This window comes from Staphylococcus sp. GW823-FHT05F06 (assembly GCF_058795495.1).
Window position 1 is genome coordinate 288,356 of the sequence record NZ_JBXAHW010000001.1, and the last position, 43,512, is coordinate 331,867.

Consider the following 43,512-nt stretch of genomic DNA (forward strand, 5'->3'; position numbering starts at 1 on the left):
TAAATGCTACTGTGTTAAACAACCATTCCTCTACAACTGGACGAGTAACAACATTATTAGAAATTCTTTCAGGCTCTCTTTCTATAATATCTAATAAATTTTGTTTCGTGTAACGTTTCTCAGTTTTATTCAGTTTAAAATAAGTGCCATCAAAATTTAAAAGCTGTCTCATTCCGTCTTCATGGATAAATAAATGTGTGTTTGTCTCTGTTTGTATCATTGATGGAAGTTGTTGTTGAGTTGTTCGTATCTGAGTTTCACGAAAAGATTGATCGACTTGATTCCTCTTTTCTAATATCTCTTTAAACAACGGTTTCTCCATCTGTCTTAATTCAGGGTATTGAGCATCAATAAGTAAAATCCCATAATCCTTAAACACTTCATGTATCAATCCCTTAAAAATATCAGTCCATGAATCAAATTGATTAATAATATTGACGCACATTTGATAAACATCTTGAGTATGTACAGTTTCCTTCATTTCTTTAAAAAAGTGATTTAATGATGCTTTTAATTCGTTCTTATCAGGAGTATATCTTGAAACATTACTATCTGGTGGTGTCATCGTATGATACTTTACTTTTTTCAAGGTAGTTTCTTTATTATTGAATGCATACGTATGATTCACCTCTTCAAAATCATGGTCCTCACCTGCAATCCAAAACACAGGTACAATAGGAGTATCATATTCCTCAGAAAGTTGACGACTTAAAGTTATAATTGAGAAAATCTTATGAAACGTATACAGTGGACCCCCAAAAAGACCAGCTTGTTGTCCACCAATCACTACTTTTGCACCATCAGCTAAAGCATCTATGTTATTCAGCTGCTGATGTGTTAACTTTAATTCATTCATGTAAGATTTAATCACTCGTGATAAATGAAATTCCCTTCCATTATTAGGTGTTTTTAATCTTCTATAAAAGCTTTCCTTTTTCGCTGCATCATATTCATAAAAAGATGTAATTTGAGATTCACTATTTTTTATTTTATTAATGAACTGATCCTGTTCAGTTAACTTTAACGTATTACACTTCATGTATTTACTCCTTCATTATCACTATTCCTCATATAGTATAAAGATTATATTTCTCATTGACAATTTAACGGCTTATAAATTAATTTATCTAAATTTTTTACAAATCAACTAAGTATGATTATTAAATGAAAAAGCATTTTAAAGAGGGTATAATAAAATAAAGAAACAAAGGGGGATAACGTTATGGGTGAAGTTAAACATTTACAAATCAATTACAAAACAGATGAGCTTTTCGCTGATTTCAGAGAATTTGGTAACAAGAACCTATATATGATTGAGGAGTTAAAGGGACAAATGATTGATGCAAGTTCCGATTCTCCTTTTTATGGAATTTTTGTTGGTAATAAATTAGTTGCGAGAATGGCATTACTTGATAAAGGAGAAGTAGAAGAAACCTATTTCCCTAATAGCAATGACTATATTCTTCTTTGGAAATTAGAAGTATTAGATACGTACCAAAGACGTGGATATGCTAAGCAACTATTAAACTTTGCTAAAGAAAATAAAAAACCAATTAAAGCTATTGCTAGAAATAACTCAAAAGAATTCTTTTTAAAACAGGGTTTTAAAGATGTAGAAACCAAAAATCCTGAGGGGCACGACATCTTAATATGGAATCCATAATGTCGTAACGATAATATATATCAACTAAACTGAGCCAACACTTGTAATGATAAATTCTACAAGTGTTGGCTCAACTTATACTTCTTCAATTGTCTTTATCTCTTCTATTCACTCAACAATGCGAATCATTTCTGATAAATCATTAATGATATAATCCGGTTGAATAGACGTATGGTTTTCTTTTTGTCTAATATTAAACCAACATGTTGATATATTAGCATTTTTACCACCTAAAATGTCAGACGTTAAAGAATCTCCTACAATTAGAGTTTGATTCCTGTTATTCTCTCCGATATGTTCAAACACAAAATCGAAGAACTCTGTCATCGGCTTTTGAAATCCAGCTTGTTCAGATATAAAGACATCTTGAAATATTTCATTAAATTGTGTCTGAGCAATTCGTCGTAGCTGTGTTTCTGTTACACCATTGGTTACTATATAGAGAGAATGATTTAATTTTAATTGTTGTATAACTTCTAATGTATGATCAAATAATTTAACTGGTGCCTTTGCTAATTCAGCTCTAAAGCACTCATCAGCTTCTTTTCCATTTACATGAATTTGATAGTCATTAAAATAATTAATAAATCGTTGTGACAGCACTTCATCTTTAGTCAATTTATTTTGTTGAAATGCTTCCCAATGCGCTTGGTTCACTTTCTTAAAATGTTCGAAATCCTGTTGAGTTGGCTGATGATTGTATTTCTGCGCTAAATTATAAAACGCTTTTTTCTCAGCGTCATAAAAATCCACTAATGTATCGTCGAAATCAAATAATATATTTTTGAATTTCATATTCAAATCTCCTATTTATTAACAATCTTTTTTTACTAAAATAGTAACAAATAAAATGGCACAAAAAAAGACCAGAGCATTCGCTCTGGCCAATAATTAATCGTGTATTAGAAACCGAAGATTTTACCTAATACGCTAACGCCACTTTCTACGATATCAACGATACTAGTTCCTAATTTAGTCCAATCTTGGTCTTGTGCTGCTTTTACTGTATTTGCAATAGCTTCTGCTAATTTTGACATGTTTATCTCTCCCTAATTAATTATTTAAATTTATATTTTAAAAAACTAAGATTAATTAAAATCCGAAGATTTTACCTAATACGCTAACGCCACTTTCTACGATGTCAACGATACTAGTTCCTAATTTAGTCCAATCTTGATCTTGTGCTGCTTTTACTGTATTTGCAATAGCTTCTGCTAATTTTGACATGTTTATCTCTCCCTAATTAATTATTTAAATTTTAAAGTTTTAATTTTTAAATTATTGACCTAATAATTTAGAAATAATACTAACACCATTTTCAACAATACCAGCGATGCCTGAAGCTAATTGAGACCAATCTTGGTTGATTCCTGCATCTACTACACTTCTAATTGCGTCAAATAATTGTTCCATTATTCAAAACTCCTTTAAATAAATTTTATTATTATGCTAGATCGTTGATGATGAACTAATTTCCCAAAAATCGATTCACCATATCAACGCTACTTTCTATGATGTTAACAATACTTGCCCCTAATTGAGTGCCATCGTTAGTGATGGCTGCTTCTAAGATGTCTTTAAAAGCGTTAAATAATTTCATTATTAACACTCCTAAATGAGTTAATAACTCCAAAACGATCGGATACGTTTTGATTCGTTATCTCTATCGTTTTGTTACCTATACTATAAAGTTAATTTGACTCAATTTGTTGCATTTTTCATACTAAGTAATTACGAGTTCCTAACTGTTGCTTTATTTAAGTTTTTTAACAGTTAGGCATGCACAACTGTATTGTGCTCGATTTTATTGATATAAACATATGAGATTTTATATCAAATTAACATTTATGTATAAAAACCTCTATTATAGTGAAAAATATAAATAATTTTTATTAGGTACCTATTGCTAAAAGACATATATTTAGATATAATAATTCTTGTGTTGAAAATGTCCTGGTAGCTCAGCTGGATAGAGCAATGGCCTTCTAAGCCATCGGTCGGGGGTTCGAATCCCTCCCAGGACGCTATAACAAAAAGGAGTCTCATTGAATGAGGCTCCTTTTTTATTTTCTAAAGTACAATAATATAATTCAACAGAGATTAAATCTCACTATTAAGTATCGAAGTGCAAACTGCATAAGGCGTAAACATCACGATAGTTTAACCTAGCCATCAATTACCACATCATTAATAAACCTGAAACATTTTAATGTCCCAGGTTTATTCTTTATATAAAAGTTTTGCTCTTATTATTCCTAACTGTCTAAAATTCAATCTTAACTGTTTCAATGATCTGATTTTCTCTATTTCTAAAATTCAAAATGATGGTATTTTCATCTTCCTTGTATACGAGTTCGGCAAAAGTTTCTTCAATTTGACTACGTGATTGAGAAATACTACCAGGATTAATTACATGGATACCACCTATTTGCTCATATTCTGCAACATGTGTATGTCCATAAAAGGCAAACAAACATCCTAATTCTTTTGCCTTTTCAGCCAGTTTCATTCGTGTTTGGTTTACTTGATAAAGATGTCCATGAGTATAAAAGGCACGGATTCCGTTTTCTTCAGTGATTGCTTCTTCTAAAAACTCTGGATAAAAATCACAATTACCTTTCACACGCTGATACAAACTAAGTTCTGTGTCATTATAACTAAATTCAGAATCCCCTAAATGTAAAAATTTATCTGCATCTTTATGTAGTTCATAAATATGATATAAGATACCTGTTTCTTTGTGATTATCACTAAGAATAATCCACTTAGACATGTTGTTCACCCTCTAAATATTCTTTTAACAGTCGAATAGCATTTCCACGATGACTGATTTTACCCTTTTCATCATTTGTAATTTCCGCCATCGTTTTATTTAATTCTGGGACAAAAAATATTGGATCATAACCAAAACCATTCTTTCCATGTCGTTCAGTTGTTATCACTCCAGAAACTGTTCCTTTAAATGTTTTTGTTTTTTCATTAGGCGCACTCATACTAATCACACAAACAAATTGAGCACGACGGTCTTGAACATCTTCTAAGTTCGTTAACAACTTTTCAATATTATCTTCATCATTCTTACCTAATCCTGCATAGCGAGCTGAATATACGCCTGGTTCTCCATTTAATGCGAACACTTCAAGTCCACTATCATCTGCAATGACACGCTTATTTAATGCATGTGCTGCCGCTTCGGATTTTAACCTAGCGTTTTCTTCAAATGTGGCACCTGTTTCTTCTACATCAAAATCCTCAATTAACTCAGAAATTCCAATAACATGTTGATTTTTAAAAATAGCTTTAAAATCGTTTATCTTACCTTGATTATTAGTTGCAATAACAATATCTTCCATATCATTCTCTCCTTCTATGAATCATCTACAGTTATTCTTTGAACTTCAACTTTCATATTTAACCATTCATCAATAATATTTTTAATATGTGTGGTGTCACCAGTCGCAAAAAATCTATGTTGGGGATGTTCTGTGTAACTGGCATGCTCATTGCTAAACGTGAGTAATGCACTTACTTCTCTTGCTGTTTCTAAGCCAGATGAGATAACTGTTTTAGTACCACTAAAATATTCATAAATAGGCTGATATAACAACGGATAGTGCGTGCATCCTAAAATAACCGTGTCCGCATCACTGTTTCTCCATTGCTTCAACGTTTGATGAATCACAATATTAGTAATTGTAGGGTCTTTATAGCGCATTTGTTCAACTAGAGGAACAAAGCCCGGACATGCAACACTATAGACATTCACATTTGGATTTATCTTTTTTATATGTGTGCGATACGCTTCTGATTTAATTGTTCCTTCAGTTCCTAAAACTAATACATTTTGATTTTTTGTAGTCATTATAGCAGTTCTTGCTCCAGGTTCGATAACACCAATGACAGGAATAGGTAATATGTTTTGTAAATAATTTAATGCAACTGCCGTAGCAGTATTGCAAGCAATAACTAGCATTTTTATATCAAATTCCATCAATTTTTGAGCTAGTTCCGTTGTGAATTTTTTAACTTCTTCTCCTGGTCTTGGACCATATGGACACCGTGCTATATCACCTAAATAATAAATAGTTTCATTTGGTAACTGTCTCATAATTTCTTTAGCTACAGTAAGACCACCAACACCTGAATCAATGACTCCAATAGGTTTATTCATACTTCTTCACCCTTATTTTTACAATTACCTTACATTGTATCACAGTATCATATAACTGTAGATATTTACGTTTATAGTTCTTGTAAAGTGATATTCCTATCTTTATTCTACAATCATCAAAAAATGACCAAGGCAAGGTTGCCTTGGTCACTATAAGCTATATTAATCTACTTGGTGGTCAGAACCAAAGAATGATTTAAACATATGGAAAGAAGTTTCTCTATTCATTGCGGCAATTGACGTTGTCAATGGTATACCTTTAGGACATGCATTCACACAATTTTGAGAATTACCACATTCTTGCAGTCCTCCTGCACTCATCAATGCATCTAAACGCTCATCTTTAGTCATGGAACCTGTAGGATGTAAGTCGAACAAACGTACTTGAGAAATAGCTTGTGCACCAACAAATTTATTATTTTTTGTGACATTTGGACATACTTCTAAGCATACACCACAAGTCATACATTTAGACAATTCATATGCAGTTTGGCGTTTTTTCTCTGGCATACGTGGTCCAGGTCCTAAGTCATATGTTCCATCAATAGGAATCCATGCTTTCATTCGTTTTAAGTTATCGAACATTCTTGAGCGATCAACTTGTAAATCTCGAATGACAGGGAAAGTACTCATTGGTTCAAGACGAATTGGTTGTTCTAATTGATCAACAATAGCTGAACATGATTGTCTTGCACGGCCGTTAATAACCATTGAACAAGCGCCACATACTTCTTCGAGGCAATTCATATCCCATGTGACTGGTGTCGTTTTTTCGCCTTTAGAGTTGACTGGATTTCGTCTGATTTCCATTAAACATGCAATTACGTTTAAATTTTCCTTATAAGGAATTTCAAATGATTCTTCATAAGGTTTTGATTCGCTATTATCTTGACGTTTAATTATCAATTTTACTGTTTTTTGTTTTGGTTGTTGATTTTGACCTTGTACTTGAGTTTGTGGATTACTTTGAGTTTTTGGAGTTTCTTTTAATGATTGATTAGCCATTACTTATTACCTCCTTTAGACTTACTTGTGTAGTCACGCTTACGAGGTGGAATTAAACTTACATCTACTGGCTCATAAGTAAATTCTGGCTTTTCACTTCTACCTTTATAACGAGCCATGGTTGTTTTTAACCATTCTTCATCATTACGTTCTGGGAATTCAGGTTTGTAATGTGCACCTCTAGATTCGTTACGATTATATGCACCAATCGTAATCACACGAGCAAGAACCAACATATTCCATAATTGTCGTGTGAAGAATACTGCTTGGTTGCTCCATGTTTGCGTATCTTCCATATCGATATCTTCATAACGTTTCATAAGCTCTTGAATTTTTTTATCTGTTTCAAGCAACTTTTCATTTTCACGAACTACAGTTACGTTAGCTGTCATAATTTCACCTAATTCACGGTGAAGTTTATAAGCATTTTCAGTTCCACGCATATTTAATAAATGATCAAATCTTTCTTTCTCTTCTTTAACACGAGCTTCGAAAATACTGTCATCTAGATCTGTATACGATTTTTCAACATTTTCAACATATTTGATAGCGTTAGGACCTGCTACTGTACCTCCATAAATAGCTGAAAGTAAAGAATTGGCACCTAAACGGTTACCACCATGTTGTGAGAAATCACATTCTCCAGCTGCAAATAACCCTTTGATATTAGTCATTTGATCATAGTCTACGTATAAACCACCCATTGAATAATGCACTGCTGGGAAGATTTTCATTGGAACTTTACGTGGATCATCACCTGTGAATTTTTCATAAATTTCAATAATACCACCTAATTTAACATCCAATTCGTGTGGATCTTTATGAGATAAATCAAGGTATACCATGTTTTCTCCATTGATACCTAACTTTTGGTTAATACAAACATCGAAAATTTCACGTGTCGCTATATCACGTGGAACCAAGTTACCATAGTCTGGATATTTTTCTTCTAAGAAGTACCAAGGTTTACCATCTTTATACGTCCAAATACGTCCACCTTCACCACGAGCTGATTCACTCATAAGACGTAATTTGTCATCTCCAGGAATCGCAGTCGGATGTATTTGGATGAATTCACCATTTGCATAAATCGCACCTTGCTGATAAACGATTGACGCCGCTGAACCTGTATTAATCATTGAATTCGTCGTTTTACCAAAGATAATACCAGGGCCACCTGTTGCCATGATGACAGCATCTGAACCGAATGATTGAATTTCTGATGTTGTCATATTTTGAGCGACAATACCTCTTGCAGCATCTTCTTCGTCTTTAACAATACCTAGAAATTCCCATCCTTCGTATTTAGTTACTAAACCATCTACCTCAAATGAACGAACTTGCTCATCTAATGCATAAAGCAATTGTTGACCTGTCGTTGCGCCAGCAAAAGCTGTTCTATGATGTAGTGTACCGCCAAAACGTCTAAAGTCTAATAAGCCTTCTTTCGTTCTGTTAAACATAACCCCCATACGATCTAACAGATGGATGATTTTAGGTGCAGCATCAGCCATTGCTTTGACTGGTGGTTGATTAGCCAGGAAGTCTCCACCATAAACAGTATCATCAAAGTGAATCCACGGTGAATCTCCCTCACCTTTAGTATTAACAGCACCATTTATGCCACCTTGTGCACAAACAGAGTGCGAACGCTTTACCGGTACAATGGAAAATAAATCTACATGTGCACCTTGTTCTGCCGCTTTAATTGTTGACATCAGACCAGCTAGTCCTCCACCGACAACAATAATTTTTTTCTCTGCCATAGAAATGTCACTCCCCTGAATATTTAAATCTAAAGCCCTACTTTTAATTTCAGATATAAACTAAATACGAAACAGTTAATTTTTAACGTTTCATAATTTCTAAGTAGTAAATTTATCTATACTCGCTTGTTTCAAAATGAAAATTCGTATACTTATATAAACGCAATAACGGCTGCAACACCAATATAAGAAATCACTAAAAATACTATGAGTGAAATCCAAGTAAAAACACGTTGTGATTTTTTAGATTGTAAAAAGCCCCATGTTACACAAAATGACCATAAACCATTAGCAAAATGGAAAACAACAGCAATGACACAAATAATGTAAAAGATTGCCCATAACGGATGTTGTAATGTTTCATGCATTAGATTATAGTCCACAGATTTACCATAAAAAGCTTTTTGCAAACGTGTTTGCCATAAGTGCATTGCAATAAAAACAAATGCTAAAATACCACTTACACGTTGGAAGAAAAACATCCAGTTTCTAAATAATGAGTAATGCCCGATGTTCTCCTTAGCAGTGAATGCGATGTGTAAACCGAACAAACCATGGTATAACAATGGTATATAAATAAGTATAAATTCCATCACAATAAGGAATGGTAAAGATTCCATAAATCCTGAAGCTCTATTAAAAGCTTCAGCACCTTGCGTTGCTTGATGGTTTACCATTAAGTGTACAATTAAAAATGCACCTATCGGAATAACCCCTAATAACGAATGTAATCTTCTAAGGTAAAATTCATTCTTTGATTGAGCCAAAAAGAGTCCCCCCTGCGAAACATATAATTTAAATTGCTAATTCTTAGAAACTTGTATGCAAAATGCCCTAAAGTTTTACATAAAAGACCAGCGTTGATTTACTTTTTTATTTAGTACTTGTCTATATAATTAATATCGACCTATACACAAGTAGGACTTAAAAAAGTAAAAAGCCAGTCATTGAGCAGAAAGTTTAAAAGTTTTGGAAATCTATTAGTTGTGACAATCAACATGAAGTGATAACTCTTCTTATTTAGAAAACGCTTCCATACAACTTTAAAAAAATTAGCTTTTGTTACGTACATTGTAACATTAATTTCACAATTTTTGGGCATGAGAATGATTCTCATGCCCACTTTTTAATAATTATTTGTTTTGTAACGCGTTTTGAAGGTTTTTAGCAACCTTTTCAGGCAAGCCTGCTTGTCGTAATTCATCAAAGGATGCTTCTTTCATTTTCTTAATCGATCCAAATGTACGTAATAATGAAGTTTTTCTCTTAGTTCCAATACCATCAATGTCATCTAGAACAGATTTCAGACCTGTTTTTTGACGTGTTTGTCGGTGGAATGTAATTGCAAATCGATGAACCTCATCTTGTATGCGGTGTAATAGATAAAATGCTTGACTGTTCTTTTTTAAAGGTACTATTTCAGCACTTGCTCCATAAAGTAGTTCAGATGTTTGGTGTTTATCATTTTTTTGTAAACCAGCAACTGGTATATCTAGCCCAAGCTCATTTTCGAGTACATCCATCACACCATTCATATGACCTTTCCCACCATCAACTATTATTAAATCTGGTAGAGGTAGCCCCTCGTTGAGTACACGTGTATAGCGTCTACGAACGACCTCTCTCATAGATTTATAATCATCAGGTCCTTCCACTGTTTTAATCTTATATTTTCGATAATCTTTTTTATGAGGTTTGCCATCTACAAATGTAACCATTGCTGAAACTGGATCAACACCTTGAATATTTGAATTATCAAAAGCTTCAATTCTTATTGGTGTTTGGATACCCATACGCTCTCCTAATTCTTCAATTGCTTTGATTGTTCTTGACTCATCTCTAGCAATTAATTCAAATTTATTATCGAGTTGTACTTCAGCATTGTGATTCGCTAAATTAATCATGTCTTTTTTAGCTCCTCGTACTGGTTGAACAATCTTAGTATCTACCACTGACTGAATGATGTCTTTATCAAGATTTTTAGGTACATGAACTTCCTTAGGTAATAGATGCTGATTTAAACTATAAAATTGACCTATAAAAATATAAAATTCTTCTTCCTCTGTTTGTTGTAACGGTATCATTGTAGCATCACGTTTTATCATATTACCTTGTCTAACGAAGAAGACTTGAACACACATCCAGCCTTTAGAAACACTATAACCAAAAACATCTCTAATTGTATTATCTGAAGACATAATCTTTTGTTTTTTAGTTAAATTGTGAATGTGTTGAATCATATCTCTATATTCTTTTGCTTGTTCAAAATCTAACTGTTCACTCGCTTTATTCATGCGGTCTTCTAAATGATGCAAAATTGTTTTATCTTCCCCATTTAGAAAGTCCGTAATTTCTTTTGTCATTTGAGCATACTTCTCTAAATCAACATCATAGACACACGGTCCCATGCATTGTCCAATATGGTAATAAAGACACAGCTTATCTGGCATATTATCGCATTTTCTAAATGGATAGATACGATCAAGTAATTTCTTTGTTTCTTGTGCAGAATATGCATTAGGGTATGGACCAAAGTATTTGCCTGAATTCTTTTTTACAGTACGAGTAACAAGTAATCGTGGATGCTTTTCTTTGGTAATTTTAATAAAAGGGTAACTTTTATCATCTTTTAATAAAATATTATATCGGGGTTGATACTGTTTTATAAGATTAAGCTCTAGCAGTAGCGATTCTGTCTCACTTGATGTCACGATAAATTCAAAGTTACGTATTTCTCCAACCAAACGGGTTGTTTTAGCATCATGTGCGCCTGTAAAATAAGAACGTAGACGATTTCTTAAACGCTTTGCCTTCCCCACATATATAACCTGATTATTTCTATCTTTCATTAAGTAACAACCCGGCTCTAAAGGGACTACGTTTAATTTTTCTTTAATTTTCTTTTGATATTCCTCCAAAGGGCTCCTCCTTTCCATTATCAAATTGATTAATGAAAACAAAATAAAGCTGGAGCAATTACTCAATGTAATGCCCCAGTCTTTATTTATGTTAATCTTATAGATGTTTATCTAATACTTCTGCTAAGTTTTCTTTAGGTTGGAAACCTACAACTTTATCAACTGGTTCGCCATCTTTAAATACAATTAAAGTTGGGATACTCATTACTTCATATTTCGCTGCAGTTGATGGGTTTTCGTCAACATCTAATTTTAAGATGTCAGCTTTACCATCATAGTCTCCTGCTAGTTCTTCTAAAACTGGTGCAATCATTTTACAAGGTCCACACCAAGTCGCCCAGAAATCAACTAATTTAACACCAGATTCAATTTTGCTATCAAAATCAGAATCAGTTACTTTTACGATTGCCATAATGCCAATCCTCCTTAATTTTCAATGATGAACAAATTATAACAGAGATTAATCACCTTTGCATTATAGATGCTCTTAACACACTTAGCGAGTTTAGAGCGTCTTAATACACTAGTTATTAGGCTAATGTGCGCCCTTGTCCTCTCTTAAACTTTATACTTGATATTAAGCACTTTTTATTAAATATTTTTAATACTGAGTTCTATAAAATTGTCCATTTAATTATTCAGATATAGTCACATTACTCATATCTTAGGGTTACTTGAGTTCTGCCACAGTGACACCAAATCCACCTTCACTAGGCATACCTCCTCTAAATTGTCTAACGCTTTTATGTTTTTTCAAATGTTGTTGAACACCTTTTTGAAGTGCTCCCGTACCTTTACCATGAATAATATAAACTTGTTCGTAATTGCTTAAAACCGCCTGATCAAGATATTGATCTAATTCATTTAAAGCTTCTTCGTAACGATATCCTCTTAAATCAAGTTCTGTTTTAATAGTTTGTCTATTTTGTCTTGTTACCATTTTTGTAGGTTTTTCTTTTTTCTTTTTCGTTTTTTCTAAATCTTCAATAGGTAATTTCATTTTAATAATTCCCATTTGTACAACTGCTTCTTCGTTACCTACAAGTTCAAGCACTTCACCTTTTTGACCGTAAGATAGAACTTTCACTTCATCTCCAGCATGAATCGTATCATACTTTTTCTTTTGAACATGTTGCTTAATTGATTTTGCCTCATATTGATCATCAAGTTGTTTCTTTTTATCAATTAATTCATGTTCCTTTACTTCAGCGCCCTTATGATCTCTTAGATTTCTAAGTTCTTTAAGAATTTCGTCCGCTTCTTTAGTCGCAGATTTCACACGCTTATTGGCTTTTTCTTTAGCTTCCTCCATCAAAGATTTCTCATAATTTTGATACTGTTGATATTGTTTAGACAAGGCATCGTGAGTTTCCTGTGCTTCTCTCACAAGTCTATCTAATTCTATTCGTTGTTGGTCAACACGTTTTGAATTGTGTTCTAATGATTCAATCATGGCATTGATTTCTTGCTCGTCTGTCCCTATCATTGTCTTAGCTTTATTAATGATGTTGAGACTTAGACCAAGTTTTTTTGAAATATCGAAGGCATTAGATCGCCCTGGAACACCCATTAATAATTTATAAGTCGGACTCAGAGTATCAACGTCAAATTCAACACTTGCATTCATGACACCTTCACGATTATAACTATAAGCTTTTAATTCAGGGTAATGTGTTGTCGCCATAACTAAAGATCCTAAACGACGTACATAATCTAAGATACTCATTGCGAGTGCCGCACCTTCACTTGGATCTGTACCTGCGCCTAGTTCATCAAATAAAATTAGACTATTTTGATCTGCATCCTGTAATATTTCCACTATATTTTTCATGTGAGATGAAAACGTTGATAATGATTGTTCTATAGATTGTTCATCTCCAATATCACAATACACATTTTCAAAGATACTTAATTGGCTTCCATCCAGTGTAGGAATTAACAATCCTGACTGTGCCATGACAATTATCAAACCTAGCGTTTTTAAAGTGACAGTCTTACCACCCGTGTTTGGTCCAGTAATAATGACAGTTTCTACATCGTCAATAAATTCAATTGTATTTGCTACAACAGTATCTTTGTCTAATAAAGGGTGAAATGCATTGGGTAAATATATCGTTCGATCCTCTTTAAATGTAGGTTTTGTTCCTTTTATAGTGCGCGCATAACGAGCTTTAGCAATTAAAAAATCGATTTGACCCATGACCGATTCAGCAACGAGTAATGCATCAGATTCCGCCGAAACTAATCCCGTCAATTCAGTCAATATACGTTCACGTTCAACTGCTTCATCATTACGCAAACGACTAATTTGATTATTCATCTCTACAACAGAATTCGGTTCAATATATAGTGTTTGTCCTGATGCCGATTGGTCATGAACAATACCATTGAAATCTTGTCTATATTCAGCTTTCACCGGAATAACATTGCGATCATTTCTTACTGTTACAATTGCATCAGATAGTTTTTTTTGATTCCCTTGATTTTTCACTATTCTATCTAAATTTTGACGAATCCGTTGATTTGTTCTTGAAATTTTACTTCTAATACTTTGTAAAGTATAACTCGCATGGTCAAATAAATCGTGTGCATCACATTTTTCATTAATTTCTTTAAATAAATCTGTAAGTATCGGTAGATGATTCATTTTATCATGCAGTATAGGATACTTAACCTCTTCATCTTCCTCTAGCATTTGATTGTAAAATGTTTTAAATTGATTTTGCACTTGAACTAGGCGTTTAATTCTGTTTAATTCTCCCACATTTAAAACGCCTCCTATGCTAGCCCTATGAACAAGTGGAGACACTTTTGCTAGACCACTTAAGCTTGGTAATCGATGCTTGTTATAGATTTGTGAAATTTCATCTGTTTCATTCATTTGAAATTCTACTGTATCGAAATTACTAGCGGGAGCCATCTCTTGTACTTTTTCACGACCTAAATCACTTATAGTTTCATCAGCCACAAATGATTTAATCTTTTCAAATTCCAAGACATCTAATGTTTTTTGTCTCATGCAATCCCTCTATTTCTTATATTTATTCGTTTCAACAAATGAGCGAAAGGCTTCCTTCGTCATTGTATTAATGACCCTCTCTTTATTGACAAATCCTTTTTGTGCAGTAGCAACACCATATTTCATGAAATCAAGATGATTTGTATGATGAGCATCCGTATTAATTGTCAACTTAACCTTTGGATATTTACGAACGATTTCTGCATTTAAATCTAAACGATACGGATTTGCGTTAATCTCTAAAATTGTATTTGTTTCTTCGGCTAAATTCATTAACTTTTCAATATTAGCTTTATAACCTTTTCTACGTCCAATAATACGACCGGTTGGATGAGCAATGTGACGCACATATGGATTTCTACATGCTGTTTCTAAACGTTTCATGATTTCGTCTTCAGATTGATTAAAGTTTTGATGAATAGCTGCGATAACATAATCAAGCTGTGCCAAAACTTCATCATCGTAATCTAATGTTCCATCAGGTAAAATGTCCATTTCCGTTCCTGAATATATGTCTATTTCTTTATATTCTTCATTTAATTGCTTTATTTCTTCATTTTGTCTTAGCAGACGGTCGACTTGTAATCCATGAGCTACTTTTAAACTTTGTGAGTGATCTGTAATGACCATAAATTCATAACCTTTTTCAATATTTGCCTCAATCATTTCTTTAATCGAAAAGGCACCATCACTATATGTTGTGTGCATATGCAAATCTCCATTGATATCATCTAATTGAATGATTTGACTCAGATCTTTATCAAACTCACTACCATCTTCACGCATGGCAGGCGCAATCCAATCTACACCAAAATGATGATAGATCGCTTCTTCACTTTGTAATTGTAATAGCTTACCATCTTGTTGTTCGATACCATACTCACTAACCTTTTCGTCGCGTGCTTTTGCTAATTGTCTTATTCTAATATTATGATCCTTCGAACCGGTGAAGTGTTGTAAGGTATGGTAAAAGGCAGCAGGTTCTATCAATCTAAAATCAACGCCAATCGTCTCATCATCATAAGCTAATTCCAGAGAAATTTTAGTATCCCCAACAGCAACATCTTTGACTTTATTTGGAATACGAAGTAATTGTTGTTGAACTTTTTTAGGCTCCGATGTACTAATAATGAAATCTAAATCTTTACTCATTTCCTTATATCTTCGAAAACTACCAGCAGTTGAATATTGTTCAACTCCTTCTAACTGTTCAATAAATTTTACAATTTCTTGGTTGAGTCCTCTCATTAGCTCTATAGGATAACGATCTTTTTTAGCACCTATCGACTTCACTGCTTCTAAAATGTTTTGCTCTGTCTTTTTTGCAAAACCTTTTAAAGCACTAACCTTACCTTCTTCACAGGCTTTTTGAAGTGTTTCTTTATCTGTAATTTGAAGTTCATGATATAGTTTTGCTATTTTTTTACTGCCTAATCCTTGTATTTTCAAAAGTGTCACTAACCCTTCAGGCACTTCATCTTGAAGTGCTTGAAGGGTCGATGATTGACCTTGTGTTTTAAATTCATTAATAACTTCTCCTACGCCTTTTCCAATGCCTTTAAGTTCTGTTACATCATCAATCTCTTCTAATGTACGCTCATCAACCTCTAAACTTTGTGCGGCTTTTCTATACGCTGAAATTTTAAATGTATTTTCTCCTTTTAGCTCCATATATATAGCTATTTTTTCTAATAATTGAATTACATCTTTTTTTGTCATCAATATCACTCCATAAAAAGAAGACCAGGACATAACATTAACGTTCGAACTTGTCCTGACCTCATGTCATTACTTTATAAATTTAAAATAAATTGTGATAAATAAGGAATTTGTTCAATCACAACTCGACTTAATAGCGATTGAGATAATTGGTACTGTATAAATGAATGTGGATATAGCGATAATAAATAAAGTCCAATTTGTAAATATATAAAAACCGCTATGATACTCAAAACGACACTCGATATCCGACTTACTAAATGTATCTTTTTATACGTTATTATATTATCAAATGTAACAACAACTAGATACAAAATAAGCTTACACATACCAAATATTATAATAAATGCTATCACTTTTTCAAATCTGTATTGCAAATGATCATAAGGTATAGTATAGACCATATCAAACGCCACCGTTTTCGGAAATGGCACAAATACAACTAAACGTTGCGCAATCGATTGATAATGTTGTGACGCAATATATAAAGATACAATTGAAGAAGCAAAGTGCAATATCGATAACCAAATACCTCTACGAAACCCTATCACTATAAAGTAACAAATAATAAGAAGAACAACTATATCAATGAGCATTTATTCATCTCTTTGTTTTAATTGATTTATTTCTTGTTGTAATCGTCTGTTCTCTTCTTCTAATATAACTTTCTCATGCATAATATTCACAGATGTTAAAATCGCTTTTCGAGTTGTATCTAAACCTGCTGATTTTTGACCTAATTCTTGCATTTTTTCATCAACAAGATGTGCTACATAACGAATATGTTCAGGGCTATCTTCGCCAATGATTGTGAAATGTTGATCATTAATCGTAACATTTATTCTATTTTTAAATTCACCCATACTAATTTCTCCTGACCTTGGATTAAAATGATTTTAACTTAAGCAATTTTTTCAAATTCCAATTTATTAAATTGTAGTATTTTACATATTTTTACTTATCATCAAATATTATACATGAGTGTAAATACCGATGTAAACGTCTGTTATTAAAAGATAATACAGATGACATATTCAACAAAATCATTTAAGACTATATTCAATATTAAAATTTGATAAAATATAAAAGAGTACAAAAAAAGAGAGGATTCAATTAATGGGAAATGTCGTATACAAACTCACGTCAAAAGAAATTCAATCATTGATGGCTCAAACTACTTTTGAGACGACGAAGTTACCTCAAGGTATGAAAGCTCGTACGAGATATCAAAATACTGTTATCAACATCTATAGTTCTGGCAAAGTAATGTTTCAAGGTAAGAATGCTGATCAACTTGCGAGTCAATTGCTACCAGATAAACAATCAACAACTGGCAAACATACATCATCAAATACAACTAGTATTCAATATAATCGTTTTCATTGTATTGGAAGCGATGAAGCAGGCAGTGGCGACTATTTTGGTCCATTGACTGTATGTGCAGCTTATGTGAGCCAATCACATATCAAAATCTTAAAAGAACTTGGTGTAGATGATTCAAAAAAACTAAACGATACTAAAATCGTCGATCTTGCAGAACAGCTCATTACCTTTATCCCGCATTCTTTATTAACATTAGATAATGTTAAGTATAACGAACGACAAAGTATAGGATGGTCTCAAGTTAAAATGAAAGCTGTCTTACATAATGAAGCTATCAAAAATGTGCTTCAAAAAATTGAGCAAGATCAACTGGATTATATTGTTATTGATCAATTTGCAAAGCGAGAAGTTTATCAACATTATGCATTATCAGCATTACCTTTTCCTGACAAAACAAAATTTGAAACAAAAGGTGAATCTAAATCACTAGCAATCGCGGCAGCAAGCATTATTTCTCGTTATGCATTTGTTAAACACATGGACCACATCTCTAAAAAACTCCATATGGAAATACCAAAAGGAGCAAGTAACAAAGTAGATTTAATTGCCGCTAAAGTCATTCAAAAATATGATATTCAACAACTTGATACTATTTCAAAAAAACATTTTAAAAACAGAGATAAGGCAATTCATCTAATGAATCAAAAATACAATAAATAAAAGGACTTACGCACTAGTATTTATTACTAATGCGTAAGTCCTTTATGTTAATTATCTAATAATTGCACCATGCTTTTTAAGTGCTTCTAAAATTTTATCATGCACAGCATTTACACGTTCATCGGTAAGTGTGTTTTCTGTATCTAGATAACTAAGTCTAATTGCAATAGATTTTTTCCCTTTTTCTAAATGTTCACCTTCGTATACGTCAAATACGAGTGTATCATTTAAAATATCTTCACCATTCTCATGAATAATGGATAACAATTCAGATGAAGTAACTTCATGATTAACTTCTAATGCAATATCACGTGTTACACCTGGAAATCTAGGTATAGGCTCATAATTAATATATCCCACAGAAACTTCCATCATTGCATCATAATTAAGTTCAAATACATACGTACGCTTTAAATCATTGTTTGCAGCTAACGTAGGGTGTAGCTCACCTATGAAACCAATATCTTTACCATTAAGTGACACAATTGCTGTTCTTCCTGGATGTAACCCATCTATTTGACCAGCTCTAAAATCGAATTGAAGATTAAGCTTTTCAGCAATACGTTCAACAACACCCTTAGTTAAATAGAAATCAACTGACTCTTTCTTACTTTGCCAAGTGTTATTTACAAAGTCTCCAGTTAATATACCACTCAAATATTCTACTTCATCTGGTAACTCACCTTCACCGTTACCAAAGAAGACACGTCCGATTTCATATAACTTAACATTTGTATTTTTACGAGCAACATTGTATGATACTGCATCAATTAAATGCGGTAATAAACTTTGACGTAATGTGGAATGTGCTTCACTCATAGGCATAAGTAATTCAATTGTAGGACGATTTTGTAGTGCAAAATCGGTAGCATGATTTTTTGATACCAATGAATAAGTAATAGCTTGGTCTAGCCCAGCGCCCTCAAGCGTTTCTTTAACAGTACGCGTTTTAAACTGTCGATCTGTTAGTTCTCCACTTGTAACATCTTTAAATACAGGTAGCGTTGATGGTATGTCATCGTATCCATATATACGTGCTACTTCTTCTATTAAGTCTTCTTTAATAGAAATGTCTTTACGTCTTGATGGAACATTCACGGTAATTTCACCATTTTTATTTTCAGTGTCAAATCCTAATTGCTCAAAAATATCAATGATTTCTTCATCAGTTAAATTAAAACCAATTGTACGGTTAACTTTGTCAGCAGTGATTTCTATTGGGGTCACAAATGATCCTAAATCTCCATGCGAAACTCGGTCTTTTAAAACTGTTCCTGAAGCATATCTTTCAAGTAAATAACAAGCTCTATCTACAGCTTCATCGACAAATTCAGTTGCAATCCCCTTTTCAAATCGACTCGATGATTCGCTTCTTAAATTTAAACGGCGTGATGTATGTCGAATAGATACAGGATCAAAGATAGCCCCTTCTACTACAACATGTCGTGTTTGTTCAGTGACTTCAGAGAAATCCCCTCCCATAACACCTCCTAATGCAATAGGGTCTTTGCCATTTGTAATGACAATATCAGTATCTAACAATCGACGTTCTTCACCATCTAAAGTTCTCATTGTCTCATCTTTTTTAGCTTGTCTAACTTCTATAGATTGCGAACCAATTTGTTCTTGATCAAACATGTGTAGAGGTTGGCCATATTCTAAAAGTACATAATTTGAAATATCTACCACATTATTAATTGGACGTATTCCCGCTTTAATTAATCGGAACTGCATCCATACTGGAGAAGGACCAATAGTCACGTCATGAACAACACGTGTACTATAGTAAGGTACTTTATCTTCATTTTTAACTTCTATTGTTAGTTCATCTTTAGCAGATTCTTGACTTTCATTGCTTGTTAACTGAGGTTTATTCATTTTAGTTTGATATAAAGCTGTGACTTCATACGCAGTACCTACCATGCTTAATGCATCAGCACGATTAGGTGTTAAATCAAATTCCATCACTTGGTCATTAAGATATATTGCTTCTAACGCATCTGTTCCAGGTTTAACTGCTTCTGGAAATACATATATACCTGACTCATAATTTTTAGGAGTTACATGACTTGAAATACCTATTTCTTGTAATGAGCAAATCATACCTTCAGAGCGTTCGCCACGTAATTTGGCACGTTTAATTTTAATTCCACCAGGTAAACGACCACCAACTTTAGCAACAATCACGTGTTGCCCTTCATCTACATTTGGTGCACCACAAACAATTTGAACTGGTTCTTCTTCACCTAAGTCTACTTGACAAATATTTAATTTATCAGCATCTGGATGTGGCGTCTTCGACAAGACATGTCCAACTACTAATTTTTTAATATCTTTTGTATAGTCAATAATATCATCGACTTCAATTCCAGTTCTTGTAATTCTCTCTGCTAACGCTTGAACTGACTGGTCAACATTCACATAATCTTTTAGCCATTCATTTGAAATTAACATTATTGTTCACCTCTATCTTCTACAGCTTTAAATTGATCTAAGAAACGGACATCATTGGTATAAAAGTGACGAATATCTTCAATACCATACTTTAACATTGCAATTCGATCTGGTCCCATACCAAATGCGAAGCCAGAATATTCCTTAGAATCGAATCCGGCCATTTCTAATACATTCGGGTGAACCATGCCCGCTCCTAAAATTTCAATCCAACCTGTATGTTTACAAACATTACAACCCTGTCCTTTACATTTGAAACATGATACATCTACTTCAACTGATGGTTCAGTAAACGGGAAATAACTTGGGCGTAAACGAATCTCACGATCTGCACCGAATAATTTTTTTGCAACTAACTCTAAAGTCCCTTTTAAATCGCTCATTTTAATATCTTTATCAACTACTAAACCTTCAATTTGTGTAAATTGGTGGCTATGTGTTGCATCATCTGAGTCACGTCGATAAACTTTACCGGGACAAATAATTTTGACTGGTCCTTTTCCTTTACGTTTTTCCATAGTACGTGCTTGTACTGGTGAAGTATGTGTACGCATTAAAATTTCTTCTGTGATATAAAAGCTATCTTGCATATCACGTGCTGGATGCGATTTAGGTAAGTTTAAAGCTTCAAAATTATAGTAATCTTGTTCAACTTCATAACCATCAACAATTTCATAACCTAACCCTAAGAACAAGTCTTCAATCTCTTCAACTGTACGTGTTAAAGGATGTTTTGATCCAATTTCAATATGACGACTTGGCAATGTGACATCAATTGTTTCTTCAGAAAGCTGTTGATTTAATTTCTCTTCTTTGATTAGCTTTTGTCTTTCATCTAATTCACTTTGAATAGTTTGTCTTAATTCATTTACCTTTTGACCATACGCAGGTTTGTCTTCATTAGGCAAATCTTTCATATTTTTCATTAAGCCGCTAACAGAACCTTTTTTACCTAAATATTTCACTTTTACTTCTTGTAACGCTTGCGCATCTTTTGCTTCGTTTATATCCACTAAAGCTTGTTGCTTCAACTCAGACATTAGATCATTTTGAGTCATGACTGAATTCCTCCTTATATAGTCCCTTCAATTATTTACAAATCAATACCGCCACTTGTTAATAACAAAAAAGCTTTCATCCCCTGTTCAAAAGGGACGAAAGCTTTCCGTGGTACCACCCAAATTTATGCATGCGCATACACTTGTAAATCTATTGATAACGGAATGACTATTCCGACTTAAATTTCTTTAAGTTACCAAAAAGATGAAAAAATTATTACAAGTTGGAATGACTTTCAGTCTCGATCATTCTCCCTTTTCAACTTTCTAAATAATTTATGTCTTTTTATAGGTTATTATTAATATGTTAAAGCGATAGTAATTTTGAAATTTCATTCATTATTATAGTCGATGATAACATCAAAGGTCAACCTTTCAGCTGATACATTAAGATACTTCCAGCAATAGCAACATTTAAACTTTCGGCTTTGCCATAAATAGGAATAGTGAGATTTTGCGTTGTTTCTTTTAGTAAATCTGAGTTAACACCTTCTCCTTCATTACCTAATATAAGCACAAAATTGGCTTGTGCTTCAATATCATTGAAGCTCACTGCGTTTTCAAGTGCCGTACCATACACTGGACCATTAAATTGATGAATATAATTGTTGATGTCATCAAAAATGACTGGTATATGAAAAATGCTTCCTTGACTAGCACGGATCACCTTATCTTGAAAAGGGTCAGCCGTCCCCTTCTCCATAACTATCAAATCTAATCCAGCAGCATCAGCTGTCCTAATTAAAGTTCCTAGATTACCAGGATCTTGAATACGGTCAATTAATAATACTTGTTTGGCTAGTGTCTTATCATAGGTTGGTTTTTTTATAATGGCAAAGAAACCTTGAGGTGTAACAGTTCCAGAAAGTGCTTCAGCAACTTTTAGATTAATTTGATACACTTCTTTCGCATAATCAATTATTGAAGATGACATTCTATCGGTATCAACGATAAACAATTGTATTACTTCAATTTGACTTTGATAAGCTTCTTCTATGAGATGAATCCCCTCTACTAAAGCAAGACCCGTTTTATCCCTCTCACGTTTCTTTTTTAATTTATTCGCATTTTTTATTTTACTATTTTGAGCAGAAGTAATTTGTTCCATTAAAATATGTCTCCATCTTCAAAAGTTTATAATTCCATTGTAAGTGAATATGTATCATTTTCAAAGTCAATAATGATGTATTCTTTAAAATTGATATATCCTTTGAAAAACAATCAAATTTGTATTTCTTTTATTTCAGCGATTTTAATTTTAAAACGTATGATTATTGTTTTGAAAACAGAAAAAATATTCAATAATTATTTTATATAGTTGTTCGAAGTTAGAAAAATATGTTAATATATTGACATTGAATACAAACTCAGATAGATTTATTTCAATCTAGTTTAAAAAATCTCAAACGCAACTGAGACAACTACATTCAAAGGAGAGATTACATTATGAAAAAATCTAGTAAATTTTCAAAAGATTTTCCTACTAGAAAAAATCATTACGCAATTAGAAAATTCACAGTTGGCACTGCTTCGATTATCGTAGGATCATTCTTATTTTTCGGACAAACACAAGCTCATGCTGAACAGGCTGAAGAATTCGAAAGAGTAACAACTGGTACAGTTGATACAGGTGGACAGCCTGCTAGAGCAGATCAAGGACAAGAAGGACCACAAGCAGGCGCGGATACGCACAATACAGCAAGTCAACCTGGTGTTACAGGTCAAGATGCACCAAATGAAAATCATGCTGGTGACCAAAATGCTGCAGTAACACATCCGGCTAATCAAGAAAATAATGCACCTCAAGTTGGGGCTGGTACTCCTGGCGCTGAGAACACACCACAAGCCGGTGGTGAAAGTCATAATCAAGATACTGCAGTAACTTCAGCAGGTACTAATGGGGAACAAAATGGTGGTAAACCAGCTACGTCAACAACTGGTCAAGATGCCGCGCAATCCAATGGACCTCAAGGTACTTCAGTAGCCCAACCTGGTAATGATGCTTCTAGCCAAGGTCATGATACACCTCAAGCTGATGCTGGTACTCATAATACAGAAGGCCAACCTGCTGTAACTACTGGTGAGCAAGCTGGTGGTAAGCCTGCTGCAACGAAACCTGAAGGTGCCAGTGCAGAAACTGCGCCAGCGCCTAATAATGCTGATGAAAATCACGCTCAACCTTCACCGCAAACAGGAGGTACTACAGCAACACAAGCTGGACAAGTAAAACCATCCGGTGATTCTACGCCTACCGGTGAGCCAAACAAAGCAGACGATCAAGGTACACAAATTAAACCTACAAGTAACCAAGGTACTACAGCAACAACTAATGAAACTGGAAATCAAAAACCAAGTGGTCAAACAGGTAATACTGAGAACACGCCTAATGATGGTACTCAATTAAAACCTAATAATGACCCAGCTGCGACTGGTACGCCAAATACTAATGGAGAACAAACTGGACAACCTAATGCAACAGTAACACCAGGACAAGGTAATGAAGAGATTAACGGAGCTAGTAAACCTGGAGAAGTGTCTCCGAAACCTGAAGAAAACAATCCAACTGCCACTGAACCTGGTACAACTGCACCTGGGAATACTAATCAAGACACACAAGTAAAACCTAATACAGATCAGACTGCTACTGGTACTCCAGCTGGTACTGATAATCAAAATACGCAACAAGGCAATACTGAACAAAATAACCAAAATGCTCAACCATCAGCACCTGGAACAACTGATCAAGCCGGTGCTACGGTTAAACCTAGTACTACACCTAATCAAGACGCTGAAGTTAAACCTAGTACTACACCTAATCAAGACGCTGAAGTTAAACCTAATACAGATCAAAATAATACACCAACTAATGGTCAAGACGGGAATCAAACAGGTCAAGGTACTCAAGTAAAACCTAATAACGATCAAACGGCAACTGGTACTCAAGGTGCCACTGGTAATCAAAATGCTGAACAAGGTAATACTGAACAAAATAACCAAAATGCTGAACCATCAGCACCTGGTACAACTGATCAAGCCGGTGCTACGGTTAAACCTGGTACTACACCTAACCAAGACGCTGAAGTTAAACCTAATACAGATCAGACTGCTACTGGTACTCAAGGTGCCACTGGTGATCAAAATGCTGAACAAGGTAATACTGAACAAAATAACCAAAATGCTGAACAAGGTAATACTGGGCAAGAGGGTTCTAATCCTAATCAAAGTGGTCAGTTAGGTGCTACGGTTAAACCTGGATCTGCTCCAAATCAAGATACTGAGGTAAAACCTAATCCAGATCAAAATAATAACCCAACTACTGGGCAAGACGCGAATCAAACAGGTCAAGGTACTCAAGTAAAACCTAATAACGATCAAACGACAACTGGTACTCCAGCTGGTACTGATAATCAAAATACACAACAAGGAAATACTGAACAAAACAATCAAAATGCTGAACAAGGTAATACTGGGCAAGAGGGTTCTAATCCTAATCAAAGTGGTCAGTTAGGTGCTACGGTTAAAAACCTGGATCTGCTCCAAATCAAGATACTGAAGCAACCCCTAATCCAGATCAAAATAATACACCAACTAATGGTCAAGACGGGGATCATACAGGTCAAGGTACTCAAGTAAAACCTAATCCAGATCAGACTGCTACTGGTACTCAAGGTGCCACTGGTGATCAAAATACGCAACAAGGCAATACTGAACAAAATAACCAAAATGCTGAACAAGGTAATACAGGCGGTACAGATAAAGATGCTAAAGTAAATACTAATGATGATGAAACAAAAACAGATGTTAAAAATGATACTGAATTACCTGAAACAGGACTAAGTAATGAATATGATTATACAACTACAGTATTTGGTTCTATCGCTTTAATATCTTCACTTTTATTACTAAGACGACAAAGAAAAGAATCTAAATAATACTTAACATCTTTAAAACGAGTAAATCGATATTGTGATTTACTCGATTTTTTAATTTCTTAAAAATTAATTTATCACAATATTAAATATTGAATAACTACAAAAGACGAATAAACTGAATAAGACAAAACGAGAACATGCTCGGTGACAAGGTTGATTATTCATAATATAAAGTATTAAATTGCTCTATTCAATTGTTAAATATTTTTTACATTCGGTCACACATAAATCAATATTCTGCTTCAAAATTAACTAAATTTCTATAAATTTTAAGAGACACATTTAAATTAGCTTAATTTTATTATATATACTCAAAAAAGAGATTCCTAAAATATAGGCATGCATTGTATTGGTAAGACAAGATAAATACTTTATTATTGCACTAAATTCCTATAAAAAAATTATTCTAGCTACTCTAGTTCAAAACAAAAAATCCAACAACCTCACATGAGATTGTTGGATTTATTTCTTGTGTTCTATTATTTAGAAACTACTTCTTCACCATTGTATGAACCACAGTTTTTACATACGCGGTGAGATAATTTGTATTCGCCACAGTTAGGGCATTCAGTCATACCAGGTACTGAAATTTTAAAATGTGTACGGCGTTTATTTTTTCTTGTTTTAGACGTTCTTCTTTTTGGTACTGCCATGATTAATCCTCCTTAGAATAGACACTTAATTCAAAATGTCAGCTCAATTAATAACTATTATATCATTAATTCAACTGCTATTGATCTTTATCGTATAATTGTTGTAATTTTTGAAGCCTTGGATCAACTTTTCTTTGTTCAGAATCACTATCTTGCTCTTTTTGAACTTCAGTCAATTGATCTTCATCAATGACTTCCCAACCATTGCCTTCTGTTAACATTTGATCACTATGTTCAGAATAAGCACGCATAGGTTTTTCAATAATTACAAGTTCTTCAGCAATGTCTTTAATATTAATCATACCGTCAGTTACAAGATGATAATGCTCATCTTCTTGATCGTCACTATCGGTATAACCATCATAGCCTTCTAAATCAAATACTTCTGAAGTAGATACATCAAGAGGCACATCAACTGGTACTAAAGTACGAGCACAAGGCATCGTGTAAGTTCCAGTAACATGCATGTCTGCAATCACTTCATTTGATTTGACTGTCAACTGTCCTTCAACATTGATATCTGAAAGATCAATTAAATCTAATGATTCTCTTAAATGCTCAAAATTAACCGTTTGATTAAATTCAAATGGCTTACCTTGATATTTTCTCAATTGTGTTATTGACCATTTCATATGGCTTCACCTCTAACAAGCACAAAATTTATTTTAACTTTCTAAACAAAAGTTGTCAAGATTTTTTCTTAACATACCTCGTTCTGTTACAATACTAATGATGAATACTGAAAAGGAGAAATGCAAATGAAAAGTGTTGGACTGATAACTGAATATAATCCTTTTCATAACGGGCACTTATTTCACGCTACATTGTCAAAACAACGCTCTGAAACTAATGTAACTATTGCTATTATGAGTGGCAATTTTGTGATGCGTGGAGAACCAGCAATCTACCATAAATTTAAACGCACTGAAATGGCTTTATCCGCTGTAGATTTGGTCGTTGAGCTACCATTGATAGGTAGCCTATCTTCTAGTGATACCTTTGCGGAAATAGCTATTAAAACAGCTCAGTATCTCGATATAGATATTATATCTTTTGGCAGTGAAAGTGCATCCTTAAAAGATTTACAATATCTTGCAACACAAATGATTGACTATGAAAAACATCCAGATTTTAAAGAGAAATTAAAACAAGGTAAAAGCTATCCACGAATCTTAAGTGAGTTAACACATAACGACACACTTTTACAATCTCCAAACAATATTTTAGGAATAAGCTACCTTAAAGCAATGCAGCAATTTGCGCCTCACATGTCAGCATTGACTATTAAAAGAGAAGGTTCACTTCATCATCAAAAAGTAATTGATCACCATCATTTTGCAAGTGGAACATCTATTAGGCGTTCGCTAATGAATGATAATGTAGACTGGAAAAATGTGGTCCCAAATCAAATACAATCTTTATATTGTAAACCTCATACTACGGTTGAGGATACATTTCCTTTTATCAAACACCAATTAATTACACAACCAAAAGAGAGCCTTCATTCTATTTACACAATAAATGAGGGGTTTGAAAATCGCTTGCAAACAATGATTCATCGAAGCGATTCCTTTGAGTCTCTATTATCAAACCTTAAAACAAAACGTTATACGCAGACATATATTCAACGTGTATTAATGAATGTGTTATTAAATATAACAAAAGATGATGTTAACAAGGAAATTAACGCTGTTAGAGTTTTAGGAATGAGTGAAAAAGGACGCTCATATTTAAAATATTTAAAAGCTAATTATCCAAATCGTCACTACATTACTAATGTAAATCAAAAGACTGCACACTATTTTAAAAATGAAATTAAAGCGACTCATGTATATAATCTATTAAGTAATCAATCACAGACAGACTTTAACACACCTTTAGTACGCATTTAAATGTTATAAAAGACCCGAAATCTTACAGCTCAATCATAGTGTTAGATACAAAACATAAATTGTAGTTTAATCCCATTGTAGTCAACGTTATTCTTTCACTGACCTGAACTTTTTTGTCATATTTCGTATAAAGAGTCACCTTTCTATCAACTTTATAATAAAAGACTCTGCTCTTATGGGTGTATCGCTTCATATTATCTATATCTTGCTGTAATCATTATGAACAAAAACTATAACATCTTTATTGTAATTTTGTTGTTCATTATGACTAAAATCCCTCAATAGAGTATCTTACAATTAGATACCCTATTGAGGGATTTTTTGACTGGATGATTAAGAGGTGGCAGCCTATTTCATATATAGAACTAAATGACTGTTATACACCTCTATATGTACAGTTGCCTTAGACATTAAATTTCTTTTTTAATGCTCTTTCGACATGAGGTGGTACAAAAGGTGAAATGTCCGCTTGATATGCAGCTACTTCTTTAACAATACTTGAACTTATAAATGAATAGTTTGCACTTGTCATCATGTACATTGTTTCAATATTACTATTTAACTTTTTGTTCATAGAAGTAAGTCGTAGTTCATATTCAAAGTCACTTACAGCTCTTAAACCTCGAATAATTGTCTTTGCACCTACTTGATCACAAAAATCAACAAGCAATCCATTAAAATGATGCACTTGTATATTAGGCAAATGTTTAACCGACTCTTCAATCAACGTCATGCGTTCTTCTGAGTCAAACGTTCCACCTTTACTACTATTTTTTAGTACACAAACATGGATTTCATCAAAGCGGTCGGCGCTTCTTTCAATGATATCTAAGTGACCATATGTAATTGGATCAAAACTACCGGGAATAACTGCTCTTGTCTTACTCATATTATTCTCCTTTTTCAAGTAACAAAGTATCTGTCAAACCATAATGATAACGCTTAATCATTTGAAATGGCGCAATTGTTATTTCTTCATTATGACTAAACTCACAAACGATAATACCATTTTCTTTTAATAAGTTAAACTCTGCTATACGAGAAATCGCCTCATTTATAAGCCCTTTATTATAAGGTGGGTCTAAAAAGATAACATCGAATTGTATTTCTCGTTTAGCAAGTGCTTTAAGTGCTCTGTCAGCATTATTTTTATAGACTTCAGCTTGTGACATTAAATCTAATTGATTAAGATTAGCTTTTATAACCTTGACCGCTTTAAAATTTTGATCTACAAAAATCATTTTATCCATACCACGGGATAATGCTTCAATGCCAAGTGCACCACTACCGGCAAATAAGTCTAATCCTAAACCAGAAACATCATATAAACTATTAAAAATACCTTCTTTAACTTTATCCATAGTTGGACGAGTATTTCGCCCCTCTAAACTTTCTAGCGCTTTACTTTTATGCTTACCCGCAATTACACGCATTGACTCACACTTCCATTTCATTCATTTATTTAATATAATTTGAAGATAAAGGAGTTTGATTTATTTATGAAACAATCATTTATTAAAATTGGTGAAGGTTTAACCGATTTATTCGAATTTACAACTCTTATAGAATATAATCATAAGCGAATCAATCGTATTGTGTATTTCCATACACCTCATTCTGAGAAACAATTATCGTCCGTTGCAATAATAATGAACCCTACTGCTGAAAAACATTTCCAGGCTATGTATATCATGACAAATGCCTTAAAATATCCCTATCCAGAGGGCAACAAAAAATTCAATATGATTAATTCAGCTGCAGAAAATTATGACATACCAGTTGTAGGTATCGACGTACAACCTCCTGATGTATATCCAGACTTAGAATTATATTTTAACTACCTTATCAGTGTTTTGCGTCTTCAAAGATGGATACCACCTTTGCAATAAATTGATACTCTATTGTATTTCATGTTTTTCTTTTTCATATGTTTTTTTCAAATATTTATATGGGGAACCTTGAATGTCGTGAACGTACTTGAGTTGCATAAGTTTATGAACAATATTGTCAGCATCTGCTTCATTTATATACATCACAACATATTTTCGTTGACGGTTTGAGTGCACGATGTGTCCATATTTTCTAATTTGTCGCTCATGTTTCATATGTTTTAAATAAATAATTAAACTCGTTCTAGGAATTATATTCATTTCTTACTCACTCCATTATTTATACATTTGTTATCATATCATGACTTTATAAGTAATGAAATGACTAAGGATTAACCTAAATGATAAAAGTTATATTGAAACTCTATGACTTTAAACTTATCTATCTTAAAATGATAATGAGTAAAAGGAATCATAACCATCGTACCCAACAATAATGTTGGGGTACACACACTCTAACTATCACTAGGAGGATTCGATTATGGCTCATTCAAAAAAATGGTTTATTAATGGTACGTTGGCAACAGCCGGTATTATAAGCAGTCTATTTTACTTTTTAAAAAATAAAAATAAATCACCGCAACAATTAAAATCTATTCCACCTTTCTTCTCAGGACAAGCACCTTACATATTTGCACATAGAGGTGGCATGGCAATGCGACCAGAGCAAACACAGTTGGCATTTGATAATGCTGTTGAATATGGATTGGATGGCTTTGAAACAGATGTACGACTAACTAAAGATGAACAACTCATTGTTTTTCACGATGCACTTGTCGACCGTACAACTAATGGTTCAGGTAAAGTGAGTGAACATACTCTAGCTGAACTAAAACGATTAGATGCGGGATATCATTTTACTGACATCAATAATCAAACACCTTATCGCGGGCACGATAAAGCTAAGATTTTATCATTCGAGGAACTGCTTGAATTGTACCCTAATATGTATATCAATGTGGATTTAAAAGATGCGCCAGACACATATGAAGGTCGTATCGCACCAAAAGTGATTTACGATAATATCATCAAACATGGGGCGCAACATCGAGTGCTCGTTACAAGCTTCCATAAAAAACAAATTCAACGTTTCACTGAGTATAACCAAGCTGACATTGCTATCGGTGCTAGTGAAGGCGAAGTTGCTGAAGGTTTTATTAAATTTAACGGCATGTTAGGTCACACATTTAAACCACAAGCAGACACATTCCAAATGCCAGTTGCATATAAAGGAATTTCATTAACTTCTAAGCGTTTCATTCAATGGCTTAACTTAAATAATATTGTACCCGGTTACTATGGTGTGAATAGTATAGATTTAATGACAGATTTATATCATAAAGGTGTTCATACTTTAGTTACAGATCGCCCAGATTTAGGTCAACAATTTAAAGAAACTTTAAAATAAATTGAAATATAAGTTTCGTAATGATTACTTATGATTAATTTAACTAAAAATACCTAGGACATCCAACTTGTCCTAGGTATTTAACGTATTATCCGCGCGTTTCTGAAGTGAAAGTACATTCATTTTTAGTCTTATAACATTAATTTATCTTTGACTAAATAATGCGATATTTATGATATCATTATTTAACTTTGTATATAGTTTGCACGGTATAAATATATTTTTATAAATAATCATCGTTAAAGATAGAAATGACTTTGATAGAGTGCGAATCTAACATTTTGTTTTATAGAATGTATATACAGTAGACTTACCCTTTCAAAAAATATAATGGATAAAAAGAGGTGTGAAATAATTTATTAATCCATTTCATTTCTCTTCTAAATGATACCAACCGCTTCCTTCAAAGTAACAAATTCTTGATTACATAGATTTACCTTCTGTATAACATTAATTAAACAAACATAAGTCTTTGTTATTACTGATTAATTAATGCTTTGATCATGCCTTTTAATTACAATGAACAGTTACATGTGCCACCAAATGCACATCCATCATGTCCAGTTTGGAAGAAAGGATTACCTGTTTCAATTTTTACATGCTCAGAAACAGCAAATGCGATTTTGGACATCACTTCGTCAATTAAATTTTGTAATGCCACTTCCTTTGCTTTATACTCCATTACTACTGGAAGCATTTCATAAGCACGTTTTCGTTTTCGAGTTTCTAACATAATATCTTTGTAATCGGGATGATATTTTCCAAATCTCATCACATCATCATACTTATCTTTCACTTTTAGAAAAGCTTGATAAAGTAGACTTGCTTCATCATCAGCATCTAATTGCATTTTAGCTCGTCGGTATGAGACATAAATATCAGATTGTACAATCATATCCGAGATATCCTCAATATCATCTAAAATGTCTAATGTTTCTTCAGTAATCACAGAATCATCCTTTATTTATTTTACTTTTCTACAAATATTAATGAATAATAATCACTCATCACTTCTCCACCCATTTCATCATATTTATTACTTAACAAGCGTGAGCGATGAATATCAGAATTAATCCAACTATGAATAAGTGTAGGCACATCGTCAAAATCATAACCTACATTTTGACTTGCTGACTTATAACTTACATGGCGTTCATCCAGTTGTTGTGTTAAAGCATTCTCAGTAAACTCCACACTGTTTGATCCTTTATCCGTTGCTTCATACAGATTGATAGCAGCAATACGAGCAATATCGTTGTTAACTTTAAGTGATTTTAAATTTTTCATTTCTCTCATTTTATTCGTTACTTCATAGAGTGTAATCAATTGATTAGGGTTTTGTTCATGTGGAATTTTATCGTCGGAACTTTCACTAATTTGTCCCTCATCTTCTGCTCTATTTAACTTATATGGTTGTAGTGTTGCCAATGTATTTGCATCTAAAAATCTCACTGCCAAAATTTTATTAGTTTGTTGATCAGAATATATTTGAGCATAAACATCTCCATATTTAATTAACGTCTGTGTCTTTAAGTCTTCATCAGACATTTCAAATTTATAAGTTTTACCTTTCGTTTTGACAGTTGGTTCTGGATTAATACTAGTATCTTCAAAAATATGAGATGAACTTTCACCTATTTTAAGTGGGCTCACTTTCACACCTTTACCTGTGGCATAAACTGATGTGATTGTTCCTTTATTAGTACTTACAATATAATATTCATCTTTCTGTTTAAAGACATAATTTTTTAACCCATTTTTATATGGATAAGACCGATCAGCTTGTCCATAATGATGCGTTAGTGTTTTAATATCTTTTCCAATCCAAGTCCCTATCCCTTCTTTAGGTTTAGGGTTCTCAGCATCCTTATTCACCTGTTTAAATTGCTCCGTCTTAGTCGTTTTGCTATTTTTATTTGGATTCTCTAGAACATCAAACTTTAAACGTGGTGAGTAAAAGAGATAAATTAAAAATGTCACTAATAATATAACACCAATAACTTTAATTATTAACTTCTTCATCTTTCACCCACCTCTTAATAATTATATATATTGTACAAAAATGTACTAACCTTTTTCAACATAAGTGAAACGTGTAAACATTTCCCATCATTATTCGTATAAAACAAATTTTAAATACTTTTGTATTCGTTATTTATACGAAAGTGAACATGAATGAATTTTTAAACATATTAAAAGCTAAATATTAAATAGATATATATCGAGTCAGTAAAAAATGACTTTAGTATGATTACAGATCTCGCTTCGATTTATTTAAAATATTTATATAGGATTTGAATCATATTTGATACGTTTGTAACTGTAGAAATAGTAGATAATGATTAGGAATAAAAAGTATGTTTATTGTATAGTTTATGACAACATGACAACTGAGTTATCTACGTTCAGTACATAAAAATACCTGAGACAACCATTTGTGTCTCAGGCTCTTATAAAGAAAATTTATAGACCTAATGTAGCTTTAAGCAATGATGTTGTTTCTCCACCTGGATACAATACATATAACAATACATAAACTGCAACACCAGTAATTGCGGTAAAGAACCAAATTATTGAAGCCCAAGGCCCAATTTTTCTGTGAATATGAAGTTTATCTTTGAAGGCTAAAATGATTTGAATTAAGCCTAAAACGCCACCAACTGTTGCAAGAATGATATGGAAAACTAAGAAAATAGTGTAATAAACTTTAATAGAACTTGGTCCACCGAAAGCTGTATTACCGATAAAAATAGTTCTTGCTGCATAAATAATAAAGAATGTTAAAGCGAAAAAGGCAGCCCATAGCATAATGTTTTTATGCTTATGAACTTGACGTTTCCAAATCAATGCCCAACCAATAGCGACTAAAATCGCACTAATAACAATACACGATGTACTTATCGTTGGTAAAATGGGTACGTTCATAAGTTTCATCCTTACTTAAGTTAATTTATATCATCTTGATTAATGAAACAACTACAACGAGTGCAAAGAATACTACTAAGTAGTTCAATGAATAAACGAACATTTGCGTTGCCCATTTAGTTTGATTAGATTCTTTTCTGAACGTTGTAAAACCTAAAGCTAACCATCCTAAATTAAGTAGTGTAGCAATAACAACAAAAGTTACGCCTAAATTAGATAATAAGAATGGCAATGGTAATAATAACACTAACCAAATAAACATGCTTACTCTTGTCCGTTTGAAACCTTTCACTGATGGTAACATAGGAATATTTGCAAGCGCATACTCATCACTACGTTTAATTGCTAGAGCGTAGAAATGGATAGGTTGCCAACAAAAGACAACTAAAAAGAGTGCTACTGCTGCTAAACTTAATGATCCATCGATAGCTACCCAACCAATTAATGGTGGTACAGCTCCAGGAAAACTTCCAACAACAGTATTCCAAGTTGTATGGCGCTTAGACCAAATTGAATAGTAAGATACATATCCAACAATACCAATTAATCCTAAAACACCAGAAGGTATATTTAATAAGAATAAACATGCTTCACCTATTAACATCATCCCAAAACTTAACATTAATAAGTTTCTATCAGATATTCTATCATTTACTGTTGGTCTACTTTGCTTACTAGGCATAATGCGATCAATATCTTGATCATAATAATTATTTAAAGCACAAGCGCCCCCCATAATAAGCGTAGAGCCAACTAGCATCAATAGTATTTGTGGAATGGAAGATAGGAAGGAATGGTTTGTCATTACTATTGCAAGCCATGCGCCTGCAAAAGCAGGTATTAAATTACCTTGAACAAGGCCCATTTTAATAATTTGTTGTAATTCTTTGAAGGATACACGGCCCGTAGTATGTGACAAAGTTTGATCTTTGTTCATAATTCCCCTCCTTAAATTTCTCATATAATATAATGATATAGTAAATCACACAAAAAGACTAGGTTTTATAAAATTAAATTGTGACACTTTTACGACATTAGAAATCGTCAATTTTGTGACACACTTAAAAATGTTATTCTTGATATAATAAGTTAAAAGTAAAAATATGTACATTAATTTAAAGTCATTTTTTCAAGTGTCGTATTTAATGAAGTATCAATTAACGAGTCTTTCAATGACTTTATTCAATTATGTAATATTATAATTTAATACTTTAAATTAATGATGGGGTGTTTATCATTGTTTAGAAAGCAAAACCTTAAATGGTTAGGTGTTTTAGCTACGATTATTATGACCTTTGTACAATTAGGTGGCGCCCTCGTAACTAAAACGGGATCAGAAGATGGTTGTGGCTCGTCTTGGCCTTTATGTAATGGCGCTTTACTTCCAGAAAATTTACCAATACAAACAATTATAGAACTGAGTCATCGCGCAGTATCAGCCATTTCACTTATAGTTGTATTATGGCTTGTAATTACAGCTTGGAAAAACATTGGATATATTAAAGAAATCAAACCACTCTCTATTATTAGTGTTGGTTTTTTATTAGTTCAAGCACTTGTAGGTGCTGCTGCTGTGATATGGCAACAAAATCCTTATGTATTAGCGCTACATTTTGGTATTTCACTTATCAGTTTCTCTTCTGTTTTCTTAATGACATTAATTATTTTCTCAATTGACAAAAAATATGAAGCTGACATTTTATTTATTCACAAACCTTTACGTATCTTAACTTGGTTAATGGCTATCATCGTATACTTAACTATTTATACAGGTGCTTTAGTTAGACATACTAAATCAAGTCTTGCTTATGGTGCTTGGCCTATTCCATTTGATGATATCGTTCCTCATAATGCGCATGATTGGGTACAATTTTCGCACAGAGGTATGGCGCTCATCACTTTTATCTGGATTATGATTACATTTATACACGCTATTAAGAATTATTCAGATAATCGAACTGTACGTTATGGTTATACTGCATCATTTATACTTGTTATCCTTCAAGTTATTACAGGTGCTTTATCAGTCATAACTAATGTCAATTTAATTATTGCGTTATTCCATGCTTTGTTTATCACTTACTTATTCGGAATGATTGCTTATTTTATTTTACTAATGTTAAGAACGACGAGAAGTCAAAAATAATTTATTTTTCTATAAATTTATAACAATTAAAAAGAAACACGCCACTCAAAATACCATAATGGTAAGATAAGTGGCGTGTTTCAATATATTTAAGTATAAATAGACCATCTAAATATCATATCAATCTAGATGGTCATTTTAATTATGATTACTTTTCAATTTCCACTAATAAATCTCCTGTGGCAATGGCATCTCCATTAGCAACATTGATTTGTTTAATAATTCCATCAAATGGTGCCTGAATCGTCGTTTCCATCTTCATTGCTTCAGTGATTAATAATGGCTGATTAGCTTGAACTTCATCGCCTACAGACACTTTGACTTCAGTTACAGAACCAGGCATTTGAGCACCAATATGATTTGGATTTGATTTATCCGCCTTAGGTTTAACATTAGCATTCGTTTTAACATTTTCATCTTGAATATAAATACGTCTTGCTTGACCATTCATAGCGTAATAAATTGTACGTTTACCATTCTCATCTGGTTCACTGATTGTTTCTAATTTAATAATTAGACGTTTACCAGTATCAATTTCAATTTCAACTGTTTCACCATTACGCATGCCAAATAAGAATGTCGGTGTATCCAGTAAAGATACATTACCAAATTGCTCTTTCGTTTGAATATATTGTTTATATACCTTCGGATAAAGTACATAACTAATTATATCTTGTTCTGTTACCTCGTCTTGTTGTATGTCGCTTAATTCTTGACGGATTGCTTCAAAATCGACCGGCTCCAAGTATTCACCTGGTCTTTCAGTAATTGGTTGCTGTCCTTTTAAAATAACATCTTGCAATTTCTTGTTGAATCCGTTGACAGGTTGTCCAATGTCACCTTTAAAGAATGACACAACAGATTCTGGGAAATCTAATTTATAACCATCATTGATGACCGTATCTTCATCAAGATCATTTTGCACCATATATAGTGCCATATCTCCAACTACCTTTGAAGATGGTGTTACTTTTACAAGATCTCCAAACAGGAAGTTGACACGACGATACATCTCTTTGACTTCATCAAAACGTTCGCCCAATCCTAAACTTTTAGCTTGTTGACTTAAGTTTGAATATTGGCCACCTGGCATTTCATGTTGATAAATTTCTGTATTTGGTGATTTGATATCACTCTCAAAGTCTGCATAGTAAGGTCTGACTACAGACCAGTAATGACTCAACTCTTCTAACCCATCAATATCAGTTCTTAAATTACGTGGAAATCCATTTAGTGCATAATATAATGAATTTGCACTTGGTTGACTCGTTAAACCACTCATAGATGCAACAGCAGTATCTATAATATCTACGCCAGCATCAATTGCTTGTTTATATGTCAACAATCCATTTCCACTAGTATCATGTGTATGTAAATGAATTGGAAGATGTGTTGCCTCACGTAATTCACCAATTAATTCGTAAGCTGCTTTCGGTTTCAATAAACCAGCCATATCTTTAATTGCTAATATATGGAATCCTTCTCTTTCCAGTTCTTTAGCCATTTTAACGTAATAATCTAAAGTATAAATATTGGAACGTTCAGCATTTAAAATATCACCTGTATAGCAAATTGTACCCTCAGATACCATTCCAGCTTCTTGAACAGCTTCATTCGCTACTTTCATTTGATCAACCCAGTTCAATGAGTCGAATATACGGAAAACATCTACACCAGCTTTTGCACTTTCATGAACGAATTTCTTAATTACATTATCAGGATAGTTTTTATAACCTACTGCGTTCGAAGCTCGTAATAACATTTGGAATAACACATTCGGAATGGCTTTGCGCAATCTTTCTAAACGTTCCCATGGATTCTCTTTCAAGAAATTATAGGCGACATCAAATGTTGCACCACCCCACATTTCTAATGAAAAACTATCTTTAAAAACTTCAGCAGTTTTAGATGCAATGTTCATCATATCTTTTGTTCTTACACGTGTTGCAAGTAAAGATTGGTGTGCATCTCTAAATGTAGTATCGGTAATTAAAACATCTTCTTGTTCTCTAACCCAATTTGTAACACCTGTTGGTCCATGTTGCTCAAGAATTTGTTTTGTTCCAAATAACTGATTGATTTTCTTTTGAGAAATTTTTGGGATTTTGGTAGATTCATATTCTGGTTTTGGACGCTTTTCTACATTAGGAAATCCGTTTATCGTCACATTACCAATATACTCTAAAGTCTTGGTACCTCTGTCCAATGTCGGTGCAATATCGAAAAGTTCAGGTGTTTCTTCAATAAATTTAGTAGTATAATCACCACTTCTAAATTTATCATTACGCATAACATTGATGAGAAATGGAATATTCGTCTTTACGCCACGAATTCGCATTTCGCGTAATGAACGTTCCATTTTCTCTTCAGCTTGTTTAAATGAAACGGCATGTGTAGAAAGCTTAACTAATAGTGAATCGTAGTAAGGTGAAATTTCTGCACCTTGGAATCCATCCCCTGCATCAAGTCTCACACCAAAACCGCCACTTGATCGATATGCAATAATTGTGCCAGAATCTGGCATAAAATCATTAGTAGGATCTTCAGTTGTTATACGACATTGTATCGCATACCCTAATGTTTGAATTTCATTTTGCTGTGGCATAGAGATTTTATCTCCAAATAACGATTCTCCATCAGCAACTAAAATTTGCGTTTTCACAATGTCTATACCAGTAATCATTTCAGTAATTGTATGCTCAACTTGAACACGTGGATTAACCTCAATGAAGAAAAATTCATCCCCAGAAACTAAAAATTCTACTGTTCCAGCGTTGACGTATTTTATATTTTCCATCAGTTGAATTGCGGCATCACAAATTCGCTCTCTTAATTTGTTAGAAAGACCTACTGAAGGTGCAACTTCAACAACCTTTTGATGACGTCGTTGTACGGAGCAATCTCTTTCATACAAATGAATGATATTCCCGAATTCATCACCAATAACTTGAACCTCTATATGCTTTGGATTATCAATATATCTTTCGATATAAACTTCGCTATTACCAAATGACTTTTCGGCTTCTGATTTCGCACGATGGAAAGCGTCTTCTAATTCGCTTGATTCACGAACGATTCGCATACCTTTACCACCGCCACCGCTTGTGGCCTTAATCATAAGTGGGTAACCTGCTTCATTAGCAAACTGTTCTGCAGCTTCAAAACTTTCAATAGGACCATCTGTACCCGGGATTACAGGTAAGTTAGCGTTAATAGCAGTTGTTCTAGCCTTAACCTTATCTCCAAACATGTCTAGATGTTCAAGATGCGGACCTATAAATTTAATGCCTTCCTCAGCACATCGGCGTGCAAATTGTTCATTTTCACTTAAAAAACCATACCCAGGATGAATTGCATCGACACCTGCGCGAAGAGCTACTTCGATGATACGTTCGATATTCAAATAACTTTCAGCAGGTCCTAAATCACTTCCAACTAGATAGGATTCATCTGCTTTATATCTATGTAACGAACTTTTATCTTCATTAGAATAAATTGCTACTGTACTGATATTTAATTCTGCTGCCGCTCTAAAAATTCTAATGGCGATTTCACCACGGTTAGCAACAAGTAATTTCTTTATTTGTTTCAAAAGCCAAGACACCCCTTAGAATGTTACGAATTTTCTAAATAATTAGATAATAAAATTTTATCTCAAATGTTTGAATAATTCTATAGTAATTCATGAAAGAATCATATCATTTATCAATTTGTAACATTTAATTAAATAAATTAGTTCAAACTGACTACACTATGTGTAAGTTAAGTTGTCAGTCAATTACAAGAAAACTTATAAATGTTAATAATTTAATATTATCATCTATATACGAATGACGCTAGTTAAAGTATGCATATTTACAGAATCTTAAATTATGATAATGAGTAGTGACTAACTATACCAAACATTATGATATGAAAAGCCCAAGAGGAATAATTTACATTCATCTTGGGCTATAGTCTAAACTTAATATTAAAATTTTATATACTATTTAATTAATTATATCGACGTTTAATATCTACCTTACGTTGTTTCAGTCGTTTATCATCTTGTTTTATCTGTTTTGCTGTAATAAGTAGTAATCCCATAGCTATACTTAAACTAATCATCGATGAACCACCAAAACTAATAAATGGTAACGGTACACCAGTAAGTGGAATTGTAGCAGAAATACCACCGATATTTACGAATGTTTGGCTTCCGATATAACTAGCTATCCCAACGCAAACTAATTTATAAAAATACGATTGCGTTTTATTAGCAAGTTGGAAAGCGCGATATACAATAAAGTACTCTAAAATTAAAACGATTAAGCCACCGATTAATCCCATCTCTTCACAAATAATAGCAAATATAAAGTCTGTATGTGGCTCTGGCAAATAACCAAGCTTCATAATACTATTTCCTAGACCACGTCCGAACAACCCACCATTGCCAATTGCCAAAAGAGAATTAGAAATATGATATCCTGTGCCTGATTCTTGACTAAATGGATTGGTTAACGTACTAAAACGTGCTTGCAAATAACTTGGAACCATATCTAACATGAACATAAATGTAGCTACGATGATAAAACCAATAGCTACCAAAGCGCCCCATTTTAACATATTCTGCACACCGATACCTGAGTAAAAAATAATTGAGAAGAATATGATCACAATCAGCATTGTTTGACCAACATCTTTTTGAAAAAGAACAAGTATCAAACAAGTTACAACAAACAAAATTGGTCCTAATATTAATTTTATATTATGCCTCACCGCAGGCATCTTCTTTTCAATCATAAATGGTATGTATAGAATTATTGAAATCTTCAATAACTCCGAAGCTTGTAAGTTCATGAACCCTAAGTTAATCCAACTTTTAGAACCATTGATATTTTTTCCTATTACTAATGTTAGTAGTAAAAGTATAAAAATACCAATCATCATACCTTTTTGAACATTAGGCTTTTTTAATACTTTAACATTCATAATAAAAGCCATAAAAAATACGATAACAAAGCTCATGATAACGTATAAAAGTTGTCGATTGTAGAAGTATGTTCCGGAAACTGGTACTCCCCCGGTTAACGTACCTTTTGTAGCTGCAACCATGCTTGCGCTATAAACCATTACTAATCCAATCAAACAGAGGACAACATAAGTTATTAACAATGGATAATCGATAAATTTAGAAGTCTTTCCAATATATCGCATTATATTTTTAAAATTTTTCATATACTAGATCTTCCAATACTAAATGATTAAAATTTATCTCTTTGTTGACTTAATAAAACACATCGCTACTAAAAAGCGTTCTTATCTATTATATACTTCAACGTATCTATTAAACAAATATAAACAAATAGATTTACCTTTAAAACCCATGATTTAAATTTACTTTAACAATTTTTGAAAGAAGTGAGCGTTTTTAGGCTTCTTTCAAATCAATTTCACTTTTAAATCTTACAACAAAAAAGACCGAGAAAGATATAAGAATTAATATCAACTCAGTCATTTATGCGATGATTGACTCGTACAATTAATCATCTATCAATATTTTCTTTAAACATAATACATTATGCATACCGTCAACTTAGTGAATACATTATTTTTACAATTAATTACAAATAAAAAATTTAAACATTCGTAAATGCTTCATGCAATTTAGAAAGTTCTTTTTCAAGTCTTAACATTAATTGCTTACCATCTTCTTTATCAACTAATCCAAGTTGAACTGCGAAATCAACTTCCTTTTGTAAACCAAACATTTGAGTATCTAAAACCTCTTCATAAAGTGGACAAGAAGGTAAAGTTAAGTTATCCATTTGAACTTTAATTAGATGTAATATTCTGTCTGCATCTTTATTCAATTGGTCATATGCCGCACTATTTAACTTCGATTGGTTAGACATGACATATTCCCCCTATCGTTTCAATTAATATCTTCACAATAGAAGTTTATCCTACTGAATGTTAAAAAGCAAGCGAATTTAAATTAAGTGAAAGCGATTCTATGTTAAAATAATGAAAGATAAAAATTTAGGGAGTGGGCATTTATGATTCAAATAAAAGGAGCAGTCAATTTCCCTATTTCATTGGATAGTACGACTTGGATATTTGACGATAGAAAAGTTACTATTGATGATTTAGAACGTGGGGTATTTGATGGTACTAGACCCATCAACTTTGATGATAACAAGGAATGGAACCGTGCTATTTTAGAAGGACAAACAAATCCACCAACGCTTGATTCTGAAATTAAATATAAAAAACGATCGGTTTTAGATGAAACATTTGTGATAAATATGACACCATTTTTCAAAAACGCCGAACCTATGGAAAATGCTAGCACAATAAAACTTTCTAATAAAGATTATTCCATCAATGTACCCATGGACTTATTACCTTATTTGTTCTTTCAATTTTCTAGTAATGGCAAACGTTTATATAGTGATAATGCTGTTGATAGTTTCATATATATTCCTGAAGAAGGATACTCTCATCAATTTAAGTATGTCACACATATAGAGGTGATTTAATATGAGAAAGGTTCAATGTATTATTTGCGATACTAAAGTTTTTATTGATGAACATACAGTCGAGGCTAAACGCTTAAAAAATAATCCTATACGCACTTTCATGTGCGATGATTGTAAAAGTAGACTCGATACACCTAAACAAAGCAAACGAGATTAAAATGATATATTGGAAATTTCAAACTATCTCACATAAATAAAGAGTGTGGGACTTAAAGTTCCAAGATAAATAAAAAAGACAATTTCTATTGAAATTATATAGAAATTGTCTTTTTTATTATTTTTTTGATTATTTTCAGCTCGTTGAGCTGTTACTTTTCTTATATTAAGTGC

Annotated in this window: 42 protein-coding genes, 1 tRNA gene and 1 pseudogene (1 of these 44 running past the window's edge); 10 read left to right on the forward strand and 34 right to left on the reverse strand. The window is 33.0% G+C overall.

The annotated features are described in order from the left end of the window. On the reverse strand, window positions 1-1,039 hold the 5' portion of the coding sequence (bshC, locus tag AC1Q7N_RS01315; RefSeq protein WP_002439402.1) for a bacillithiol biosynthesis cysteine-adding enzyme BshC. Its footprint begins 575 nt before the window's first position; only the first 1,039 of its 1,614 coding nucleotides appear in the window; it begins with the start codon at window positions 1,037-1,039; its stop codon lies off the left edge, out of view. 183 nt (window positions 1,040-1,222) lie between these two features. Here bshC and AC1Q7N_RS01320 point away from each other — a divergent pair, with 183 nt between their 5' ends. Continuing rightward, window positions 1,223-1,663, forward strand: coding sequence for an N-acetyltransferase (locus AC1Q7N_RS01320; RefSeq protein WP_001830066.1), 441 nt, complete (start codon window positions 1,223-1,225; stop codon window positions 1,661-1,663). A gap of 108 nt (window positions 1,664-1,771) precedes the next feature. On the opposite strand, the gene AC1Q7N_RS01325 is transcribed toward AC1Q7N_RS01320, so the two are convergent. From AC1Q7N_RS01325 to AC1Q7N_RS01345, 5 genes are all read right to left on the reverse strand, one after another. Continuing rightward, window positions 1,772-2,458, reverse strand: a complete 687-nt coding sequence (locus AC1Q7N_RS01325) for a YjjG family noncanonical pyrimidine nucleotidase (protein ID WP_001830150.1) — start codon at window positions 2,456-2,458, stop codon at window positions 1,772-1,774. A 107-nt stretch (window positions 2,459-2,565) separates the two neighbouring features. Continuing rightward, window positions 2,566-2,700: a beta-class phenol-soluble modulin gene (locus AC1Q7N_RS01330; protein ID WP_001830095.1), complete on the reverse strand. Its 135-nt coding sequence runs from the start codon at window positions 2,698-2,700 to the stop codon at window positions 2,566-2,568. A gap of 55 nt (window positions 2,701-2,755) precedes the next feature. Beyond that, a complete protein-coding gene (locus AC1Q7N_RS01335) occupies window positions 2,756-2,890 on the reverse strand; it encodes a beta-class phenol-soluble modulin (protein ID WP_001830095.1) in 135 nt (44 codons plus the stop codon). Window positions 2,891-2,941: 51 nt separating this feature from the next. Further along, complete coding sequence (locus AC1Q7N_RS01340) at window positions 2,942-3,076, reverse strand: beta-class phenol-soluble modulin (protein ID WP_001830190.1); 135 nt, start codon at window positions 3,074-3,076, stop codon at window positions 2,942-2,944. 55 nt (window positions 3,077-3,131) lie between these two features. Beyond that, on the reverse strand, window positions 3,132-3,263 hold the full coding sequence (locus tag AC1Q7N_RS01345; RefSeq protein ID WP_001830076.1) for a beta-class phenol-soluble modulin: 132 nt from the start codon (window positions 3,261-3,263) through the stop codon (window positions 3,132-3,134). Window positions 3,264-3,613: 350 nt separating this feature from the next. Here AC1Q7N_RS01345 and AC1Q7N_RS01350 point away from each other — a divergent pair. After that, window positions 3,614-3,687 (forward strand) — tRNA-Arg (locus tag AC1Q7N_RS01350). Between the two features lie 239 nt (window positions 3,688-3,926). On the opposite strand, the gene AC1Q7N_RS01355 is transcribed toward AC1Q7N_RS01350, so the two are convergent. From AC1Q7N_RS01355 to zapA, 13 genes are all read right to left on the reverse strand, one after another. Next, window positions 3,927-4,436 (reverse strand): YfcE family phosphodiesterase, encoded by a 510-nt coding sequence (locus AC1Q7N_RS01355; RefSeq protein WP_049387560.1) that lies wholly within the window; start codon window positions 4,434-4,436, stop codon window positions 3,927-3,929. Then, window positions 4,429-5,016, reverse strand: a complete 588-nt coding sequence (locus AC1Q7N_RS01360) for an XTP/dITP diphosphatase (RefSeq protein ID WP_001830169.1) — start codon at window positions 5,014-5,016, stop codon at window positions 4,429-4,431. Before AC1Q7N_RS01360 ends, AC1Q7N_RS01355 begins: the two co-directional genes overlap by 8 nt. Before the next feature lie 14 nt (window positions 5,017-5,030). Further along, a complete protein-coding gene (gene racE / locus AC1Q7N_RS01365; RefSeq protein WP_001830094.1) occupies window positions 5,031-5,834 on the reverse strand; it encodes a glutamate racemase in 804 nt (267 codons plus the stop codon). Between the two features lie 162 nt (window positions 5,835-5,996). After that, window positions 5,997-6,839, reverse strand: coding sequence for a succinate dehydrogenase iron-sulfur subunit (gene sdhB, locus AC1Q7N_RS01370; RefSeq protein WP_001830165.1), 843 nt, complete (start codon window positions 6,837-6,839; stop codon window positions 5,997-5,999). Beyond that, complete coding sequence (sdhA, locus tag AC1Q7N_RS01375) at window positions 6,839-8,605, reverse strand: succinate dehydrogenase flavoprotein subunit (RefSeq protein WP_001830193.1); 1,767 nt, start codon at window positions 8,603-8,605, stop codon at window positions 6,839-6,841. Before sdhA ends, sdhB begins: the two co-directional genes overlap by 1 nt. Window positions 8,606-8,757: 152 nt before the next feature. Further along, on the reverse strand, window positions 8,758-9,372 hold the full coding sequence (locus AC1Q7N_RS01380; protein ID WP_001830177.1) for a succinate dehydrogenase cytochrome b558 subunit: 615 nt from the start codon (window positions 9,370-9,372) through the stop codon (window positions 8,758-8,760). A gap of 140 nt (window positions 9,373-9,512) precedes the next feature. Beyond that, window positions 9,513-9,707 (reverse strand): hypothetical protein, encoded by a 195-nt coding sequence (locus tag AC1Q7N_RS01385; RefSeq protein WP_002494433.1) that lies wholly within the window; start codon window positions 9,705-9,707, stop codon window positions 9,513-9,515. A gap of 31 nt (window positions 9,708-9,738) precedes the next feature. Then, window positions 9,739-11,523: an excinuclease ABC subunit UvrC gene (gene uvrC / locus AC1Q7N_RS01390; RefSeq protein ID WP_186311558.1), complete on the reverse strand. Its 1,785-nt coding sequence runs from the start codon at window positions 11,521-11,523 to the stop codon at window positions 9,739-9,741. A 97-nt stretch (window positions 11,524-11,620) separates the two neighbouring features. Continuing rightward, window positions 11,621-11,935 (reverse strand): thioredoxin, encoded by a 315-nt coding sequence (gene trxA, locus AC1Q7N_RS01395; RefSeq protein WP_001830148.1) that lies wholly within the window; start codon window positions 11,933-11,935, stop codon window positions 11,621-11,623. A gap of 258 nt (window positions 11,936-12,193) precedes the next feature. Then, window positions 12,194-14,542: an endonuclease MutS2 gene (locus AC1Q7N_RS01400; protein ID WP_002439388.1), complete on the reverse strand. Its 2,349-nt coding sequence runs from the start codon at window positions 14,540-14,542 to the stop codon at window positions 12,194-12,196. Between the two features lie 9 nt (window positions 14,543-14,551). Next, window positions 14,552-16,261: a DNA polymerase/3'-5' exonuclease PolX gene (gene polX, locus AC1Q7N_RS01405; RefSeq protein WP_002456232.1), complete on the reverse strand. Its 1,710-nt coding sequence runs from the start codon at window positions 16,259-16,261 to the stop codon at window positions 14,552-14,554. A gap of 74 nt (window positions 16,262-16,335) precedes the next feature. Then, the gene (locus AC1Q7N_RS01410; RefSeq protein WP_002439383.1) at window positions 16,336-16,857 is read right to left on the reverse strand and encodes a CvpA family protein; all 522 of its coding nucleotides are present in this window, start codon (window positions 16,855-16,857) and stop codon (window positions 16,336-16,338) included. Then, a complete protein-coding gene (gene zapA / locus AC1Q7N_RS01415) occupies window positions 16,858-17,124 on the reverse strand; it encodes a cell division protein ZapA (protein ID WP_001830081.1) in 267 nt (88 codons plus the stop codon). It abuts the gene before it with no gap. 253 nt (window positions 17,125-17,377) lie between these two features. Here zapA and rnhC point away from each other — a divergent pair, with 253 nt between their 5' ends. Beyond that, window positions 17,378-18,304 carry a ribonuclease HIII gene (rnhC, locus tag AC1Q7N_RS01420; protein WP_001830144.1) on the forward strand — a complete coding sequence of 309 codons (927 nt, stop codon included), beginning with the start codon at window positions 17,378-17,380 and terminating at the stop codon, window positions 18,302-18,304. Window positions 18,305-18,355: 51 nt separating this feature from the next. On the opposite strand, the gene pheT is transcribed toward rnhC, so the two are convergent. The 3 genes from pheT to AC1Q7N_RS01435 form a co-directional block, all read right to left on the reverse strand. Further along, window positions 18,356-20,758, reverse strand: coding sequence for a phenylalanine--tRNA ligase subunit beta (gene pheT / locus AC1Q7N_RS01425; RefSeq protein WP_002456601.1), 2,403 nt, complete (start codon window positions 20,756-20,758; stop codon window positions 18,356-18,358). After that, the gene (gene pheS / locus AC1Q7N_RS01430) at window positions 20,758-21,816 is read right to left on the reverse strand and encodes a phenylalanine--tRNA ligase subunit alpha (protein WP_145376267.1); all 1,059 of its coding nucleotides are present in this window, start codon (window positions 21,814-21,816) and stop codon (window positions 20,758-20,760) included. Before pheS ends, pheT begins: the two co-directional genes overlap by 1 nt. Window positions 21,817-22,183: 367 nt before the next feature. Next, window positions 22,184-22,924: a TrmH family RNA methyltransferase gene (locus tag AC1Q7N_RS01435; protein ID WP_049388461.1), complete on the reverse strand. Its 741-nt coding sequence runs from the start codon at window positions 22,922-22,924 to the stop codon at window positions 22,184-22,186. Between the two features lie 338 nt (window positions 22,925-23,262). Between AC1Q7N_RS01435 and AC1Q7N_RS01440 the strand changes: the two are divergent. After that, window positions 23,263-25,748, forward strand: a pseudogene (locus tag AC1Q7N_RS01440) (YSIRK-type signal peptide-containing protein). 479 nt (window positions 25,749-26,227) lie between these two features. Here AC1Q7N_RS01440 and rpmF read toward each other — a convergent pair. Then, window positions 26,228-26,401, reverse strand: a complete 174-nt coding sequence (gene rpmF / locus AC1Q7N_RS01445) for a 50S ribosomal protein L32 (RefSeq protein WP_001830121.1) — start codon at window positions 26,399-26,401, stop codon at window positions 26,228-26,230. 77 nt (window positions 26,402-26,478) lie between these two features. Then, complete coding sequence (locus tag AC1Q7N_RS01450) at window positions 26,479-27,033, reverse strand: YceD family protein (protein ID WP_001830128.1); 555 nt, start codon at window positions 27,031-27,033, stop codon at window positions 26,479-26,481. Between the two features lie 126 nt (window positions 27,034-27,159). Here AC1Q7N_RS01450 and AC1Q7N_RS01455 point away from each other — a divergent pair, with 126 nt between their 5' ends. Then, entirely contained in the window at window positions 27,160-28,293 is a 1,134-nt protein-coding gene (locus AC1Q7N_RS01455; protein ID WP_001830136.1) for a nucleotidyltransferase, read from the forward strand. A gap of 403 nt (window positions 28,294-28,696) precedes the next feature. Here the strand turns inward: AC1Q7N_RS01455 and coaD are convergent, their stop codons facing one another. Both coaD and rsmD read right to left on the reverse strand, forming a co-directional pair. Then, the gene (gene coaD / locus AC1Q7N_RS01460) at window positions 28,697-29,182 is read right to left on the reverse strand and encodes a pantetheine-phosphate adenylyltransferase (RefSeq protein ID WP_001830072.1); all 486 of its coding nucleotides are present in this window, start codon (window positions 29,180-29,182) and stop codon (window positions 28,697-28,699) included. Between the two features lies 1 nt (window position 29,183). After that, window positions 29,184-29,726, reverse strand: a complete 543-nt coding sequence (gene rsmD, locus AC1Q7N_RS01465) for a 16S rRNA (guanine(966)-N(2))-methyltransferase RsmD (RefSeq protein WP_001830140.1) — start codon at window positions 29,724-29,726, stop codon at window positions 29,184-29,186. Between the two features lie 66 nt (window positions 29,727-29,792). Here rsmD and AC1Q7N_RS01470 point away from each other — a divergent pair, with 66 nt between their 5' ends. After that, a complete protein-coding gene (locus AC1Q7N_RS01470) occupies window positions 29,793-30,182 on the forward strand; it encodes a DUF7147 family protein (protein ID WP_001830114.1) in 390 nt (129 codons plus the stop codon). A 9-nt stretch (window positions 30,183-30,191) separates the two neighbouring features. Here the strand turns inward: AC1Q7N_RS01470 and AC1Q7N_RS01475 are convergent, their stop codons facing one another. Continuing rightward, window positions 30,192-30,443 (reverse strand): DUF2129 domain-containing protein, encoded by a 252-nt coding sequence (locus AC1Q7N_RS01475; RefSeq protein ID WP_002439362.1) that lies wholly within the window; start codon window positions 30,441-30,443, stop codon window positions 30,192-30,194. A gap of 220 nt (window positions 30,444-30,663) precedes the next feature. Here AC1Q7N_RS01475 and AC1Q7N_RS01480 point away from each other — a divergent pair, with 220 nt between their 5' ends. Further along, the gene (locus AC1Q7N_RS01480) at window positions 30,664-31,590 is read left to right on the forward strand and encodes a lysophosphatidylglycerol phospholipase D (RefSeq protein WP_001830132.1); all 927 of its coding nucleotides are present in this window, start codon (window positions 30,664-30,666) and stop codon (window positions 31,588-31,590) included. A gap of 514 nt (window positions 31,591-32,104) precedes the next feature. On the opposite strand, the gene AC1Q7N_RS01485 is transcribed toward AC1Q7N_RS01480, so the two are convergent. The 4 genes from AC1Q7N_RS01485 to cyoE all read right to left on the reverse strand — a co-directional run bounded on the left by AC1Q7N_RS01485 (window position 32,105) and on the right by cyoE (window position 35,452). Beyond that, entirely contained in the window at window positions 32,105-32,539 is a 435-nt protein-coding gene (locus tag AC1Q7N_RS01485; protein ID WP_049387557.1) for a YlbF/YmcA family competence regulator, read from the reverse strand. Window positions 32,540-32,559: 20 nt separating this feature from the next. Next, complete coding sequence (locus AC1Q7N_RS01490; protein ID WP_002456604.1) at window positions 32,560-33,612, reverse strand: CAP-associated domain-containing protein; 1,053 nt, start codon at window positions 33,610-33,612, stop codon at window positions 32,560-32,562. A 441-nt stretch (window positions 33,613-34,053) separates the two neighbouring features. Then, the gene (locus AC1Q7N_RS01495; protein ID WP_001830117.1) at window positions 34,054-34,515 is read right to left on the reverse strand and encodes a DUF420 domain-containing protein; all 462 of its coding nucleotides are present in this window, start codon (window positions 34,513-34,515) and stop codon (window positions 34,054-34,056) included. Window positions 34,516-34,540: 25 nt separating this feature from the next. After that, a complete protein-coding gene (cyoE, locus tag AC1Q7N_RS01500) occupies window positions 34,541-35,452 on the reverse strand; it encodes a heme o synthase (RefSeq protein ID WP_002469568.1) in 912 nt (303 codons plus the stop codon). Window positions 35,453-35,752: 300 nt separating this feature from the next. Here cyoE and AC1Q7N_RS01505 point away from each other — a divergent pair, with 300 nt between their 5' ends. Further along, the gene (locus AC1Q7N_RS01505; RefSeq protein WP_001830131.1) at window positions 35,753-36,661 is read left to right on the forward strand and encodes a COX15/CtaA family protein; all 909 of its coding nucleotides are present in this window, start codon (window positions 35,753-35,755) and stop codon (window positions 36,659-36,661) included. 148 nt (window positions 36,662-36,809) lie between these two features. Here AC1Q7N_RS01505 and AC1Q7N_RS01510 read toward each other — a convergent pair whose 3' ends face one another. From AC1Q7N_RS01510 to AC1Q7N_RS01520, 3 genes are all read right to left on the reverse strand, one after another. Then, window positions 36,810-40,253, reverse strand: a complete 3,444-nt coding sequence (locus AC1Q7N_RS01510; protein WP_002469569.1) for a pyruvate carboxylase — start codon at window positions 40,251-40,253, stop codon at window positions 36,810-36,812. A gap of 401 nt (window positions 40,254-40,654) precedes the next feature. After that, window positions 40,655-41,878 (reverse strand): cell division peptidoglycan polymerase FtsW, encoded by a 1,224-nt coding sequence (ftsW, locus tag AC1Q7N_RS01515; protein WP_001830097.1) that lies wholly within the window; start codon window positions 41,876-41,878, stop codon window positions 40,655-40,657. Between the two features lie 401 nt (window positions 41,879-42,279). Beyond that, window positions 42,280-42,555, reverse strand: a complete 276-nt coding sequence (locus AC1Q7N_RS01520) for an Fpa/YlaN family protein (protein ID WP_001830079.1) — start codon at window positions 42,553-42,555, stop codon at window positions 42,280-42,282. A 144-nt stretch (window positions 42,556-42,699) separates the two neighbouring features. Between AC1Q7N_RS01520 and AC1Q7N_RS01525 the strand changes: the two genes are divergently transcribed. After that, window positions 42,700-43,182, forward strand: a complete 483-nt coding sequence (locus AC1Q7N_RS01525; RefSeq protein ID WP_002456607.1) for a hypothetical protein — start codon at window positions 42,700-42,702, stop codon at window positions 43,180-43,182. A gap of 1 nt (window position 43,183) precedes the next feature. After that, complete coding sequence (locus AC1Q7N_RS01530; protein ID WP_002439348.1) at window positions 43,184-43,339, forward strand: DUF2197 domain-containing protein; 156 nt, start codon at window positions 43,184-43,186, stop codon at window positions 43,337-43,339. Window positions 43,340-43,512: the final 173 nt, after the last annotated feature.

Bases quoted from the DNA above. Each gene is read 5' to 3' on its own strand.
- AC1Q7N_RS01320 (WP_001830066.1), top strand. From the start codon at position 1,223: ATGGGTGAAGTTAAACATTTACAAATCAATTACAAAACAGATGAGCTT.
- AC1Q7N_RS01325 (WP_001830150.1), bottom strand. From the start codon at position 2,458: ATGAAATTCAAAAATATATTATTTGATTTCGACGATACATTAGTGGAT.
- AC1Q7N_RS01330 (WP_001830095.1), bottom strand. From the start codon at position 2,700: ATGTCAAAATTAGCAGAAGCTATTGCAAATACAGTAAAAGCAGCACAA.
- AC1Q7N_RS01335 (WP_001830095.1), bottom strand. From the start codon at position 2,890: ATGTCAAAATTAGCAGAAGCTATTGCAAATACAGTAAAAGCAGCACAA.
- AC1Q7N_RS01340 (WP_001830190.1), bottom strand. From the start codon at position 3,076: ATGGAACAATTATTTGACGCAATTAGAAGTGTAGTAGATGCAGGAATC.
- AC1Q7N_RS01345 (WP_001830076.1), bottom strand. From the start codon at position 3,263: ATGAAATTATTTAACGCTTTTAAAGACATCTTAGAAGCAGCCATCACT.
- AC1Q7N_RS01355 (WP_049387560.1), bottom strand. From the start codon at position 4,436: ATGTCTAAGTGGATTATTCTTAGTGATAATCACAAAGAAACAGGTATC.
- AC1Q7N_RS01360 (WP_001830169.1), bottom strand. From the start codon at position 5,016: ATGGAAGATATTGTTATTGCAACTAATAATCAAGGTAAGATAAACGAT.
- racE (WP_001830094.1), bottom strand. From the start codon at position 5,834: ATGAATAAACCTATTGGAGTCATTGATTCAGGTGTTGGTGGTCTTACT.
- sdhB (WP_001830165.1), bottom strand. From the start codon at position 6,839: ATGGCTAATCAATCATTAAAAGAAACTCCAAAAACTCAAAGTAATCCA.
- sdhA (WP_001830193.1), bottom strand. From the start codon at position 8,605: ATGGCAGAGAAAAAAATTATTGTTGTCGGTGGAGGACTAGCTGGTCTG.
- AC1Q7N_RS01385 (WP_002494433.1), bottom strand. From the start codon at position 9,707: ATGCCCAAAAATTGTGAAATTAATGTTACAATGTACGTAACAAAAGCT.
- trxA (WP_001830148.1), bottom strand. From the start codon at position 11,935: ATGGCAATCGTAAAAGTAACTGATTCTGATTTTGATAGCAAAATTGAA.
- AC1Q7N_RS01400 (WP_002439388.1), bottom strand. From the start codon at position 14,542: ATGAGACAAAAAACATTAGATGTCTTGGAATTTGAAAAGATTAAATCA.
- polX (WP_002456232.1), bottom strand. From the start codon at position 16,261: ATGACAAAAAAAGATGTAATTCAATTATTAGAAAAAATAGCTATATAT.
- AC1Q7N_RS01410 (WP_002439383.1), bottom strand. From the start codon at position 16,857: ATGCTCATTGATATAGTTGTTCTTCTTATTATTTGTTACTTTATAGTG.
- zapA (WP_001830081.1), bottom strand. From the start codon at position 17,124: ATGGGTGAATTTAAAAATAGAATAAATGTTACGATTAATGATCAACAT.
- rnhC (WP_001830144.1), top strand. From the start codon at position 17,378: ATGGGAAATGTCGTATACAAACTCACGTCAAAAGAAATTCAATCATTG.
- pheT (WP_002456601.1), bottom strand. From the start codon at position 20,758: ATGTTAATTTCAAATGAATGGCTAAAAGATTATGTGAATGTTGACCAG.
- pheS (WP_145376267.1), bottom strand. From the start codon at position 21,816: ATGACTCAAAATGATCTAATGTCTGAGTTGAAGCAACAAGCTTTAGTG.
- AC1Q7N_RS01435 (WP_049388461.1), bottom strand. From the start codon at position 22,924: ATGGAACAAATTACTTCTGCTCAAAATAGTAAAATAAAAAATGCGAAT.
- rpmF (WP_001830121.1), bottom strand. From the start codon at position 26,401: ATGGCAGTACCAAAAAGAAGAACGTCTAAAACAAGAAAAAATAAACGC.
- AC1Q7N_RS01450 (WP_001830128.1), bottom strand. From the start codon at position 27,033: ATGAAATGGTCAATAACACAATTGAGAAAATATCAAGGTAAGCCATTT.
- AC1Q7N_RS01455 (WP_001830136.1), top strand. From the start codon at position 27,160: ATGAAAAGTGTTGGACTGATAACTGAATATAATCCTTTTCATAACGGG.
- coaD (WP_001830072.1), bottom strand. From the start codon at position 29,182: ATGAGTAAGACAAGAGCAGTTATTCCCGGTAGTTTTGATCCAATTACA.
- rsmD (WP_001830140.1), bottom strand. From the start codon at position 29,726: ATGCGTGTAATTGCGGGTAAGCATAAAAGTAAAGCGCTAGAAAGTTTA.
- AC1Q7N_RS01470 (WP_001830114.1), top strand. From the start codon at position 29,793: ATGAAACAATCATTTATTAAAATTGGTGAAGGTTTAACCGATTTATTC.
- AC1Q7N_RS01475 (WP_002439362.1), bottom strand. From the start codon at position 30,443: ATGAATATAATTCCTAGAACGAGTTTAATTATTTATTTAAAACATATG.
- AC1Q7N_RS01480 (WP_001830132.1), top strand. From the start codon at position 30,664: ATGGCTCATTCAAAAAAATGGTTTATTAATGGTACGTTGGCAACAGCC.
- AC1Q7N_RS01490 (WP_002456604.1), bottom strand. From the start codon at position 33,612: ATGAAGAAGTTAATAATTAAAGTTATTGGTGTTATATTATTAGTGACA.
- AC1Q7N_RS01495 (WP_001830117.1), bottom strand. From the start codon at position 34,515: ATGAACGTACCCATTTTACCAACGATAAGTACATCGTGTATTGTTATT.
- cyoE (WP_002469568.1), bottom strand. From the start codon at position 35,452: ATGAACAAAGATCAAACTTTGTCACATACTACGGGCCGTGTATCCTTC.
- ftsW (WP_001830097.1), bottom strand. From the start codon at position 41,878: ATGAAAAATTTTAAAAATATAATGCGATATATTGGAAAGACTTCTAAA.
- AC1Q7N_RS01520 (WP_001830079.1), bottom strand. From the start codon at position 42,555: ATGTCTAACCAATCGAAGTTAAATAGTGCGGCATATGACCAATTGAAT.
- AC1Q7N_RS01525 (WP_002456607.1), top strand. From the start codon at position 42,700: ATGATTCAAATAAAAGGAGCAGTCAATTTCCCTATTTCATTGGATAGT.
- AC1Q7N_RS01530 (WP_002439348.1), top strand. From the start codon at position 43,184: ATGAGAAAGGTTCAATGTATTATTTGCGATACTAAAGTTTTTATTGAT.